Here is a 57671-nt window from a genome sequence, read left to right as displayed (position 1 = left end):
AGGTATAATTGGTGTCTTTTTTATGGCATTAACCCTTGCCATAGTTTCTTTTTCATGTACTGGCCCAATTTTAGGCTCATTACTCGCAGGATCTCTATCTTCTGATGGTGGTGCATGGCAGCTCACTGCAGGCATGGCTGGTTTTGGCGTATCTTTAGGCCTGCCCTTTGCTATTTTTGCGATGTTTCCCAATATGATGAATGCGCTTCCAAAATCAGGAGGCTGGCTCAATACCACAAAAGTTATCTTAGGATTTTTAGAACTCGCATTGGCGTTTAAATTTTTATCTAATGCTGATTTAGTGAAGCGTTGGGGTATTTTAAAAATTGAACCCTTTTTAATTATTTGGATTGTCATTTTTGCTGGATTGGCACTCTACCTATTTGGTAAGATTAAATTTCCCCACGATTCGCCTTTAAAAAAACTAACATTTCCAAGAATTGCGGGAGGTATACTTGTAGCTTCATTTGTAATTTATCTAGCCTCTGGCTTTAGAGTAAATAAAGACACCAATACTTATATACCCCTAACTTTACTTAGCGGACTTGCACCTCCTGTTGGCTATAGTTGGCTATTTCCTAGTGAGTCTACTAACAACCTTAAAACGTTTAAAGATTTAAAAGAAGGAATTGCCTACGCCAAATCTGTAAACAAACCTGTAATGATAGATTTTACTGGATATGCTTGCGTGAACTGCAGAAAGATGGAAGAACATATTTGGCCTTTGGATAAGATAGATAACTACTTAAGGAATGAATACGTTTTAATCTCACTATACGTAGACGATAAAAAAGACCTTCCTGAAGACCAAAAGGTAGAAGTTAACCGTATTAACGGAGGCACAAGATTATTAAAGAACTACGGACACAAATGGGCCAATTTTCAAACACAGTTTTTTAAATCTAATTCCCAACCTTACTACGTATTGTTTAATCCAAACACTTTTGAAGTACTGAATGAGCCTGTTGCGTATACACCAGATGAAGATGAATATGCCAAATTTCTTAAAAGTGGTATGGACAATTTTAAAACTAGATAATAAAAAAGCCATGCTTAAAAAACATGGCTTCCAATTAATTAAATGGTTTATTTAGTTTAGTTGTTTTTCTTTCAGGCATCATCTTTTTGAGTCAATGCATCAACTTTAGCATCTACCTCTGTTTTAGTTCCTGTTATAGTTTCGTATGTAGTTGAAGCTACTCCATTTTCAGTAGTAACTGTAGTTACAATTGCTTTTACAATACCTTCTTCATCAGTTTCAGTTAAATTTACAGCAACCTCTTTTAGAATCTCTACCTTTTCAATAGCACTATCCTCTGTGTAAGCTGTTACAGTATCAGAAGTCATTGCTATACTTGGTGCTATTACCAATGCTACAACTGACATCAACTTTAATAAGATATTTAATGAAGGGCCTGACGTATCTTTAAATGGATCTCCAACCGTATCCCCTACTACAGCAGCTTTATGTGCATCAGTACCTTTTCTTCCTTGCTCTTCAATCATTTTCTTAGCGTTATCCCATGCACCTCCTGCATTAGATTGAAAAATTGCCATAAGTACACCACACGTGGTAACACCAGCAAGAAGTCCTCCTAACATTTCAGCACCACCTAAAAAGCCAACAGCTACAGGAACAGCGATAGCTAATAACCCTGGCAATACCATTTCTTTAATTGAAGCAGTAGTGGAAATCGCTACACATTTATCATATTCTGCCACTCCGTCAGCTTCATCAAATATTTTTCTTTGAGCTTCAGTTGCTTTAGACATATCAGAATCCACAGCTCTCATTACTTCTAAAGCTGCTTTTAATTTTGGAATATCTCTAAACTGGCGACGCACTTCTTCTATCATAGCCATTGCTGCACGCCCTACAGCATTCATAGACAATGCTGAAAACACAAATGGTAACATACCTCCAACTAAAAGTCCAGCCATAACAGTTGGTTTAGATACATCAATCGCTGTTACATTTGCAGTTTGCATAAATGCAGCAAATAAGGCCAATGCAGTTAATGCTGCAGAAGCAATAGCAAATCCTTTACCAATAGCAGCAGTTGTATTTCCAACAGCATCCAGTTTATCAGTACGCTCACGTACTTCAGGATCTAATTCTGCCATTTCTGCAATACCTCCTGCATTATCAGAAATTGGACCATATGCATCCACAGCCAATTGTATTCCTGTATTTGCCAACATCCCTACAGCAGCAATAGCAATACCATATAAACCTGCAAAATGATGTGATACCAAAATAGCAGCAGCTATTAAAAGTATTGGAATCATTGTAGACATCATTCCTACACCTAACCCTGCAATAATTGTCGTAGCCGCGCCTGTTTCAGATTGTTTTACAATTGAATTAACAGGCTTTGTTCCTGTACCTGTATAGTATTCTGTTACTTTCCCAACTGCTAATCCAGCCACTAGACCAGCTACTACAGCCAGAAACACTCCCATTGATGAAAACTCTGTACCACCAAATGACCAAGTTTCCGGTAACATTTGATTGATAATAAAATATGATGCTACCAACATTAAACCTGCAGAACCAAACTCACCAATGTTTAAAGCAGTTTGCGGGTTTCCGCCATCTTTAACTTTTACAAAAAATGTTCCTATAATTGACATTATAATACCAATAGCAGCTAATACCAAAGGTAAATACACAGCTCCCAAACCATCAAAAGAACCAGCAAAAGCAGGAATTTGAGTAAAAGCTGCACCTAAAACCATTGTACCGATAATAGAACCAACATAAGATTCGAATAAATCTGCACCCATACCAGCAACATCTCCAACATTATCTCCAACATTATCAGCAATTGTAGCAGGGTTTAAAGGATGATCTTCTGGAATACCAGCTTCAACCTTACCTACTAAATCAGCTCCTACATCAGCAGCTTTTGTATAAATACCACCGCCAACACGAGCAAATAATGCAATAGATGAAGCTCCAAGAGAAAAACCAGATAGTACATTTAATACTTCTCCTATATCCCAACCTTGCCCACTATATATCATAAACAAAGCACTAAGACCTAAAACTCCAAGACCTACAACTCCTAACCCCATTACTGCTCCTCCAGCAAAAGCCACTTCTAATGCTTTTCCTAAAGAGACTCTTGCAGCACTTGTAGTTCTCACATTAGCTTTAGTTGCTACTTTCATACCTATAAATCCGGCAAGGGCTGAACATATTGCTCCTACGATAAATGAAACTGCAACCATTCCATTAGATCCATCTTCATTATTTCCTTTGAAAAATAATAAGACAGCTACAGCAACTACAAAAATGGCTAATATTTTATATTCAGCTTTTAAGAATGACATTGCTCCATCAGCAATGTTTTTCGCTATCCTTTTCATTTTATCACTTCCTTGATCTTGCTTGCTTACCCATGCACTTTTTATAAACACAAATAGCAATGCTAAAACCCCAAAAGCTGGCAATCCTTTAATTAGTAATTCCATATTTTAAATCAGTTAGTTAAGTAATTATTTTTAAACGGAGCTAAAAATAGGAAAATAAAAGTGATAAAAAAAAACCTATTTAGATAAAGATTTAATAACCTAACCCTTCTTAAATTATATTATCCACAAAACAATGACAAAGATCATTTAATTTAGAATTATAAATAAAAAAATGCTCGCTTTTGCGAGCATTTAAATAGGCACATATTAAGTTTATATTTTAAAACGAATTAAATCGTAAACGTTCGTTTTTTCTTATGTTCACTTTCGTCGTAACGCTTCACACATTCATGGTAAATCTTACGAGCTTCCTCTGCATTTCCCCAACCGCCAACATCTACTTTTTTCTTCTCTAAATCTTTATATACCTGAAAAAAGTGTTCGATTTCTTTTAGACGATGCGGATTCAAATCTGTAATATCACTACGCTTACTCCAAACAGGATCTGATACAGGAACACAAATTATTTTTTCATCTGGTCCCTTTTCGTCTGTCATATGAAACACACCTATGGGTCTTACTTCCATGACTACCATGGGAAAAGAAGGCTCAGTAGACAGCACTAAGATATCTAGAGGATCTTGATCAAGAGCCAGAGTTTCTGGAATAAAACCATAATCCCCAGGATACATCATTGAAGAGAACAACGTTCTATCAAATCGTATTTTATGTAATGTAAAATCGTATTCGTATTTGTTTCTACTTCCCTTAGGTATTTCTATTAAAACGTCAAACGTCAATTTTTTCTTATCACTCATAGTATGAAATTTGGGCATCAAAGGTACTGAAGCTTTAGAGTGTAAACAACTTATTACGCATAGAATAACATTGAATTTACATAATTTTAATTTTAGAAAAAACAATCATTTAATTAACAGATATTTACCTCTAGAATTATTAAATTGTAAAACTTTAAAAAAACTCGACTAATTCAACACAAAATGAAGTACCTAATAGCTTTTTGGCTTACATTTTTTATGCTTCCAATACAATCACAAAATCAACCTTGGAAAGGTAAATTTGAGCCTATTGACAATTTAATATTACCTCCAAATTCTTACAGAACAGCAAGTGGCGCTCCAGGCAAAGCCTATTGGCAACAACGAGCTGATTACAACATCAAAGCCTCAATTGATGAAACTACTAACATTCTATCTGGAGAAGAAACTATAACCTATTATAATAATTCCCCAGACGATTTAAGTTATTTATGGATTCAGTTAGAACAAAATGTAAATAAAAAAGAAAACGAAGATTTTGGGACTATAAACAATAGCTTAAAAGACGGTATCAACACCCAACAAATGCAATTTTTAACTAGGGCTATTGATTTTCCTGCTGGTTACACCATTAAATACATTAAAGATTCTAATGGAGAACCTATAAGATCTCTGGTAAATAACACCATGATGAAAGTACTTCTGGACGCACCTTTAGAATCTGGTACATCCATAACATTCTCTATTGGGTGGTCTTACCCTATTACAGACAGAAGTATGTTTTTATTGTCTAGGGAAGGTTATGAGTATTTCCCAGAAGACGATAATACCGTATACCTTATTGCACATTGGTTTCCAAGAATGGCAGTTTATAACGATACTGAAGGGTGGCAGAACCAACAATTTCAAAAGCTAGGGGAATTTGCCTTAGAGTTTGGCAATTATGAGGTGGAAATCACTGTTCCTGCAGATCATATTATAGCATCAACCGGAGTGCTTGAAAATCCCGAAAATGTACTTTCTAAAAAACAACGAAAACGCTTAAAGGATGCCGCTTCTTCATTTGATAAACCAGTAATGATCATCACAAAAGAGGAAGCTATTGAAAACGAATCTAAAAAATCTAACAAACAAAAAACATGGAAATACTCTGCAAAAAACGTACGTGATTTTGCATTTGCCTCATCCAGAAAATTTATGTGGGATGCACAAGCTGTTAAATTACCTACCAACACTGTAATGGCCATGTCCTTTTATCCAAAAGAAGGGCTTCCTGTTTGGCAAGAAGAATCTACAACATCTATAATGCATGCCCTTGAAGTCTATTCTGAAGCTACTTTTGATTACCCATACCCTGTATGCATTTCAGTAAACACCTCTAATATTGGCATGGAATTCCCCATGATAAGTTTTAATGGAGGAAGACCTAAAAATGGTAAAATGAGCAAAAATGCTAAAGCTAGCATGATAGGTACTATTATACATGAAGTTGGGCACAATTGGTTTCCTATGATAGTAAGCTCAGATGAACGTAAATGGATGTGGATGGATGAAGGTCTTAATACATTTTTACACCAACGTACAGTGGCAGAACGCTATCCAGAATTTAATAGTGTAACCCCTAAGAGTATTGTACCTTTTATGAATGGCGATAAAAATATATTGCGCCCTATTATGACAACTTCAGACAACGAATTATTTAATCAATTTGGAGCTAACTTCTATATTAAACCTACTGTAGGCTTGCAAATGCTTAGAAATTCTATAGTTGGTAAAGACCTATTTGATGCAGCTTTTAAAGAATATGCAAACCGTTGGAAGTACAAACACCCAAACCCTTCAGATTTGTTTAGAACTCTAGAAGATGCCACTGCTACAGATTTGGATTGGTTTTTTAGAGGTTGGTTTTTTACTACCGATAATGTTGATATGGAATTAGCCAACGTAAAATGGTTTAAAGTTCATGAAGAAGATCGTAATATTGAAGACCAAACTGAAAGTACGCAAGTTATAGCTGAAGGTAATAACACATCAGAAGCTCCAAAAGACTTTTCAAATGGCCCTAAGGTTATCAATATGACCTCAACACCCGACAGAAGTTATGGTGGTTTCCTATCAAGAATGGATGATGTAGCCATTAGAAAAAAGCTTTCAGGCAAAAATCTTTATGAAATCACGATTAAAAATGTTGGCGGACTTGTAATGCCTGTAACTATTGAATGGGTTTTCACTGATGGTTCTTCTGAAATAGATACACTACCAGCACAAATTTGGCGCAGAAATGAATATGAGGTTAAAGAGGTTTTTATTAAAGACAAAGAAGTAAAGACTGTAAATCTTGATCCTAATTTTGAGTTTGCAGATACGGATATGTCCAACAATACTTTTCCAAAATCGGAAACAGTTTCAGAGTTCGATTCATTTAAGAACGAAAAGGCAAATTAGCCCTTTTTTCTTGGGTATTTGAAATTACAAAATCTATAAGTTTTGCTGCCAAACTTGCTGTTAGCGTATCTTTATCATATTTTGGGTTGAGTTCGGCGATATCACAGGAAACAACCTTCCCTGATTTGAGCAAGAATTCAAGCATCTTGCACACAAATATTGGACTAAATCCGAATGGCGACGGCGCACTCACACCTGATGCATAAGCTGATGAAAACCCATCTAAATCAATGGTAATATAGAGATAATCATTATTCCCAATTATTGATTTTAATTCATTTTGAAGTTGCTGTAAATTTTCTTTTGAAGTGTAACAAGCATCATTAAACACAAAATTGACATTGTACTTCTTAGCTATTTCAAAAAGCTCTTTAGTATTAGATTGCTTTTGAATTCCAATAGCAAAGTAATCTACCGTTTCTCCTCTTTTTTTAAACTCTGAAAGTATTTGATTAAAAGGCGTTCCTGAATTGGGTTGAGACTCCACTGGCCGTAAATCAAAATGTGCATCAAAATTTATAATCCCGATTCGTTTTTTGGGTAATGCTTTCTTCAAACCCATATAGTGCGCATAAGCAATATCATGACCTCCACCTAAACCTATTGGAAAAACACCCTTATCAATTAAATTGGCAATAGCCAATGAGAACGCTTTTTGACAAGACTCTAAGTCTCCATCCAAACAGTTAACATTTCCAAAATCCACTACCGTCTTATCAAAATGCAATGGTAACTTGGCTAATTTTTCCCGTATTGCTTGTGGACCTTCCACTGCACCTACTCGACCAAAATTACGCCTTACACCTTCATCGCAAGCATAACCAATTAACGCAAAACTTGGTTTTTCATTAGCTTCTGAATGTATCAAATCTCCACATTCAATATGTTGATACCAATATTGAGGTGCAATATTCGCAGGTGTTTGTCGTCCCGTCCAAAGTTCTTTTTGTACAGGTTTGTATTCTGCATTTATGTTTGAAAATAGATTATTCAACAACCCTACCTTTTAAGTATACATTTTCGATACAATGATTACCAAAACTGTATGGTAAAAAATTATAGGATGAAATAGGTTTCGTAACTATAAAATTTGCCAATTTCCCTTTGGTAATAGAGCCCACTTGCCCTTCTAATCCCATGGCATAGGCACCGTTTATAGTGGCTGCATTAATCGCTTCTTCCGGGGTCATCTTCAATTTTATACAGGCTGATGACACTATAAAATTCATATTTCCTGAAGGTGCAGATCCTGGGTTGTAATCGGTGGCAATAGCCAATGATAATCCTGAATCAATCATTTTTCTGGCGGGCGTATACGGAATCCCTAAAAAGTAGGAGCATCCAGGTAATGCTACGGGCATCGTTTTTGTTTGCTTTAATGCTTCAATATCTTGATCTCTTATTTCTTCTAAATGATCAACGGACAACGCATTATGTTTCACTCCAACTTGCACTCCTCCTATCGCAGTAAACTGATTTACATGAATTTTTGGAATCAACCCATATTTTGTCCCTATGTCTAAAATCTGGTCTGTGTCTTCAACAGAAAAATAGCCTGTTTCACAGAAAACATCAATAAAATCGGCAAGGTTTTCATCGGCTACCCTTGGTATCATCTCATCAATCAATATATTGATGTATTCGTTTTTGTTGTCTTTGAACTCTTGCGGTATTGCATGTGCTCCTAAAAATGTCGCCTTAATTGGTAATGCATAATCTTCATTTAGCCGCTTAATTACCCGAAGCATTTTTAACTCTGACGCTAGGTTTAAACCATAACCAGATTTTATTTCGACAGCTCCGGTACCTAATCTTATTATTGCTTCAAGCCTAACTTTACTTTGGCTGTATAATTCTTCTTCCGAAATATATTGCAGCGCTTTCGCAGAGTTTAATATCCCGCCACCACGTTGCGCTATTTCTTCATAAGATAACCCATTAATTCTATCCACAAATTCGGCTTCCCTTGTTCCAGCATAGACAAGATGCGTATGAGAATCGCACCAAGTTGGCAATACTGTTTTTCCTGAAACATCAACAACTTCAACATCTTTTAATTCTGGGCAATCTCCCATTTTACCATAATCAGAAATCAATCCATTATCAACTAATAAAAATGCATCTTTAATTGTTGGTAGAATTGCCATATCCTTTCCGCCAACAAATGACATTGGTTTTTCCCTAACTTGTACAAGTTCCTTTATGTTTATAAAAAGTGTTTGCATTAAAACAAGGATTCTAGAAGATCATTATCTACTAAATTGGGTACCGTAACTTTTAAATTTGGTGTGCGTTCCATTTCGCGCTTTATGGTAAAAATAGCACCTTCATTCCTAGCCCAACTTCGTCTTGCAATACCATTATTTACATCATAAAACAACATGTTTTTTAGTTTTTTTTCAGCTTCTTTTGTGCCATCTAATAACATTCCAAAACCACCATTTATCACTTCTCCCCAGCCAACACCACCACCATTATGAATTGATACCCAAGTAGCACCTCTAAAACTATCGCCTATAACGTTGTGTATCGCCATATCTGCAGTAAACTTACTACCGTCATAAATATTTGAGGTTTCCCTGAAAGGGGAATCTGTACCACTAACATCGTGATGGTCCCTTCCTAAGATAATTGGTCCGATAATACCTTTTGCAACGGCTTCATTAAACGCTATCGCTATTTTAGCACGCCCTTCTGCATCAGCATACAAGATACGAGCCTTGGAGCCAACAACCAATTTATTTCGCTTTGCGTTTTTTATCCAAGTAATGTTATCATGCATTTGTAATTGGATATCTTTTGGAGCTAACTTCATTATACCTTCCAAAACTTCTGCCGCTATTTCATCGGTAGTATCTAAATCTTTTTCGTTGCCGCTAGCACAAACCCATCGGAATGGTCCAAATCCAAAATCAAAACACATGGGGCCTAAAATATCTTGCACATAAGACGGATATATAAAATCGATATTGTTTTTTGCCATCACATCTGCCCCGGCACGTGAAGCTTCCAATAAAAACGCATTTCCATAATCAAAAAAATAGGTGCCCTTTTTGGTGTGCTTATTTATGGCTTCTGCATGTCGTTTTAATGACGTTTGTACGTTTTGTTTGAAGACTTCAGGATTGTCCTTTATCAATTTATTAGCTTCTTCAAATGTGCACCCCATAGGATAATAACCACCCGTCCATGGTATATGTAGTGACGTTTGATCCGAACCCACATGCACAAAAATATTAGCCCTATCAAACTGTTCCCAAACCTCAACAACGTTGCCTATATAAGCTATGGAGACTACTTCGTTTTCTTCTTGTGCAATCTTTACACGACTTATTAATGCATTAATATCTTCTATCAAAATATCCACCCAGCCTTGTTCAAATCTTTTTTTAGCAGCTTTAGCATTTACTTCAGCACACACGGTTATACAACCCGCAATGCTACCAGCTTTAGGTTGAGCGCCACTCATCCCACCCAAACCAGAGGTTAAGAATATTTTTCCTGCTGGGGTTTCTCCTTGAGGAAGTATTTTTCTGAAGGCATTCATCACGGTAATTGTTGTTCCGTGAACAATACCTTGTGGGCCAATGTACATGTACGACCCCGCAGTCATTTGTCCATATTGTGTTACACCTAATGCATTATATTTTTCCCAATCATCAGGTTTCGAATAATTTGGAATCATCATCCCATTAGTAATCACAACTCTTGGTGCTTCTTTTGAAGATGGAAATAACCCCATGGGATGCCCAGAGTACATATGAAGTGTCTGCTCATCAGACATGGTCGCTAGATATTTCATAGTTAATAGATACTGCCCCCAATTTTGAAATACTGCTCCGTTACCACCATAGGTAACTAATTCTTCGGGATGTTGCGCTACCGCAGGATCCAAATTATTATGAATCATCAGCATAATGGCTGCAGCTTGAAGTGACTTGGCAGGATATGCATCAATCGATCTAGCATAAATCTTATAATCTGGTTTAAATCGATACATGTATATACGCCCATAAAGCTTGAGTTCCTCAGCAAATTCAGTTGCCAATTCCCTGTGCCATGCTACCGGGAAATAGCGCAATGCATTGCGTATAGCCAATTTTTTTTCAGCTTCAGACAATACATCCTTCCGTTTAGGTGCTCTATTGACACCACTTGGAATTGATTTTTTGTTTGGCAATTTATTCGGTATCCCCTGTAAAATATGTTCTGCAAAGGTCATACTCAATTTATTTTAAAATGAAAGCCTCTTGTGCAACTAATGTAATCATGGCATCAATATCATCTTTTAAAAGCCTGTCGTCTTCTAATCTTTTAACCTTTTTCCTGATAATTTTGAAATTTGCTTCAATAATATCAGAAAAGGTATTTGGTCTTCTAAATTCCAAAGCTTGTGCGGCATACATTAACTCTATGGCCAGTATTTTTTCCAAATTTTCTAAAATCTGATTGAACCTTCTCCCCGAAATACTTCCCATGGATACATGGTCTTCTTGCCCTAATGCTGTAGGCACACTATCAGCTGAAGAAGGAAAGCACAAGGATTTATTCTCCGTTACCAAAGCTGCCGTGGTGTATTGCGGAATCATAAAACCAGAGTTTAATCCACCACCTGTAGTTAACAATCGTGGCAAACCGAATTTCCCTTCCAATAATAAATAGCATCGCCTATCTGAAATATTACCCAATTCTGAGGCTGCAATAGAACCATAGTCTAAAGCCATAGCCAAAGGTTGTCCATGAAAATTCCCCCCAGAAACAGCTTCTGTAGTACTCAAAACAATAGGGTTATCTGTAACCGAATTTAGCTCTATTTCAGCAAGTTCCTTTAAATGGTAGTATGCATTTCTTGATGCCCCATGAACTTGTGGAATGCAACGCATAGAATATGGATCTTGTACACGCTCACAATTTTCATGTGCATCTACATTTTGAGATCTATATAGTAAAGCAAACATGCGTTCAGCGACTTCTATATTTCCAGAAAATGGACGAATTTTATGCAATTCGTCTTTAAAGGGTGCTGAGCTCCCTTGGTAACCTTCAATACTCATTGCACCCGCCACATCAGCCAAATCAAGAAGGTATTGCATTTTTTTTAACCCAGTAACTGCATGCGCCAAAATAAACTGCGTGCCGTTTATCAATGCCAACCCTTCTTTTGCTCTCAGATGAATTGGTTTTAGATGATGTTCTCTCAAAATAGATTTAGCATCTACAATCTCATTACCTATCCAAAATTCTCCTTGCCCAATAAGCGGTAAAAACAAATGCGATAGTGGTGCTAAATCTCCCGAAGCACCAACCGAGCCCTGTTCAGGAACAACTGGTAACATGTCGTTTTCAATGAAATACAGAATACGCTCAATAACTTTTAAACGAATACCCGAATAGCCTTGAGACAAAGCATGTACTTTACAAATCATCATAAGTTTAGAGATGTGCTTATCGATGGGGTTTCCAACACCTACGGCATGTGTAATTAATAAATTTTTCTGAAGCTTATTGGATTCCTCGGTAGAAATTTTAACATCACACAAAGGCCCAAAACCTGTATTTACACCATAAACCGGTTTACTGGAATTAGCTAAAACCTCTACTTTTTGTCTACATTCAGCAATACGCTCTTTTGCTTTATCAACGAGTACACCATCAATTTTAGCATCAGCAATAGCAATTACTTTATCAAGAGTCAATTCATCTATACCATATTTGAATACCATTCTCAAAAATCTTAGTGGAATATCACAAAGTTATTTCTATTTTTGATGTTTAAAAAGACTATTTAAACGCTAAATTGATAACTATGAGTAATCAATTAGAATTGCGCCACTATAAGTATTTTTTAGCGGTTGCTGAAGAATTACATTTTAGAAAAGCAGCAGAACGCCTCTATATTTCACAGCCTGGTTTAAGCAGACAGATTAAACAGATGGAAGATGATTTGGGCATTCAATTATTTGAACGTCATAATCGTAAGGTTGTTTTAACCAAAGCAGGAACGTATCTAAAGCAAGAACTTAGTTTGCATTTAAAGCAATTGGATGATATCGTAAATCATGCAAAACTGCTACACGATGGTAAGAGAGGTCAATTAAAATTAGGTTATGTAGGTTCTGCTATGCAACAGGTTATTCCCGATTTACTTTTGAAATATGAAAAAGAACACCCTAACGTAGTTTTTAATTTAAAGGAAATCGACAACCAAAAACAAATTGAAGGGCTTTTAAACTTTAAGATTGATATTGGTTTTGTAAGATTAGAACATTTGCCCTCAACAATAACATCCCGACCTGTTTTATGTGACACGTTTTGTTTGGTTTTACCTGAAGATCATCCAATAAACAAAACAACCTTTAAAAATATAACACAATTAAAAGAAGAGCCCTTCATCCTTTTTGACCCTGAATATAGTGCGTCTTATTACGATAAGGTTTTACAAATTTTTAAAGACCATGCTTTTATGCCAATGGTTTCACATCTAACTATTCATGCCAGTTCTATTTATAAATTAGTTGAGAATAATTTTGGTATTTCCATAGTGCCCAAGTCCTTAACATCAAGCCATATAAAAGGAATTAAATGTATTGAATTACATAATATTCCTCAACGTACCGAATTGTTTATGGTATGGCACAAGGATAACCGAAACCCTATTTTGATGAGCTTTTTGCATTTAACGCAATAATAAAATCCATGAATAAAATCATGGATTTTATTACGATTTTTTTCCCTAAAATCGTGCTACTAACCAACTCAAATTAAACTAATCTACTTATATGAGAAAACAAAGAAAGACCCATAAGAAATTATGGGTCTTTCATCACAATTTCAAACTACTAACTAAACTAACTAATTTTTTTACTCACCTTGTCCCAGAGAAAAAGCTCTTTTACCATTAAACTCATAAAGGTTTTCTGTTTTTATTACATCCATACCTTCATTATGTAATTTTGAGAGCAATGCAATAACTTGCTCAAATTCTACAGGTTTGTATACGGGTTCCTTTGTTTCAATATCAGCATCTATGGCAACAAATCTACATCTCCAATGGTCTGTACAATAGGTTTCTTTTAACCCTTTTGGATACACTTTTACACCTCTATTTGTAATCATCTTTAATTTTAATTTAAAGGCGCTGATATTAGAGAGTATACCTCCTATTTCTTCTGGATTTGCACCTTTCCAGTCTATAAAAACATCAACACCCAGTAATTGCTTGTTCGCTTCCTTTCTTTTATATTCTGGGATAGTAATTTTACCTGTACCACTTGTTAATGTACTTGCAGATAGTTTTTTAGGCTGCTCTCCTAAACGTTCAATTACTGCATCTGCAAACTCTGAGGTGGTCACCTTTTTTATACTAAACTTATTGTTGTAAATATCTGCCGTATGATAACCCTCTTCCAAGGTTGTTAGCCATGCATTTTTAATTTTGTCGGCTATTTCTGTTTGGCCTATGTAGGCCAGCATATTAACAGCAGCGTTTAAAAGGCCCGAAGGGTTTGCGATATTTTGACCAGCAATGTCTGGTGCAGATCCATGAATGGCTTCAAACATAGCTATATTCTTCCCAATATTAGCTGAACCTGCCATACCTACAGAACCACCAATCTCAGCAGCTATATCGGATATGATATCACCATAAAGGTTTGAGGTAACTATCACATCATAACGCTCTGGATGTGCTGCTAAATGTGCTGCACCTATATCTATAATTTGTGAATCGTTAATAATATCTGGATATTCTGCGGCAATTTCTAAAAACACTTTATGGAAAAGTCCATCTGTAAGCTTCATGATATTATCCTTAATCATACAGGTTACTTTTTTTCTACCAAAAGCTCTCGCATATTCAAAAGCATAACGTATGATGCGCTCACAACCAGGTCTTGTAATTAACTTTAAACACTGTACTACATCATCCGTTTGTTGATGCTCTATACCAGCATATAAATCTTCTTCGTTTTCTCTTACAATAACCACATCCATATCCGGGAAATTGGTAGCTACATAAGGGTGTAATGCAGTTACGGGACGTACATTAGCAAATAAACCCAAAGATTTACGTAGTGTTACATTCAAACTTTTATAGCCTTTCCCTTGGGGTGTAGTAACTGGTGCTTTTAAAATAATTTTTGTATCTCCTATTGTTTCCCAAGCCTCAGTTTTAATTCCAGAAGTATTACCTGATAGATATACTTTTTCGCCAAGTTCGATAAAATTAGATTCTATGTTAGCACCTGCAGCTTTTAGGATTTTGAGTGTCGCATCCATGATTTCAGGACCAATACCATCACCTTTAGCAACAGCTATTTTTACTTTTTTATCGGTTTTATTTACACTTTTAAAGGCTTCATTTTTTTTGAAACTACCGTTTAATAATTCTGCTTCCATTGCGTTTTCTTTTTGTTACACTACAAAATTAAAACAAAGGATTGATATATTTTTATTTATATTTTTTATGAAAAACATAAATATTATTTATAAATAAATAAAAACACTACCATGAGAAAAGTTGACGTTGATAAAAAAAATGATGAACTTCGTTTAACAATTGTTATTCCTAATAGAATAAATGAATCTTGAAAGCATCGTAAATAAAATAGGAGAAATATACTCACCGCTATCCACTAAATGTCAAAAAGAATTTATTTCTAATTTAGAAATGGTTACATTCAATAAAGGAGAGGTTGTTGTTAAAGAGGGACAATATTCCGAAAAAGCTTATCTTATTATCAAGGGTTGTGCTAGAGCCTATTATTTGAAAGATGGTAAAGATATTTCAGATTGGTTTACCTTTGAGAATCAGTTTATTGCTTCTATAGTAAGTTTTTTTGGTAACGTACCTAGCCCTCATTACATAGAATTTATTGAAGACTCAATAGTACTGAAATTTTCTAAAGACACTGTTAACACCCTTTCCAATAAACATCATGATTTTGAGCGATTAATTAGAGAAGTAGTAACTGAAACCATGCTGGGGCTTTGCGAAAGATTGCATACTATTCAGTTTACTAAAGCAGATGAAAGGTATAGACTTTTAATTAATATTTATCCTGATATTACCCAAAGAATTCCACTTACCCATATCGCATCTTATTTAGGGATCACACTTGAAACTTTAAGTAGAATACGAAGCCAAAAAAAACCGAATTTGATATAAATCAAATGAAACTTCTTTCATTAAAATAATCTTTGCAAAAAGGTTTAAAAATGGAAGCAAACAAAAATCAATTAAAATCAATTTGGGGAAAATGGTGGGTACCTATCAGAAAATGGTTTTATCCAGCTTGGTTAATCTATGAAGCGTCAATTCGTTTTTATGATTATGCCATAGATCTATATAAATACACCATAGGACTACAAGATTATATAGGAGAAACAAGTACACAAATCTTAGCCGTCTTTAGTGGAATTATCACTTTTGTTATCTGCTCGTTTTATTTAACTGTACCTGCTAGTTTAGCTTTGTTCAAATTCTTTAAAAAAGAAAAGCCTATAAGCCACTCTTTTGAAGATAGGATTAAAACATGTTTATAAACGCCCATATACTATGGCTAATATTATATGAACCGCAAGTACAATTTTAAAAAGAATGGAAAAAAATCATATCACAATAGCAGGTACCTATAAACTTTATAGTTTATTCTATCTCTATTTCAATGTTTTGTTCTTCTATCCTAGTAATATTTGGCACAACAGGTAAACATCCTAGGCAGATGTTTTTTAATTACAAGTATTTTAACATTAACAAATCATAAAATAATACAAACATGAGTAAACGCATAGCATTAATATATGGACATCCTGATAAGGAAAGCTACAATTACGCCTTGGCTGAAGCTTACAAAAAAGGAGCTACAGCTTCCGGTAACGAGATTCAGGAAATAAAAATTGCGGATTTAGATTTTAATCCAAACCTTCAATATGGTTATAGAAAACGAATGGAGTTAGAACCTGATTTATTAAAAAGCCAAGAGATATTAAAATGGGCAAACCATTTGGTTTGGATATATCCTGTTTGGTGGGGCTCTGTTCCTGCAATTATGAAAGGCTTTTTGGATAGGGTTTTACTACCAGGATTTGCTTTTAGTAAAAGAGAAAACTCATTATGGTGGGACAAACATTTTACTGGTAAAACAGCCAGAATAATTTGTACGTTAGATCAACCTAGTTGGTATTATAGATGGGTATATGGTGGCCCTAGCCATAAGGCCATGAAAAAATTAACTATGCATTTTATAGGGGTAAAAAAAGTAAAAACTACAACTATAGGCCCTATTAGGCTATCTAAGGAAGAATTTAGAGCTAAATGGTTAAAAAACGTAGAAAAATTAGGCAGACTAAGCAGGTAACACAGTTTGTAAGATGAAGTTTTGGACACTTATTAAGAATACGGAACTGAAGCAAAACCTCATTAAAAGTAAAATCCAAAACTACCTGTTACCCCAAACTTTCTAGCATTAGGATAAAGTAGATCGTCTTTATAATTGCCTCGGAAGTTAAAATCGATCCTAAACACCTTAAATATATTACCAATACCTAAGCTATACTCATAATAAGGTTCTCTGTTAGGTGCCACTAACTGTAAATTTGCAGGGTTGCTAGGAACATCATTCAAGGCAATGTTTTCATCTGAAATACTGGCTATAACACCACGAACACTTACTATTTCTCTTAAATTCAGCTTTCGCAGAAACGGAATTCTTGAAAACAAACGCCCATTGAAATTATGCTCAAAATGAAAAGACGCATATTGGTCGGATACAAACTCATAAAAATCCAGTTGCGAAAAGGTATTATAGATAGAGAAATAGGTTTGGTTACCTGGTATTACATTTAAAAGCCCTAATGGTACCTCTCCAAAGATTTTACCAATCTCAATAGATGTAGCTAACCTACCAAAACCACCCACTTGCCATGGCTTTAAATAAGAAAACTGCACTTTAGTATAATCGAAATCGCTATTGAGGATACTTCTATCCCCACGACTAATTTGAGCAAATACACGTGTAAAATCATCATTTGCTGTTTTACGCTCCACCCCAAAACCTGTCATTTTTCGTCCTGGAAAATACGCTAGTGAAAACGTAGTTTCGTATTGTTTAATTTCAGATTGCACACCTGTTGGGGAGTTATAATCTAAACTAAATGTTGGAGATGCAGACTCTAGCGTCCGATAGTTTGCTCCTAAACGTAATATCAAATTCCTAAAAGGCTCAGCCTCTACAGCAAAACTCGTTAAATTTATCGAAGTCAATTTATCATTAGCACCTGCCGTAACTACGGCAGAGGAGGCTAAACTACGACCTAATACATCTGTTGAATTTGTTAAACTCGCCCCCATTTGTTCAACATCACGACGATTACCACCTGAAATTATCAATCGGTTTTTCTTATCCAATAACCACTTTCCAGAAATACCATATTTAAACTTATCGTCTCTAAATCCGTAAGCTAAAAACCCTTCTAAACGCCATAAATCGTTGCGTCCAAAATAGGTTCTTCCTCCAGTTCTTAAACGCAAACCTTCCACGTCATTAAACCCAAATGTGGAAAAAATAGGCCCGTAATCCAACGGCAGGGAGTTAAACTCAATATACCCAGATGCAAGAATACTCCCTAAATTATACAAACGCTTAAATTTCTTAACGGTTTTTAAGGTGTCTAACATTTTATACACCCCTTTTTCATCTTTATTAAGCGCTTCTAAACGATTCTTGTCCCAAAATTCATCGCCCCTGTCATACACATCCTTGTCGTAATTATAAACTTCTTTATCGTAGAATTTTTTATCCTTTGGTTCATCAAACTTATAATTATCATAAAGCGTCGTTCGCTTTCCATAAATTCCTCTGGACTTTTCTTTTTTATTAAAAGCAAAATCACTCATCATATAGTCGCGTTTCACAAGAAATAGGGAATCATTCAACACCTCAAACTCTTGCTCTATATAAATGTCTTTTACCCAATTTATATTAGCACTTTTTGATGCTTGCATGTTAATTTCCTTAACTGCGTAAGTTGTATCGGCTACCCAGAAATCACCTTTAAACGTTAGTTCGTTTTTACGTCTTGGATAATAAATAATATTGTAGCACCACTTATTATCAATATAACTACTATCAGATAGTACATAATTGTAAGTACCAATGCCTGTTCGAGATAAGGGACTCACAAAACTCTTATCAAAAAACTTCAAAAAATTATCATATACATTGAAATCGGAATACAGGTCGTCTACAAAATCTATGATAACTTGGTTATCACTAAACCCTGAATTTTTATTGCCTCTTAGTTCTTCTTTTTGTTTGTTTAAAATGTTATCGCCATACACCGTTGAAACAGCTTCATTGATAAACATAGGTAGATATGTTTTACCTGTTACCCTTGAGGTATCTACCTGATTAAATACAAATTCCATTCCCCGAAACAGTTTACTTTTTATAAGAGCACTGTCAATGGTATTAATATCGAATTCTACCTTCTCGTATTTGTCATACTCATACTGATTAAATCGCTTTAACCCATTGCTGCGTTTGTTTGCCCAAATTTTACGAAGTATATCTATAGCAGGGTTATTCTTTTTTGGTTGTTTACCCGAAACAATAACCACTTCGTTTAATTGTGCGGCTTCTTCCTTTAAAACAAATCTTAAATTATAGTTTACTTTTTGTTCTAGGGTAACATTCAATGTTTCATAACCTATAAAGGACACTGTGAGCGCTGCACGGGTTTCATCAGACTCTAAATAGAATTTTCCGTTTTCATCGGTTATGGTGCCTTCTGTAGTTCCAGAAAATATAACATTGGCAAATGGAATAGGTAGATTTTGTTCGTCAAATACATAACCACTTACTTTTGTTTGCGCCAAAAGAGCGCAAACATTTAGTAGAAAAAGGGCAAAAAGTAGTTTTATCTTCATTTAAAACACAATTCTCAATAATATAGACACACAAAACATGTCCTAGGTTGCACGAGATTTAAAAATTAGATGTCTTCATATAACAAAAAACTTCATCAGCAATGTGCTGATGAAGTTTATATAACGTAAAAAATTTTATTTTATTTATACATTACCTTTTTTACAGCCTTGATCACGTCTTCATGATTTGGCAACCATTCTTTAAGTAATACTGGCGAATAAGGTGCAGGTGTATCTGCTGTATTAATTTTTACAACTGGTGCATCCAAATAATCAAATGCTTCACTTTGTACTAAATAAGTAATTTCAGTAGCAACATTTCCAAAAGGCCATGCTTCTTCTAAAACAACCAATCTATTAGTTTTCTTTACAGACTCTAGAATTGCTTTTCTATCCATTGGACGAACGGTTCGCAAATCTATAATCTCACAAGAAATACCTTCTTTTTCTAATTCATCTGCAGCTTTGTATGCCTCTTTAATAATTTTCCCAAAAGAAACTATGGTAACATCTTCTCCTTTTCTTTTAATATCTGCAACACCAATTGGTAAAATGTACTCACCTTCTGGCACTTCGCCTTTATCACCGTACATCTGCTCACTTTCCATAAAAATAACTGGATCGTCATCACGTATAGCGGCTTTTAACAATCCTTTGGCATCATACGGATTTGAAGGCACAACTACCTTTAGTCCTGGCGTGTTAGCAAACCAATTTTCAAAAGCTTGCGAATGCGTAGCTCCTAATTGACCGGCAGATGCTGTTGGCCCACGAAACACTATAGGGCATTTAAACTGCCCACCAGACATTTGTCTTATTTTTGCAGCGTTATTTATAATTTGATCAATACCAACTAAAGAGAAGTTAAACGTCATGTACTCTACAATTGGTCTGTTTCCTGTCATGGTAGATCCTACAGCGATACCCGCAAAACCAAGTTCTGCAATAGGTGTATCAATAACACGCTTATCTCCAAATTCATCCAACATACCTTTTGATGCTTTGTATGCACCATTATATTCTGCTACTTCCTCTCCCATTAAATATACGCTTTCATCTCTGCGCATTTCTTCGCTCATCGCTTCGCAAATCGCTTCCCTGAATTGAATTGTCTTCATTTACATTCTTTTAAATCGAGTTGCAAAAATAGTAATTAAGGCTTACTTGAGTATACGATTTATTTAAAAATTTACTATGCATGCATAGTATTTTTCAAATAAAATACCTAACTTCGTACCTGCGAAAAAAAAAGACATTTTAATATAAATAGATTTATGAAAATATTAGTTTGTATAAGTCATGTTCCAGACACCACATCAAAGATTAATTTCACAGATGGGGATACAAAATTTGACACAAATGGTGTACAATATGTAATTAACCCAAATGATGAATTTGGATTAACTAGAGCCATGTGGTTTAAGGAAAAACAAGGCGCAAATGTAACCGTTGTAAATGTTGGTGGTTCTGAAACCGAACCTACACTACGTAAAGCTCTAGCTATTGGTGCTGATGCTGCAATTAGGGTAAACACTGCTGCCACAGATGGTTTATCAGTTGCTAAACAATTGGCAAAAGTAGTTGAAGATGGTGGGTACGATTTAGTGATAGCCGGAAGAGAATCTATAGATTACAATGGCGGTATGGTGCCTGGGATGTTAGCCGGTATTACAGGTGCTAATTTTGTTAACAATTGTATAGGTTTAGAAGTAGATGGTACAACTGCAACTGCAACTCGCGAAATAGATGGAGGTAAAGAAACTGTATCTACAACGTTGCCTTTAGTAATTGGCGGACAAAAAGGCTTGGTGGAAGAAAGCGACCTTAAAATTCCTAACATGAGAGGCATCATGATGGCACGTAAAAAACCGTTAACGGTAGCTGAACCTGTTGATGCTAGTGCTGGTACAACCTCTGTTTCTTTTGAGAAACCAGCTGCGAAGGGCGCAGTTAAATTGGTGGCACCAGATAATTTAGATGCGTTGATAGATTTGCTTCATAATGAAGCTAAGGTTATATAAAGCCTAAATACCAAGAATCAAATCCTAATGATATCATTTTGGAATTTTTAATTTGAAATATTGAAGAATTATGTCAGTTTTAGTATATACAGAATCAGAACAAAATAAATTCAAAAAAGCTGCTTTTGAAGTGGCATCTTACGCCAAAGCTGTTGCAAGCCAATTAGGCACAACAGTTACCGCAGTGGTTATTAACGCTGAAGACACATCAGAATTAGGAAATTATGGTGTAGATAAAGTGTTAAAAGTATCTAACTCAGCATTAGACAACTTTAGTGCTAAAACTTATGCCAGTGTTTTAACAGAAGCTGCGCAAAGTGAAAATGCCCAGGTGGTAATTTTAAGTTCTAGTGCAGACAGCAAATACCTAGCACCACTTTTAGCTATCGGACTAAATGCTGGTTACGCATCAAACGTCGTAGCAGCACCATTAAGTACTAGTCCTTTTAAGGTAAAACGCTCTGCATTTACCAATAAAGCCTTCGAGGTAACCGAAATACAATCTGAAACAAAGATTATTGGTGTTTCTAATAATTCCTTCGGACTGGTTGAAAATAGTGGTAGTGCAAATGCAGAAGATTTTTCGTCTACGATTTCAGAATCTGGTGTAAAAGTAGAATCTGTAGACAAAGCCGCAGATAAGGTAACCATCGCTGATGCAGAAATTGTGGTTTCTGCAGGACGAGGCTTAAAAGGTCCTGAAAATTGGGGAATGATTGAAGAATTAGCCGATGTTTTAGGTGCTGCAACTGCTTGCTCTAAACCAGTATCTGATTTAGGATGGAGACCTCATAGTGAACATGTTGGACAAACCGGTAAACCTGTAGCATCTAACCTATATATTGCTATTGGAATTTCTGGAGCCATTCAGCATTTAGCTGGAATTAATGCTTCAAAAGTTAAAGTTGTAGTAAACACAGACCCAGAAGCACCATTCTTTAAAGCTGCAGATTATGGTGTTGTGGGCGATGCTTTTGAAGTGGTACCACAACTTATCGAAAAACTCAAAGCTTTTAAAGCCCAATAAGAATAATTTACTTTTATAAATTGTAAAGTACTCTAGAACTGCTTAAATTAGCATTTCATGCCAAAAACTGTTTTTACAGTTGGTAAAGTTGTAATTTAAGCAGTTCTTTGCGTTTTTAAATGAAGATATGAGTTTAGTAAGATTGAATATAAAAGGCATATCCTACAGCCAAACCCAAAATGGCGCATATGCCTTAATATTGAATGAAATTGAGGGCGATAGAAAGCTACCCATAGTAATCGGTGCTTTTGAAGCACAGTCTATTGCCATTGCTTTAGAAAAGGAAATTCGTCCCCCAAGACCCCTAACTCACGATTTGTTTAAAAACTTTGCCGACAGGTTTGACATTGTTGTAAAACAAGTTATCATTCACAAATTGGTAGATGGTGTTTTTTATTCTAGTTTAATCTGCGAACGTGATAAGATTGAAGAGATTATTGATGCCAGAACCAGTGATGCCATTGCTTTGGCGTTACGGTTTAATGCTCCTATTTTTACATATAAAAATATATTAGATAAAGCAGGTATTTATCTAAAAGTAGACACCAAAAAAGAAGATGAAGACGATAGCGAAGATAGTGTGTTAGTAGATGATATTTTAGCAGGGGAATTAGAACCTGCAGTATCTAAAGAAGACTACTCATCAAAATCTTTGGAAGAATTACATCAACTTTTGGAAGAAGCCGTTTTAAACGAAGATTACGAAAAGGCTGCAAGTATTAGGGATGAAATTTCTAAACGCTAATTTTTTTTATGAAGCAATTTTTATGTGGTATTGTTTTCATATTATTTTTGTGCAGCGCACCACTATTTGCTCAAGACAACCTTAATACTACCGAAACTACCAAAACCGAAGTTTCAAAAGAAGTAAGCGATAAAATCAGCACGCTACTCATCGCCGACACTACCTCTATACCCAGAGAGAACTCAAAAACCACCATTCCGAGTACTAGCAATACGACTATTATCCCAAGTCAGGGTTTCTCTTTAGAAAGTCTTTGGCGAGGTATTTTAGGAATGCTATCGCTTATTTTTATAGCTTACTTATTTAGTAGTAACAAAAAAGCGATTAATTGGAAAACCGTAGCTGTAGGCCTATCATCACAATTAGTACTCGCTATCCTAATCTTAAAAGTACCTTTTGTAAAGGCTATTTTTAAATATTTGGGCAAAGCATTCAATAAAGTTTTAACGTTTACAGAAGCTGGAACAAAATTTCTGTTTAGCTCATTTGGCTCTGGAGAAATTGAAAGTTCCTTAATAAATTTTGCCGTTTCAATATTACCCACAATTATATTCTTTTCTGCACTTACTTCAGTATTGTTTTATTTGGGTGTAATTCAAAAAATAGTAAAAGCATTAGCCTGGCTACTCACGAAAATACTGGGAATATCTGGCGCTGAAAGTTTGAGTGTGGCCGGAAATATTTTCTTGGGGCAAACAGAAGCACCTTTAATGATTAAGGCCTATTTAGAAAAGATGAATAAGTCGGAAATCTTATTAGTCATGGTTGGAGGTATGGCAACGGTTGCTGGTGGAGTTTTGGCTGTTTACATCCAATTCCTAGGTGGAGAGAACGTAGAGTTAAGAGAATTTTTCGCCAGTCACCTATTGGCCGCATCCGTTATGGCTGCACCAGGCGCTATAGTGATTTCAAAAATACTTTATCCCCAAACTAAACCAGTAAATACTGATGTTAAAGTGAGTAATGAAAAAATAGGATCTAACATTTTAGATGCTATTGCAAATGGAACAACAGAGGGTTTAAAGTTAGCAGTTAACGTTGCCGCTATGTTACTAGTTTTTGTTGCATTTATCGCCATGATAAATTACGGATTACTTAAATTAGGCTCCATTGGTAGTATAAATGAGTGGGTAGCCAATAATAGTCCCTACGACAACCTATCGTTAGAAGCAATACTGGGAACAATATTCGCTCCTTTAATGTGGTTAATAGGTGTTGCCAAAGAAGATACCATGATGATGGGGCAACTTATAGGTATCAAGCTAGCAGCCAGTGAATTTCTTGGGTATATACAACTTGTAGAACTTAAGGACATTACTAATCCACTACATTTAAACTATCAAAAATCCGTAGTAATGGCAACATACATGCTATGCGGGTTTGCTAATTTTGCATCAATAGGTATTCAAATAGGAGGCATCGGATCATTAGCTCCCGGACAACGAAAAACCTTATCTAAATTTGGTATTAAAGCCCTTATTGGAGGCACCATAGCCTCTTTAATCTCAGCCACTATTGCAGGGATGATTATTGGTTGATCGTTCTTCTTATTCACATTTTACTAGAACCACGCATTACCAGCATTATATAATAAATTTATACTGTTTATTAAACGAAAAAACACGTTTGCAAAACCAAATTCTTTAGTATCTTGCTTCATCTTTTATTTTGACTATGAACTGGGAACAACTGCTCTCCTTAAAGCGCTTTGGCGACACCAATAAACGACTACGACAAGAACAAGACGAAACCCGCTTAGGGTTCGAGGTAGATTACGATCGTATTATATTTTCTCAGGAATTTAGGAGTTTACAAGACAAAACACAGGTTATCCCATTATCTGAAACCGACTTTGTACACACACGCTTAACCCATAGTTTGGAGGTAAGCGTTGTTGGACGTTCTCTAGGGAGACAAGTGGGGCAAAAAGTGTTAGAAAAACATCCTCACTTACAAAACATACACGGTTATCAAGCCAACGATTTTGGTGCCATAGTAGCCACTGCAGCCTTGGCTCATGATATTGGTAATCCTCCTTTTGGACACTCTGGCGAAAAATCTATAGGGGAGTTTTTTAAAACAGGTAAGGGCAACAAATACAAAGACCAGTTAACCGACAAAGAATACCAAGACCTTTGTGATTTTGAAGGAAATGCAAACGGATTTAAAATCCTTACACAAAGTAGGGCTGGACGTGAAGGCGGACTCCGTTTAAGCTACGCTACACTGGGCGCATTTACAAAGTACCCTAAAGAATCCCTACCCAAAAAACCAACACAACACATTGCAGATAAAAAATACGGTATATTTCAATCTGAAAAGGAAGCATTTATTGATGTGGCCAATGAATTAGGGCTTATAAAACGTAATGACGCACACCTAAGTTATTCTCGCCACCCACTAGCGTATTTAGTAGAAGCAGCAGACGATATTTGCTATACTATTATAGATTTTGAAGATGGTATTAACCTTGGTCTTATCCCAGAAGAATATGCCTTGGAATACCTCTCTAAAGTAATACGCCAGAACATTAAACCAGAAAATTACTATGCCCTTTCCAACAGAGAAGATCGTATAGGATATCTCCGTGCCCTTGCCATTGGTGCTCTTATTAAAGACACTGTAGACATTTTCATGAAACATGAAGATGCCATTCTAAACGGAACGTTTAATAGTGCGCTACTTGACAAAAGTAAATTTGAAGCCCAAATAAATGACATCATTAAAATAAGTATAGAAAATATTTACCAATCTGAAGAAGTGATTGGTAAAGAAATTGCTGGATACCAAATCATTAACAAACTCCTTACAGTGTACACCAATGCTGTAAATAATAGCTTTAATGGCACTGCTTCAAATTATGACAAGCTTATTATACAGCAGTTACCCAAAACCATAAACTTTAGTGAAAAAAGTCTTTACCAACGTTTGCTTTCGGTATGTCATTACATATCTTTACTATCTGATAGTAAGGCCATCCAAAACTTCAAAAAAATAGAAGGCATTACCTTTTAAATCCCTGTCTTCAAGAGTTAAATTTCAGACAGAACCAGTTAATAACTTTTAATATTTCTCAACTTTAAAAGCCGATACATACCTCTCTTTTTCTTTAAATTCGTAATCGCTGTTTTTTATTAAGCAGATGTATAACTTAAAAGATATTTCCGCCATAGCGGATTGGTTAATATGAAGCAATATCACGATTTAGTAAAACACGTTTTAGAACACGGAAATGAAAAAGGAGATCGCACTGGCACAGGTACCAAAAGTGTGTTTGGATACCAAATGCGTTTTGATTTAAGTGAAGGTTTTCCTATGGTTACCACAAAAAAACTGCATTTAAAATCGATTATTTATGAACTATTGTGGTTCTTAAAAGGCGACACCAATATTAAGTATCTTACTGAAAACGGCGTACGCATATGGAATGAATGGGCTGATGAGCAGGGAGATTTAGGACCTGTTTACGGACACCAATGGCGTAATTGGAATAGTGATGAAATTGATCAGATAAAAGACGTCATTCATACCTTAAAAAACAATCCCAATAGTAGGCGTATGCTAGTATCTGCTTGGAACCCATCCGTATTACCAGATACATCCAAAAGTTTTTCAGAAAACGTAGCTAACGGAAAAGCTGCGCTTCCACCCTGCCATGCTTTTTTTCAGTTTTACGTAGCTAACGGAAAATTATCTTGCCAGTTGTACCAACGCAGTGCAGATATATTTTTAGGAGTTCCATTTAATATTGCATCTTATGCTCTATTTACAATGATGATGGCACAAGTTTGTGGTTACGAGGCAGGAGAATTTATACACACCTTTGGTGATGCACATATCTACAGTAATCACTATGATCAATTAGAGTTACAATTATCCCGTGATATTCGTCCGCTACCAAAAATGATGCTTAATCCTGAAATTAAAGATATTTTCGATTTTAATTTTGAGGACTTCACATTGGTAGATTATGATCCCCATCCTCATATTAAAGGTGCTGTAGCAGTTTAGTGTTTTTAGACAAATACTAGTTTCTTGTTTTACAAAGCTTAATACAGGCTAATATTTACAAAACAAGAATATTTATCGTGTATTTGACACCCCATTTAAAAGTAAAACACTATAAATTAGGTTTTCATAATTAAAAACCTCAACTTTGCAACCCTTTAATAAATACTTAGAATAAAAATAGATTACATATATGTTAAAGATTATTGTAAAAGACGGAGAAAATATAGAACGTGCTTTAAAGCGTTACAAGCGTAAGCATAGAAATGTTCAAGTAATGCAGAATTTAAGAGAAAATCAATATTTCACTAAACCTTCTGTTAAAAGACGTCGCGAAATCCAAAAGGCTGCCTATATACAAAGCTTGAGAGACCAAGAAGAAATATAATCTTTCTCATAACATAATACTAATCCCGTTTACTAAGGTAAGCGGGATTTTTTGTTTGTAAGCTTTTATACTTTAATACTACAAAGTTGCTATGATACTTCTATATCTAATCATAGGAATTTTTGCTTCCATATTAAGTGCATTACCACTTGGAGCTTCTAACATTGCAGTAATAAACACAACACTTAAAGAAAATGCTAAACAGGCATTTAAAATTGCTTTAACTGCTGGCCTTGCAGAAGTTTTACTATCCTACTACGCTTTAGATTGTAACGAAGTTATACGGGATTTCTTTGATAAAAATTTATGGATTCAAACCGCCATTGTCGCTATATTATTTGTTGTTGGCTCTTACCTTTTCTTTAAAAAGCAAACGGAAAGCAAACCTAAAAAACTAAAAATAATACAATCTAAATACGCAACGGGGTTTATTTTAGGAGTATTAAATCCTCCAGTTTTAATATTTTGGATTATTGCCTTTGGCGTATTAAACAATAACGATTTTATGTTATCACTACAATCATCCTTTTCTGTGTTGTTTTTATTCTTTCTAGGAGTGTATTTAGGAAAACTATTTACACTCTATGGGTATAGTAAAGTGAGTTTGGTTATTAAAAATAAGATTAGCAACATTTCCCTTATTATCAATAAAATAACTGGTGTATTACTTATGTGTATTGCTCTAATCCAGAGCGTTAACCTATATGTATTATAAAACATATTGGGCAACTAATTATCACAATATTCTTGATGAGTATTAAAGAAGGGAAATATCCAAAACCAACCCTTCATTAGCTCTCACATTAAAAACAATATCATCCTCAAAAATTAGGTACTGCCCTTTTACACCAACTAACGTACCCTCATAAGACTGAGCCTTAATAATATTTAAACTCTTGGGCTTTTCTGGATATCTATGTACAGGAAATTCTAAATTGGTTTCGGAATTGTTAGCAATGAAATAATCTTGAACTTCCTCTGGAATGAATGATTTTAATCGTTCACGCCATTCTACCAAATTTTCATCCTTAATATCATTCTTCAGCATGTTACGCCAGTTTGTTTTATCTGCCACGTGATCTTTTAATGCTACTTCAGTAATTCCTGCCAAGTAACGATTCGGTACTTCAACAATCTCTATGGCTTCGTGAGCACCTTGATCTATCCAACGGGTTGGCACCTGGCTTTTTCTGGTTACTCCAACTTTTACGTTACTAGAATTAGCCAAATACACAATATGCGGCTGTAATTGTGCGTTTTTCTCAAATTCTAAATCACGATCTTCAATACCCATATGCGCCTTGCTTAATTCAGGACGCATTACCCAATCTGCAGCTTGCGGCACTTGATAAAAACACTGCTTATCAAAACCTTGCCTATAAATAGGTTTATCTAACCCACAATTCAAACATTGATACCTAACAAATTCCATTTTAATGCGTTTGTTAAGTAGCTGATTTATATTAACAAAATCATTTTCAAACACTAAATAGTATTGGATTGGACTCGCAAATTCAGTCTCCATTTTTCTCAAAACACCTTGATAGGTCATATAAAAAAAAGTGTTATTTTTAAAAACTTAAAGATAGCATAAATATGCCAATTCCCTTAGTTAATTCCATTGCATCCTGGTTTCTCAAGAAGCGATTTCATCAAATTGAATTGTTTTTAAAATACCCTAATGAAGTGCAAGAGGAACTCCTTTTAAGTTTATTGGATTTTGCCAAAAACACAGAAATTGGCAAGCATTATGATTTTGCTTCCATTAAAAATTACAAAACCTTTGCTGAACGTGTGCCTATTAAAAATTACGATGGCTGGCAAGATACTATAGAGCATTCTAGAAAAGGAGAAAACAATATATTTTGGCCCACACCCATTAAATGGTTTGCAAAATCTAGTGGCACTACACGAGCAAAAAGTAAATTTATTCCAGTAAGTGAAGAATCTTTAGAAGATTGCCATTATGCTGCAAGTAAGGATTTATTGTGCATGTACTTAAACAACAATGAAAATTCTCAATTATTTACCGGTAAAAGTTTAAGACTTGGAGGCAGTAAAGAGTTGTATAAAGAAAACGGTACTGTATTTGGCGACTTATCTGCTATTTTAATTGATAACATGCCATTTTGGGCAGAATTTAGCAGCACCCCAAGCAATAAAGTGTCTTTAATGAGCGATTGGGAACACAAAATGCAAGCCATTGTTGATGAAACCATAAACGAAAATGTTACCAGTCTTGCTGGTGTACCTTCGTGGATGCTAGTACTATTGAATAACGTTTTAGAAACCTCAGAACGACAAAGTTTACTTGATGTATGGCCAAATTTAGAAGTTTATTTTCATGGAGGCGTAAGCTTTGTACCTTATAAAGATCAATATAAAAAAATACTGCCTAATAAGCAGTTTAAGTATTATGAAATCTATAACGCATCAGAAGGTTTCTTTGCCATTCAAGACCAAAACAATTCTGATGAATTACTGCTAATGCTTGATTACGGAATTTTTTATGAATTTGTTCCTATGGAGGTATATGCTACTTCAGATGAAAAAGCTATTCCTTTAAGTGAAGTACAATTAAATAAAAACTATGCTGTAATTATAACCACCAATGCAGGATTGTGGCGTTATAAAGTTGGTGACACGGTAAGGTTTACGTCCTTAAACCCTTATCGTATTAAAATATCTGGTAGAACCAAACATCACATTAATGTTTTTGGAGAAGAGCTAATTATTGAAAATGCCGAGACTGCACTAAAAAAAGTATGTAAACGCACCAAAGCAGAAATTGTAGATTTTACGGCTGCTCCAATTTTTATGCAGGGTAAAGATAAAGGTGCCCACGAATGGTTGATTGAGTTTAAAACGCCTCCAAAAGACATTCACTACTTTAATGAATTATTTGATAATGCTCTAAAATCGTTAAACTCTGATTATGAAGCGAAACGCTACAATAATATTACATTAAATAAGCCTACCATTAACATTGCTAGACCTCAACTATTTCATGATTGGCTAAAACAAAACGATAAGCTTGGTGGCCAACATAAAATACCTAGACTATCCAACACAAGAGACTATATAGACGAATTACTAAAACTAAACGCTTAGTTTATAGAAAACACTATAATTCAATAGGTTAACGATTTTAACATGCGATTTGTCCAAAAAAATTCCTCAATACCTCTTTTCATAATACTTTTAAATTCAATTAACCATTAAACCCCTCAACATTATGAAAATTAATGTTTTTGCAGTGATTGTATTATCTTTTGCTTTCGCATACGGCCAAGATACTTCAAGTTTTGTCGTAGAAAATGATATTGACACAAATAAAGCGGTTACTTCGTCTTCAAATATTGGCACTAACGGCTATAATTTTAGTTTATTAAATGCAGGTGTAAACTCTAAATATTCTGAATTTGGTTCTGGTTTTTTCTTAAACAAATTAATTATGGTGTCTTCTAAAAAAATTGGAGCACTCGCTAAAATAGATCCAAATACAAACGAGGCTTACAAAGACCTATTTTGTCTTGATATTAAAGAAGACGGCGATTTGTCTACCCCACTCCTATTTTCTAGAATTTTAAACACTAACAATAGCGAAGACCAACTCACATTTACTCCTGATGAAAAAACCGTATACTATACCAGAAGCAGTAAAGAAAACTCGTTACAATACAAATTATATAGAGCTGATTTAGAAGAAGACTCTCATGGTAACTGGATAAACCAAGAGTTACTATCCATCAATCAAGCTAATATTTCCATAGAAAACCCCTTTGTTAGTCCAAAGGGAGATAAACTGTACTTTTCATCTAACATGAACGATTCTTATGGTGGCTACGATTTGTATGTTGCTGATATAAATCCTGATGGTTCGTTAGGCACTCCTGAAAATCTAGGCCCTAATGTTAATACACCTTTAGATGAAAAATATCCGTCTCTATCCCTAGATGGTGTGTATTTATATTTCTCATCAAAAGGACATAAAAACCTAGGAGGTTATGATGTGTTTGTGAGCAGAATATTGGAAAAGGGTGTTAAAGCCCCAAGAAATATGGGAAATACTTTAAACTCATCTTATGATGAAGTTGCTTATTTTCTAGCTGAAAGAAACAAAGGGTATTTATCATCTAACAGACCTAATGGTAAAGGCAGTTATGATATGTATGTGGCCACTAATGAAGAAGTGAAGCAAAACCTAGAAGGTTTTGTAGTACACTCTGAATCTAAAATACACTTACCCAATACAGTAGTTGTTTTAAAAGATGAAGATGGGAATGAAGTTGCAAAACAATTAACTGATAATAATGGTGCTTATAATTTTGGAGTTTTACCTTTTGAGGTTTATACCATAAGTACTGAAAAGGACGGCTACATCAATAAAACTTTTGATTTTACAGCCAGTGAGGGCACACCTACTAGTTATAATAAAACCCTTGAGTTAGATACCACACCTCCTGTAATTGAAAAAGTTGATGATAAGCTATCTATAGTAATAGAAAACATCTATTTTGATTCTGCGAAATGGAGCTTAAAGGAAGAATCTCATGTTTCTTTAAACAAAATTGTAAAAGTATTAAGGGAACACCCTGAGATGAGACTCTCTATAAATGCACATACCGATAATAAAGGGCGAGAAGCTTACAACATGAATTTATCTAATAAACGTGCTGCTTCTGCTGTTGCGTTTTTGATAAAAAATGGTATTGCCAAAAGTAGACTAGAGTTTAAAGGCTTTGGCGAAACGCAACCTAAAATAGATTGCAAATCGAAATGTACAGCTGATGAATTACAACAAAACAGACGTGTTGAATTCATAATTCTAGATTAAAACTTCAAAAAAATATCGATGAATAGATAAAGTGCAAGCACTTTTAGAGTTTTAACGAGTTATTTGTCCCATCATCTAAAAGTTATGGTACCCATTTGTTGAAAACTTGAAGTAACTATACTTTTGATTTCGAAATCGAGACATCTCTTAAAAACATTATATATTAATTACACATCCATTTGAAAATATACCGCGCTTTAATAGCGTGGTTTTTTTTGCTTAAAATTCTAGTATCTTTAATAAAAAAAAGATATGTCAGTTTTTAAAAGTACCCTACTCATATTTGCATTATTACTTTTTGGTATACACCAAAGTAAAGCACAAGACCATAAAGATAAATTTTGGAAAAATGTAAGATACGGTGGAGGATTGGGTTTAAACCTTGGCAACGGTTTTTTTGGTGCTACAATTGCACCAAGTGCTATATACGAATTCAACAACAAGGTCGCTTTAGGCATTGGATTAAATGCCACATTTAACAACCAAAAGGATGTTTTTAAAACCACCGTTTTAGGTGGAAGTGTAATTGGACTTTATAACGTAATACCTGAAATTCAACTTTCAGGAGAATTCGAGCAACTTAATGTAAGCAGAAGATATGATATTAGGGTTAATGCTGATGATGATAAGTATTGGTCCCCAGCATTATTTCTAGGAGCTGGTTACCGCAGTGGTAATGTTATTTTTGGTATGCGATATAATGTTTTACACGACAATGAAAAAAGCATTTATATAGACCCGTGGGTACCTTTTGTTCGGTTTTTCTTTTAAGAATATTTATGCCTAAACCAAACTTTCTGCCATTCGCGCTTTAAAATTAAAAACGAAACCTCCTCAGAGAGTTCCACAATATCATCTCCATTTAAGGCTTTTACTTGCTGTTCTGGAACATCAATAATGTAGAGTAAATTTAAATATTCTGGAAATTTCTCTTGTATTAATTTATAAACTGTTTCGTGCAAAATTAACTTCAAACTAGACGGTAAAATATCTTCATGAAAATCTAAATCTACATTAGCTAGTAAGAAATCTTTATTAAGCTGAAGAATTAGCTTCTTGTACAACTCTAATTCATTAGCCTTAATAATTACATCGTCAAATGAGGCAGGACTTTCCATTTACACCTTTCTCCCCATTAAACCTATTCCAAATTCCTTCAAAATTTGCTTTCTATCATCAGAAATATTTAAGGTATCTAAAACAGAAAAAGCTTTGGTAGTATAATCTTCAACAGCAGTTTTAGTAGCTTGGGCTGCACCAGTAGATGTAAACAAACCCTTAACTGCAACAATCTTTTCTTCTGCATCAGCAGTATCTGTAGTATACAAATGTTCTAAACGCTCTCGCTCTGTATCATTACCAAACTCCAAGGTTTTTAAATACAAATAAGTCTTTTTATTCTCTATGATGTCCCCTCCTACTTGTTTTCCAAAAGTTTTTGGATTGCCAAAGGCATCTAAATAATCATCCTGTAACTGAAATGCAATACCTAAATTTCTTCCAAACTCATAAATATGATGCTGATCAGCTTCTGAAGCACCGGCTACAATAGCTCCCATTTTCATGGCTGCACCAACTAAAACAGCAGTTTTGTACTCAATCATCTTTAAATACTCTGGGATAGTTACATTATTTCTGGTCTCAAAATCCACATCATATTGTTGTCCCTCACAAACCTCCAATGCTGTTTTACTAAATAATTTTGCAAGTTCCCTAAAGGTTTTGGGCTCGTAGTTTTCAAATAACTGATACGCCATAATTAACATGGCGTCTCCAGAAAGAATTCCAGTATTAATATCCCATTTTTCATGAACTGTTTGTTCCCCTCTCCTTAAGGGTGCATCATCCATAATGTCATCATGAACTAATGAAAAGTTATGAAACACTTCTATGCTCAATGCTGCATCTAAAGCCTTTTTATAACCCCCATTAAAAATATCTGTAGACATTAAAGTAAGTACAGGCCTAAGACGTTTACCCCCCAAACTTAATATATAGTCTATAGGTTTATATAAATTCTGAGGCTCTTTTCTTATTGAATAAGCCTTGAGGTAATCAATAAACTCATTCTGGTATTTTTCTATTGAAAGCATCAAACAAAAATAAAGTAATTCATTCTATTAGGGCAAGCTATTTTTAAAAGTTAAGGTATTTCAACCCTAAAAAAACTAAAATATTGTCCCCGTTGATTAAAGAGAAATCGTTTTAAAGTAAAATTGATGTTAAAAAAATATTAAAACTCAGGAAACTTTTATTGTTTCTAAAGTTTCCTGAACTATATTTGCACTCGATTATGAGAGAAAAGATTTTATTAGGAGCAACAGATTTATTTTTAAGCTACGGGTTTAAAAGTGTTACAATGGATGATATTGCCAACAAACTTGGCATGTCTAAAAAAACTATTTATCAGCATTTTGACAATAAAACAAAACTCGTAGAGGCCTCAACCTTAAATTTATTCCATTTTATTTCAGAGGGGATAAATCAAATTTGTGCCTTAGAAAAAAATCCCATTGAAGAAATATTTAGTATCAAGCAATTTGTAATGGAGCATTTAAAAAACGAAAAATCGTCTCCGCAATATCAATTGCAAAAGTACTACCCCTTAATCTTTAAAAGTTTAAAAGAAAAACAATTTTGCGTGATGCAAGATTGTGTAACAAGTAATCTTAACAGAGGTGTTGCAACTGGTATATACAGAGAGAATATTCATGTAGATTTTATTTCCAGAATATATTTTAACGGAATGATAGTTATAAAAGACGACGAATTATTCCCTAAAGATAAATTTTCAATGCCAATGCTCATGAGTAACTATTTAGAATATCATTTACGTGGCATTTGTACCCCCAAAGGATTAGAAATATTAAATAATCACATCAATTCAAATCAATCATAAAATGAAACACAAACTAATTTTATACTTTAGTTTTCTATGCTTATATGCTCTAAATGCACAAGAAAAACCAATGCGTTTTTCTTTACAAGAGGCTATAGACTATGCTCTTGAAAACAATAGAAGTGCTAAAAATGCGCAACGTGATGTTGAAGCTGCCAAAAAACAAAAATGGGAAACTACCACTATTGGACTTCCTCAGGTAAATGCAAGTATCGACTATCAAAATCAAATAAAACAGCAATTTGAAGCTATAGATTTTGATATGGACGGCGTACCAGATTTTGGTGCTAAACACTCAATGATTGCTGGGGCTAACATTTCTCAAATGATTTTTGACGGTTCCTACATAGTAGGTTTGCAATCTGCCAAAGTGTTTTTAGAGATTTCTAGAAATGCAAAAGAAAAAACAGATTTAGAGATTAGGAAAGCCGTTATAAATGCTTATGGTAATGTACTACTAGCTGAAGAGAGCATAAAAATTTTAGAACGAAATATTAAGGTTTTAAAAAACAACCTGTATGAAACCACTAAGATTTATGAAAACGGTTTAGGTGAGGAAGAAAGTGTAGAACAGCTACAAATAACACTATCTGGAGTTGAAAATAATTTAAACAACACCAATAGACTAAAAGATTTAGCCTATCAGATGTTTAACATTACCATAGGAACTGATATTGATAATGAAACAACACTAACGGATTCTTTAGAATTACTTACCACTCAAAATATTGCTTTAAATGTTTTAGACTCCAGTTTCGATATCAACAATAACATAGATTATAGAATCGCTCAAAACGATAAAAAATCCAAAGAGTTACTAGTAAAGTTAGAAAAAAGTAAAGCTTTACCAACACTTAACGCATCATTAAATGGATCGTATATAGCAAATAGAAATGCTTTTGATTTTCTAGACTTTCAAAACCGTTGGATTGGTACAGCTACTTTAAATGCAAGTCTTAACATTCCACTATTTAGTTCAGGTAAAAGAAGTGCAGCAACACAGCGTGCTAAGATAAATTTAGAAAAATCTAAAGAAGAGTTGAACGAGACAACCCAAAAACTTAAATTACAAATAGCTTCTGCCAAAAGTGATTATAAGTTTTCCATTGAAGATTACAACAATAAAAAACAAAATCTGAATCTTGCTGAACGCATAGAGAAAAAGAATCAAACAAAATTCTATGAAGGTATTTCTTCAAGTTTTGATTTAAGACAAGCGCAAACCCAACTTTACACGTCGCAACAAGAATTTCTTCAAGCTATGCTTAATGTTATTAATAAAAAAGCTGAATTAGATACTGTACTAAATACTATAAATAACTAAAAAAATCAATCAAAATGAAATATATATATCCGCTAGTACTGGCAACCCTGATTTTAACCTCTTGTGGAGGGGATAAAAACAAATCTGTAGAAGATATAATTGCTTCTAAAGATTTAACACAAATAAGGCAGAAAAAAACTGAGTTAGACGCTCAGGTTCAAGCAATTTCTGCACAACTTAAATTACTAGAAAAAGAGATCAAGACTTTAGATCCTCAAGAAAAAATCCCATTAATCACAACCTTTAAAGCTGAAGAAAAAGTGTTTAACCACTTTGCTGAATTACAAGGTAATGTGAGCACTAAACAAAATGTAGTAATTTCAGCAGAATATGGCGGTGTACTTACCAAAGTTTATGTGCGAGAGGGACAAAAAGTACGCAAAGGACAAACACTTGCCAAAATTGATGATGGAGGTTTAAGCCAGCAATTAGCACAAGTAAAAATTCAAGCAGATTTAGCAAAAACCACTTTTGAGCGTCAAAAACGCTTGTGGGATCAGAAAATTGGTAGCGAAATTCAATTTTTACAAGCAAAATCTAATTACGAAGCCCAAAACGAAATGGTAAATCAGTTACAACAACAAGTTGGTAAAACTATTGTTCGTGCTCCATTTTCTGGGACTATAGACGATGTAATTACAGATCAGGGTAGTGTTGTAGCACCAGGACAATCTCAACTGTTTAGAATTGTTAATTTAGATGACATGTATATTGAAACTGATGTCCCAGAGCGTTATGTTTCAAGCATCACTCCTGGCAAGGAAGTAAAAGTAAACTTCCCTGTGTTAGGAAAAGATGTTGATGCTAAAGTTCGTCAAGCTGGAAACTTTATTAACCCAGCAAATAGAACCTTTAAAGTTGAAATAGCTCTCCCTAATAAAGATATTGCAATAAAACCTAATCTTACTGCTAAACTGAAGATTAACGATTATACCAACAAAAATGCAATTTTAATTCCGCAAAGTATTATTTCAGAAAATGCCGAAGGAGAACAATACGTGTACACTGTAACAGGTAAATCAGGAGAAAAAGCAAAAGCTAAAAGAGCAATTATTACTACCGGAAAAACGCAAGGCGATGATATTGAAGTACTTTCTGGAATCAATAATGGCGATGAAATTATTGAAGAAGGTGCGCGAAGCGTAAAAGAAGGGCAAGATGTTAAAATATTAGTTGATAGTCAGTAGTAATTAGTCTTTGGAAATAGTAAAATAATGAACCCGATTAAATTCAACTTTGAAGATTTGAAAGTATATCAAAAAGCTTTAGACTTTATTGATGATACCTACAAAATGACTAAAGATTTTCCTAAAAGTGAAAATTATGCTTTAAGCTCTCAATTCAAAAGAGCTTCAATTTCCATAGCATTAAATATAGCTGAAGGTGCAGGAGACACTAACGCTCAATTTAATAGATATTTAAATATCGCATCTGGATCAATAAAAGAATGCGTGGTATGCTCTACGATAGCAAAAAGATTAGATTATTTAGATAAAGAGGAGGATTACTCAAATAGAGTGAAACTTGAGGAATTATCTAAAATGACATCTAGCTTACAAAAATATCTAAAGTCTAACGACTCTAGAACTAACAACTAAAGACTACAGACTCATGACTAAGAATAATAAAAACAAAAAAGTAGATAAGGAGTTTCCTTTATCATCTTGGGCTATAAATAATAAAACCACCATGTATGTCTTAATCACTTTGATTTTGATACTAGGTGCAGGAGCATATTTTAGTATGCCAAGAGAGAACTTCCCTGAGATTAAGGAAACCAAAATATACATTAGCTCTGTTTATCCTGGAAATACTGCTGAGGATATTGAGAAGCTAATTACCGATCCTATTGAGGATAAGCTAAAAACGGTGAGTAATGTAGTAGAAATTACCTCAACATCACAAGAAGACTACTCTATAGTAATAGTTGAATTTGATGAAAGTATTACAGTTGAAGCTGCCAAACAAAAAGTAAAAGATGAGGTAGATTCTGAAACTTCAGGCGAAGACTGGCCAACATTTAATGGTGCCAAAGTAGAGCCTAATGTGTTTGATTTAAGCATGTCTGAAGAAATTCCAATTCTAAACATCAATATATCTGGAGATTATCCCGTAGATAAGTTAAAGGAATTTGGAGAATATCTTGAAGATGAGATTGAAAGCCTACAAGAAATAAAACAAGTAGACATTAGAGGCGCTCAAGAAAAAGAAGTTGAAGTTGCAGTAGACATATACAAAATGATGGCTGCTCAAGTGAGCTTTGATGATATTATAAATACAATTAGTAGAGAAAACATGACAATGTCTGCCGGAAATTTAATTACCAGTGGACAACGTCGTACTATCAGAATTATTGGAGAAATTGAAAACCCAAATGAGCTTGAAAATTTTGTTGTAAAGTCTGAAAAAGGCAACTCTATTTACTTGCGCGATGTAGCCAAAGTAAATTTTAAGGATGAAGACAAAACTACCTATGCCAGAGAATTTGGGCATCCTGTAGTAATGCTTGATGTAAAAAAACGCGCTGGTAAAAACATGGTAGCTGCGGCCGAGCAAATACAGGTAATAGTTGACAATGCCATAGAGAATGTATTCCCGCTAGATTTGCAAGTTACTGTTGCAAATGACCAATCATCTAAAACCATTGGCCAGGTAGACGATTTAGTAAATAATATCATCTTTGGTATCATACTCGTAGTTACAGTTTTAATGTTCTTTTTAGGGTTCAAAAATGCATTATTTGTTGGGTTCGCTATACCCATGTCTATGTTCATGTCTTTAATGATACTCGATTTATGGGGTTTTACCATGAATACAATGATTTTATTTGGACTAATCATGGGACTTGGTATGTTAGTAGATAACGGAATAGTTCTCGTAGAAAACGTGTACCGCTTAATGAAAGAAGAAGGCATGAGTCGTATTGAAGCTGCCAAAAAAGGGATTGGAGAGATTGCTTTCCCTATTATCATTTCTACAGCTACCACGGTTGCAGCATTCATTCCTCTTGGACTTTGGCCTGGTGTAATGGGGCAATTTATGGTATATTTTCCAAAAACTTTAGGTGTTGTTTTAGGTTCATCATTATTTGTAGCTATCTTTTTTAACTCCGTATTAGTTTCCCAATACATGGCAATAGAAGACAAAGAAATGCCACTTCAAAATATTATAAAAATATCAGCAATTGTAGGTGGTATTGGCTTATTAATAACAATTTTCGGAGGAAGCTATAGAGGTTTAGGCACGCTAATGATTGTTGTGGTTATTTTACTTTGGATGTATCGCTTATTCTTGCGTTCATGGGCAAACGGCTTCCAAAATAGAATTTTACCAAAATGGGAACGTTTCTACGAAAAAGTACTACGTGGTGCACTTAGTGGTAGAAAACCTGGATTTATAGCGATTGGCACTGTTGTATTATTATTTATCGCTTTTATGGGGTTTGGTGCTTCAGTTGGAAGTCAAAGAACCAAAGTAGAGTTCTTCCCAGACAATACACCAAACCAAATTATAGTATATATTGAATATCCTGAAGGTACTGATATTGAAAAAACCAATGCTATCACAAAGGATATAGAAGAGCGTGTATACAAAATAATTAATGATGAAGCCTACATGAAAGGAGATTTTAATTTCCTTACAGAAAGTGCTGTATCCCAAGTTGGTGAGGGCGCAGGAAATCCGCAAACCGATGGTGGTTCGGCAGCAGAAATGCCACATCGAGGAAAAATTACCGCTACCATGCGCGAGTACAAATTCAGGGATGGCGCTGATAGTAATGTTTTATTGAAGAAAGTACAGGAAGATTTACAAGGCATCTACCCAGGCGTGGCCATTTCAGTAGAAAAAGATGCTGTTGGGCCACCTGCAGGCTACCCTATCAACCTAGAATTAGAGGGGAACGATTATGGAGAATTAATTGCTACCGCAGAAAAAATGCGCGATTTTATCAACTCTAAGAATATTCAAGGTATAGATGAATTAAAAATCGATGTAAATAAGTCTAAACCATCAATGCAGGTTTTGGTAGACCGTAAAAAAGCTGGAGAACTTGGTGTTACCGCAGGACAAGTGGGGCAACAATTGCGTAATTCTATTTTTGGTGCGAAAGCTGGCATCTACAAAAAAGATGGTGAGGATTACGACATCTATGTACGTTTTAACGAGGAAAACAGATACAATACCAGTGCCATTTTTAATCAGAAAATTACGTTTAGAGACATGGCAACAGGACAAATTAAAGAGATCCCCGTATCTACTGTTGCAAAGCAAAATAACAACTCAGGATTTAGTGCCATTAAACACCGTGATGTACGCCGTGTAGTAACACTATATTCTGCATTATCACCAGGATTTACAGATGCAGGAGCTATCGTTTCTCAAATTCAGAATGAAATGAAGTCATTTACCGAGAAACCAGATAGCGTAAAGGTAGACTATACAGGACAAATTGAAGAACAAAATAAACAAATGGCATTTTTAATGAGTGCGTTTTTTATTGGTCTAGGTTTAATATTTTTCATCTTAATTTTCCAGTTTAATTCAGTTTCAAAACCAGGCATCATTATGCTGGCTATTTTCTTGAGTTTAATAGGCGTATTTGGAGGAATAGTTGTTACAGGTAGTGCTTTTGTTATCATGATGACCATGATGGGAATTATTTCGCTAGCAGGTATCGTTGTAAATAACGGTGTGGTACTCCTTGATTATACACAGTTACTTATTGATAGAAAAAAGGTAAAATTAGATTTAGACGATGAACAGTATTTGCAAACAGATGATTTAATAGAAGCTATTGTAAAAGGTGGAAAAGCACGTTTGCGCCCTGTACTATTAACAGCCATTACAACCATTTTAGGTTTAATACCATTAGCATTGGGAATTAATATCAATTTCTTTACTCTATTTAGTGAGTTTGATGCCAACATTTATATAGGAGGAGATAATGTAATTTTCTGGGGACCATTAGCATGGACGGTTATTTATGGGTTATTCATAGCCACGTTCTTAACACTTATTGTGGTGCCTATTCTGTTCTATTTAGTCACTAAATTCAAAATGTGGTTATATAAAAACCGAACTGCTGAAGTAAGCTTAATTAAAAACCAACAAGAAGTTTTTAATATGGATAAACGTATTGAAAACGCATAAAGGTTATTGTTTCTGACTAACTCAGATTAATAGCGCGAGAGGGCCACAATACAATTGTGGCTCTTTTTATTTTAATCATATTGTCCTGAACGTTTTGGGGAGGCCTATAACTAGTTTTAATTTAAACAACTTTCCTGATTCCCCATAATAGAATACATCCACAAACCCATATAAATTCAACAGACAAAAACACAATTAATGCTATAACTTATGTAAATTTGCACCTCAATTATTCAAGACAATGTACAGAAGTCATAATTGCGGCGAATTAAGAGCTGCACACATTAATACAGAAGTTACCTTAGCGGGTTGGGTTCAAAAATCTAGAGATAAAGGTTTTATTGTTTGGGTAGATTTAAGAGATCGTTATGGCATTACCCAATTAGTTTTTGATGAAGAACGTACAAACAAAGAATTAATAGAACAAGCGCAGAATTTAGGTCGTGAATTTGTAATTCAAGCTAAAGGAACCGTGGTAGAACGTGCTTCTAAAAACCCCAACATGCCAACTGGAGATATAGAACTTTTAGTTTCAGAATTAAACATATTAAATGAAGCCGAATTACCTCCCTTTACTATAGAAGACAATACAGATGGCGGAGAGGATTTAAGGATGAAATACCGTTATTTAGATATTCGCAGAAATCCAGTAAAAGACAGCTTAATCTTTAGACATAAAGTTACCCAAGAGGTTCGCAATTATTTATCAAATGAGGGATTCATTGAAGTTGAAACACCTTATTTAATAAAATCAACCCCAGAAGGAGCGCGAGATTTTGTGGTACCATCCCGAATGAATGAAGGCGAATTTTACGCATTACCACAATCACCACAAACCTTTAAACAGTTGTTGATGGTTGGTGGTATGGATAAATATTTTCAAATTGTAAAGTGTTTTAGAGATGAAGATTTACGTGCCGATAGACAACCAGAGTTTACCCAAATAGACTGTGAAATGGCATTTATTGAGCAAGAAGATATTTTAAATGCATTTGAAGGTTTAACAAAACATTTACTTAAAGAAGTTAAAGGTATTTCTGTTGAAAAATTCCCTAGAATGCAGTATGACGATGCCATGCGATTATACGGTAACGACAAACCAGATATTCGCTTCGGCATGGAATTTGGCGAACTTAATGCAGTAGCGCAACATAAAGATTTTAATGTATTTAATACTGCAGAATTGGTAGTTGGCATTGCAGTTCCAGGTGGTAATAGTTATACCAGAAAAGAAATTGACAAACTGATTGATTGGCTTAAACGTCCGCAGGTAGGTGCATTAGGTATGGTCTATTGCCGTTGTAATGAGGATGGCTCATTTAAATCATCAGTAGATAAATTTTACGATCAGGACGATTTAGCCAAATGGGCTGAAGTTACAGGTGCAAAAACAGGAGACCTCATTTGTGTATTGTCTGGAGACACCAACAAAGTACGCACACAGCTAAGTGCATTACGTATGGAGTTAGCAGAACGTTTAGGTTTACGAAAACCAGATGAATTTGCCCCACTTTGGGTTATGGACTTCCCGCTATTGGAATGGGATGAAGAGACCGAACGTTACCATGCGATGCACCACCCATTTACAGCACCAAAACCTGGACAAATAGAATTATTAAAAACCAATCCAGGAGCTGTGAAAGCTAATGCCTACGATTTAGTATTAAACGGTAACGAAATTGGTGGTGGCTCTATAAGAATTCATGATAAGGAAACACAAGCCTTGATGTTTGATTATCTAGGGTTTACTCCAGAAGAAGCCAAAGCACAATTTGGATTCTTAATGGATGCATTTCAATATGGTGCACCTCCACATGGCGGATTGGCATTTGGACTAGACAGATTAGTAGCTATTTTAGGCGGACAAGAAACCATTCGTGATTTCATTGCTTTTCCTAAAAACAATTCAGGACGCGATGTCATGATAGATGCGCCAGCTCCTATTGATGACGACCAATTAGAAGAACTAAGTTTAAAACTAAACATAAAATCATAACTCAAAAAAATCCCGCAATTGCGGGATTTTTTGTTAATTTTAATCATGCAAATAAAACGCTTTTTCTATTTTACTTTTATTTTATTTTCCTGTTTAGGGTTTTCTCAAAACTTAACTGGCGAACAATTATTAGAAAAGGCTATTACCTACCATGATCCAAATAACAACTGGCCTATATTTAAAGACAACTTCCATATTACTATGGAAATCCCTGGAAAGCCAAATCGAGATAGTAAAATCGTTATAGATTTACCGAATGAATTCTTTTCAGTAAAATCAAAAGTAAACGATACTATTTCAGAATACATCATAAATAAAGATAGTATTACCATAGTTTTTATGGGAGACCAAAAACCTTCAGAAACTACATTAAAATCTCAAAATCTAAGTAAAGAACGTGCAAAGCTCTATCAAAACTATTATACATATTTGTATGGTTTACCTATGAAATTAAAAGACCTAGGGACAGTAGTGCATAAAACGGTGGAGACCAAGGAATTTAAAGGAAAAACATATCTTGTTTTAAAAGTCACTTATGAAAAAGATGTGGGAGAAGATACATGGTATTTCTATTTCAATCCCAAAAACTTTGCTATGGAAGTATATCAATTTTTCCATGATGAGTCTAAGAATGACGGAGAATATATTTTACTTTCAAAAGAAGAAACTATTAACGGTATTAAAATGCCAAAGATTAGGGCTTGGTATATGAATAAAGACGATAAATATTTAGGTACTGATATTTTAAAACCGAAACAATAATTATGAGTTTTAAAAGTATTTTACGTAAATTTTTGATTTGGAAATACAAACATATTTCCGAACGTCAATTTATCTACATACTTAGTATTCTTGTTGGTTTTTTAGCAGGATTGGGAACTGTGACGCTAAAAAACTTAACACATGCTATACGAGCATTTTTTATATCCAATGTGTTTAAAGATTACCAAAGCTCACTCTATTTTATTTTACCTATTGTTGGATTATTATTAGTGTATATTATCAAGCAAACATGGCTAAAAAAACACATTGGGCATGGTATTTCAACAACACTGCACGCCATATCTAAACTTAACGGTATTATTCCCAGATACAATATTTATGCAGCATTAATAACCGCCCCTTTAACAGTGGGGTTTGGTGGTTCTGTAGGATTACAAGGGCCCGCAGTAAGCGTGGGTTCTGCTTTGGGATCTAACGCAGCACGTTTGTTTCACATGAACACCAAAACACGATTGCTACTTGTATCTTGTGCAGCGGCTGGGGCCATGGCATCTATGTTTAAAGCACCTATTGCAGCAATTATTTTTGCTATTGAAATTTTTAGTTTAGACATCGCATTCGCTTCGTTGGTTCCTTTGCTACTGGCTTCTGTTTCAGCAGTTGTTACTTCCTATTTTTTCTTGGGTACAGATGTGTTGTTACGCTTTGAACTCACTGATAAATTCCAAATTAACGATATTGGATTTTATGCTGTTTTAGGTATCGTTACAGGTTTAATGTCGGTATATTACTCTAAGGTATTCTTTGGTATCACTAATTTTTTTAAACAATTTGAAAGTCGTGCTAAACGCCTTTTAATTGGCGGATTGGCTATTGGCACCATGCTTTATGTTATTCCACCGCTTTATGGTGAGGGGTATGGAGTGATGAATAATCTTCTAAAAGGTGACCATATCGCTGCTATAGGCACAACACCTTTTACTTTAGATTTAGAAAATGTGTGGATTGTAATTGGGTTACTTATAGGTATTGCTATTTTTAAAGCCATTGCCATGACTACTACCTTTGGTGCTGGTGGTGTTGGTGGCGTATTTATTCCAACACTTGTAATGGGTAGTGCTTTAGGGAATGCTTTCGCTAAAATCATCAATAATTTAGGATTAGATTTTCATGTTTCAGAATCTAATTTCACGCTAATAGGGATGACAGGTTTAATGGCTGGTGTACTACATGCGCCTTTAACTGCAATTTTCCTTATTGCCGAAATCACAGGTGGGTATGAACTATTTGTACCGCTTATGTTAGTAGCTGCCATTTCATTCTCCATTACTAAATACTATATTTCCCACTCCATATACACTTTAAAGTTAGCCAAACGTGGCGAGTTAATTACACACAACAAAGACAAAAATGTGTTAATGATGCTTCAAATAGACAAAGTAATTGAGACCAATTTTATCATCTTAAAACCAGAAATGAAACTCCGTGAAGTTCTTGAGAATGCAGTGGCAAAATCTTCAAGAAATCACTTTCCAGTAGTTAATAAGAAAGGGGAATTTTTAGGAGTTATCCGTTTAGACGATATTAGGCACATGATGTTTAATGTAGATTTATATGACAAAGTAGATGTAGAAAGCTTAATGCATGCTGATGCGGGCATCATTAATTACGAAAAAGACAACATGAATAGTATTATGGAGAAATTTAAAACCAGTGGCGCTTGGAATTTACCGGTTATTAAACATGGAAAATATTATGGGTACATCTCCAAATCTAAATTATTAACCGCTTACAGGCGACAACTTATTAACGTTACGCAATAACCATAATGAAATATCTCATAATAATACTAACCTTGGCTAGCGCTGGATTGATTATTTCAGGATTCACAATTCAATCAGATTACTCCCAAAAGTTAATTGGCTCTGGAGTAGCATTATTGTTTCTAGTTGTTTTCCCTATATTCTCCTATTACCGATGGAAAGATAGAGACGTAAAGGAATATATGTTAACCAAGGAAAACCTAGATAAAATGCGTGAGAGTCAAAAAGATAAAAAACACTAATGTTGTTGCAGCACATTAACAACAAAAAGATAGTGCTTCACATTAGTGTTCATTTAAAAAGAATAAACACCTCTATTGTTATCTTATGTTTTAAGCCTAACCATCTTCCTCTTCTCTCCCATCCAACTATCCAATTTTAAAAAATACACATAAGGGTTTGGTGTGATTATTGTTATATTTAATGCATTAAAACCGCAAATGAAACTAAAAAAACTCTCTTTACGTACACGTATTTTTATTGTGATGATAGTATTGGTACTTATAGCTTCAGTACTTATAGCTGCTGTAGCCATTTATCAATACAACGAAGAAACCACCGAGTACCACATACAACGTCTTAATCGTAAAGAACAAAATATCAAAACACATTTAAGGCGCGTTTTAAACGGGAGACAAAACACTTGGGAAGTAAAAACAAGAAACATTCCTTTAATCTTCAAAGATGAGATTAGTAACATTGCTGACATTCATCAATTGCAGGTTAACCTATACGATTTAGAGGGAAATTTGCTTATAACCTCAAAAGCAGATTTAAAACCTGACGAGGAAGATAAATGTATTGAAACGCATATTTTAAATGCCATTTCAAATACTGCAGATCATCGTTATGTTGATAAACTAACTGAAAACGGCTCTACCTATCAATCTTCTTACACTTTTATTTATGACAAAAAGTTTAAACCTTTAGCCATTTTAAATTTACCTTATTTAGAGCGGGACGATTTTCTATCAAAAGAGCTAAATGAGTTTTTAGGCAGGTTAGGAATTGCCTATTTATTTGTTTTAATTATTGCTGTTGCTATCGCATTTTTGTTATCAAAATATATTACAAAATCACTTAAAACGATTAGTGAAAAAATTATAGCAACACGGCTTGAAAAACGAAATGAAAAAATTGTAATTGAAGATTCAAGTCAAGAAATTTCAACCTTGATAGACTCTTACAATAACATGATAGATGAGCTTGAGGAGAGTGCAGTGCAACTGGCACGAAGTGAACGCGAACAAGCATGGAGAGAAATGGCAAAGCAGGTTGCCCATGAAATTAAAAATCCATTAACCCCTATGCGTTTAACAGTACAGAACTTTCAACGTAAGTTTGATCCTAATGATGAAAACATTACTGCCAAACTAAACGAATATAGCAAAACACTTATTCAGCAGATAGATACCATGAGCTCTATTGCATCGGCGTTTTCAAACTTTGCCAAAATGCCCGCGCAACAAAAAGAAACACTAGATGTCACAAATATTACAAAATTAGCATTAGATATTTTTAATGAAGATTATATTGTATTTACATCTGATGATGATGAAATAATTGCCAAATTTGACAGAACACAACTCATTAGAGTGGTAACAAACCTGGTTAAAAATGGAATTCAATCCATACCAAAAAACAAAACCCCTCAAGTTTTAGTAAACGTTGGGCAAGATGATAAAAATGTAATTATTACTGTGGCTGACAACGGTTCTGGAATTTCTGAAGACAACAGGAGTAAAATATTCGAACCTAAATTTACCACTAAAACCAGTGGTATGGGGCTAGGTTTGGCTATGGTAAAAAATATTGTAGAAAACTATAACGGTACTATTTCGTTTACCACTGAAACTAATAAAGGCACCGTTTTTAAGGTAGTTTTTCCAAAAGAATCTTAACACATAATATAAAATGAGCTATACCAATTTACTAGTATATTCTGAAAATGGTATTACAACCATAACTATTAATCGTCCTAAAAAATTAAATGCACTAAACCAAGACACGATACAAGAACTGCATGAAGCTTTTAAAGCAGCTGATAACGATAATACCACTAAAGTAATTATTATTACTGGCAGTGGCGAAAAAGCCTTTGTAGCTGGTGCAGATATTAGTGAATTTGCCGACTTTAACGTAGAAGAGGGCACACATTTAGCTGCAAACGGACAAAAATTACTCTTCAATTTTGTTGAAAATTTAAGTACTCCTGTAATTGCTGCAATTAATGGTTTTGCTCTTGGTGGAGGATTAGAGTTAGCAATGGCATGCCATTTTAGAGTAGCAAGTAACAATGCTAAAATGGGGTTACCAGAAGTATCTCTAGGTGTTATTCCCGGGTATGGTGGTACACAACGCTTAACGCAACTGGTAGGTAAAGGACGCGCTATGGAAATGATTATGACGGCGAGTATGATAGATGCCAATCAAGCCTTAAGCTATGGTTTGGTTAACCATATAGTAACGCAAAGTGAACTTTTGGATGTGTGCGATACCCTTGCGACCAAAATCGCACGTAATTCCCCAACTGCTATTAGCGCGGCCATTAGAGCTGTAAATGCGAATTTTAAAGAAGGCGTTAATGGTTACCGAACCGAAATTATGGAATTTGGTAACTGCTTTGGAACCAACGATTTTGAAGAAGGCACCACAGCCTTTTTAGAAAAACGAAAGGCAAACTTTTCGGGCAATTAACCTAACTAGTCTTTTGTAGGGTCCTGTTTTTTTCTTTGAGAATAGCCAATTGTTTTTCAATAAATGTAATTGCTTTTTCTGTTTTATAACTTGTTTTAGAAGCTAAATCCTTAATATCCTCTTTTAGTTTTTGTTTACCAGAAGCTGCCGTTTTAGATAAGTCTTCCTTAACTTCAGAGAAATCTTTTACCAATTGATCTTTTATGTCTTTACCTTCTTTTTTTAAATTTTCTCTGGTATTGCTTCCTTTATCTGGTGCCAATAAAACACCTACAGCAGTGCCCAATAAAACACTACCTGCGATTAAAATCCCTTTATGAATCATAGTTTTTCTTTTAAATGTTAATCTTGTCTATTTATTAGTGGTTAAAATTACCTCTTTGTTACAAACAAATTCAATGCCAAGTATTTACGTCTATATTTTTTAAAACTTTAAATAGCATCTTACCAATTGTGGTGTTTGTTAATAACCCATTTTTACTTTAACATTTTTCAAAAGAAATAATATTTAATTTTATTGGGCTTCTCTCAAGCAAAATAACCTATATTTTATTAAAATGAACTCAAAATCTGCCATTAAAGGACGTGGTGCACAACTTAACGTCCCTAACCGTTTCTTCGAATTGCGTCACGAAATGCGTGATGATTTTTTGGAATTTTGTCAAAAACAAGGAGAAAGTCCTGATAAAAATAAAACCAAATACCTAGAAGTTTTTCCAAAAACCATCGTCAATAAAGTAACAAGTCCAGATATTGGTATGCTGTATTCCATGAATCCTTACCAAGGCTGCGAACATGGCTGCATCTATTGTTATGCCAGAAATACACACGAATTTTGGGGCTATAGTGCTGGGTTAGATTTTGAACGACGCATTTTAGTAAAAAAAGATGCTCCCAAATTATTAGAGCAACAGCTAAAAAAGAAAAGTTGGAAAGCACTCCCCATAATATTATCGGGAAATACGGATTGTTACCAACCTGCCGAACAAAAATTTAAAATTACAAGACAATGTTTGGAAGTATTTTTAAAATATAGACATCCAGTAGGTATTATTACCAAAAACTCTGGAATTTTGGAAGATTTAGACATACTTACAGATTTAGCAAAGTACAACTTGATAGGTGTTAATATATCTATTACTTCATTAATAGAAGATACCAGAAGAATTTTAGAGCCTAGAACTACAACAAGCAAAAAACGATTAAACACCGTAAAGGAGTTAAGCAATCATGGTATTCCAGTAAACGTCATGATAGCTCCCATTATTCCGGGCATCAATAGCCATGAGGTTCTTAAAATCGCAAAAGCAGCAGCAGATCATGGAGCAGTTTCTATTGCGCACACTATAGTAAGACTAAATGGTGCGATTGGAGAAATTTTTACGGATTGGATTAAAAAAACTATGCCAGATAAGGCTAAAAAAGTATTGCATCAAATTGAAAGTTGTCATGGAGGTACTTTAAACGATTCTCGCTATGGTACAAGAATGCGAGGAGAAGGTAAAATTGCAGAGCAAATTAATACCTTGGTAACATTAGCACAACAACAATATTTTAAAAACAAAAAGATGCCTAGGCTAAATTGTAATTTACACGACCAGTACAAAGACGGACAATTAAAGCTTTTTTAATTAGTATAAGTACAATACATAAAACAAAAAAAGAGCGGACAGTTAGTCCGCTCCTGAGTAATTAGATTATTTGAATTAGTCTATTATTAGAAAAATTTTACAAATTTTTGTCCTTCAGTCATAAAAACAATTTTGTATTGCCCTTTACTAAAATCACGTAATTTGTACACCCTTTTAATATGCTTAGTATCAGTAATTGTTTCAGAGTGTATTAATTCATAAGATGAGGAGTAAGTAGAACCTTCTTGGTAAATCTTTATTTTTAAAGGCTTTTTCTCAAGAGATAATTGAGATACCAATAAATGATCGTTTCTTACTACAGTTAAAGGTTTAAAAACAGTTTCAGACTTTGATTTATCAAAAGCTACATCACTAGCTTTAACTGTAAAAGGAATAGTAGTAATTTCCATATCCTTATCAAGTTCAAAGAAGTAGCTACCATCAGGAAGAGACGTTAAATCGAATCCTTTTTTATAGACCCCGTTTTCTTGTATTGCTTCCTTATATAGTATTAAACCGTTTTCATTTTTAATTGTAAATAGATCTCCCTTTTTTACCTCCATTAAAGTGAGTGTGGTTTTACCGGCGTCACCTTTAGAAATGTAAAATGATTTGTCGTTAGCGTATCCTATAACCGTAACCAATAGAGCTACCATTAAAAATACTTTTTTCGAAGTGTGAATTACGTTTTTCATGATTTGGATTTTTTAACGTTTTACACTCCAAAATTACATCAAAGAGAACTACTGTAACACATTGAAATTGACCAATTTATATGCAAAATTATCTGTTAAATTTATGTTATCTCACTATAGGGTTAATATGCTATAATGTTGAGTTAATTACCTACATTTTATGGGGTAATGTAGCATAGATATATAATGTATTAACCCAAATAATTTTTTGAAAAAAAAATAAAAAAAATGAAAGTTATTTTTGTGTTAAGCAAAAAAAAAGTGGGCCACCACAGCCCACTTTAACCAACTAAACTAAATAAGACATTAAAATTAATTATTAATGTATATGATATATGTACTTTTTATGTGCAGTACAGTATTTTTCTATGTCTTTCTTGAAATGCTTTAATCATTTAAGTGATTCATCACATTTACATTACAAAGATACTTTGGATGCATATCCTAAAAAACAACAATTTTGGCTTATTTATATGCTATTTTAACCGTTAAACAAATGTTAACTAAACGTTAAGTTAAAATAGTATAATTTTGAGGTAAAAAAATATACAATGAATGCATAATAAATGGTAAATTTGCATTAAAATTGCCACAATGATTAACAAAAAGCCTACTTTAGAAAAAGTAACTCCCAGTTTTGGAAGTTCTATACTGGTAAAACAGCATTTAGAACGTGTTGACAAGAACAATGCATTCTGGCATTTTCATCCAGAATTAGAGTTAGTATATGTAAATAAAGGACAAGGAAAAACGCATATTGGAAATCACTTATCCTACTTTAATAATAGTCAACTTATATTAATAGGTGCCAACCTTCCTCATAATGGTTTTGCAGACAGGTTAACCGCCAATGGCTCTGAGACTACTGTACAGTTTAAGTCTAATTGTTTAGGCGACTATTTTGTAAACATTCCAGAAATGGCTAATGTTTCTGCATTATTTGCCCGCGCAGAAAAAGGAATACGTTTTGGTATAGAAACCAAAAGAGTAGTAGGCCCAATAATAGATACGCTTACCGAACTTCAAGGATTAAAGCGTATTATTAGTTTTCTAAAAATATTAAACTATTTAGCAAATACAGAAGATTACACACTGTTAAATGCAGATGGAATTGCTTTTGAGACCAACCCTCAAGACAGTGATAAAATTAAAGTAATTTATAAATACATAAATTCTAACTTCCAAGACCATATAGCTCTGGACGAGATAGCAGATAAAGTAAGTATGACTGTACCTGCATTTTGTCGTTACTTTAAAAAAACCACTGGAAAAACCTTTACCCAGATGGTAAATGAATACCGCATTGTGCACGCTACTAAGTTATTAAATGAGAGCCAGATGAGTATCGCTGATATTTGTTATGAATGCGGATTTAATAACTTTTCGCATTTCAACAAACAGTTTAATGACATTACGGGTAAAAGTGCATCTCAATACAGAAAGGAGATAAAACATATTATTCAATAACACTTATTAAACAATAGTTGTGTTATTTGATGATTACACGTTTAACACGTTGGGAAATGGAAGTAATTAATTCATAAGAAATAGTACCTGCATGTTCTGCCAACGTTTCGGCAGTAGTGGTTTTTCCATCAAAAATTACAACCTCATCCCCTTCCTTACAATCAATATCGGTAATATTAACCATAATCATGTCCATACAAACATTACCTACAATAGGTGCTTTTTTCCCATTTATGGTAACAAAACCTTTGCCATTACCATAAATCCTGCTAATACCGTCGGCATGCCCCAAAGGCAGTGTGGCTGTTTTAGTTGAGGGAGTATTACTCTTGTAAGTACGGTTATAACCTACAGACTCTCCCTTTTCTATATGATGTATTTGCGAAATCACTGTTTTTAAACTAGCAATAGGTTTTAAATGAGCACTTTCCTTTTCAGAATTCCCATAACCATAAAGCCCAATGCCACAGCGCACCATATCAAAATGAGCATCAGGATAATTTAAAACACCAGAAGTATTGCATATATGCAGCATAGGTTGATACCCTAAAGCACCAGAGAAACTTTCGGCAATAGTCTTAAAAGCTCCAATTTGCCCATTTGTAAATGCTTCTTCATTTAAATCTTCACTAGCTGCTAAATGAGAAAATAAAGATTTTACTTTAATGGCCTTTGTTGCTTTTAGTTTAGAGACTATATAGTCTACATCATTTTCCCAGAATCCTAAACGATTTAAACCTGTATTGAACTTTATATGGATGGGGTAATGGTTTTCTTTTCTTGCTTCACTAAATGCGATAAACTCATTTAAAATTTTAGCATTGTATAAGTTAGGCTCCAGGTGGTTTTCAATCAAAATATCAAAATTAACCTTAAGTGTATGTAAAACCAGTATGGGTTTGGTAACACCTGCTTGTCTTAACGCAACCCCTTCATTAGCATAGGCTACAGCAAAATAGTCAATATTTAAATCTTGTAAATAATTTGCAATTTCATTAGCATCATTGCCATAAGCAAAGGCTTTAACTACCGCTAAAAACTTTGTATTATTTTTTAGTTTAGATTTTAAATATTCAAAGTTATGCTTAAGTGCGTTTAAATCTATTTCAAGAATGGTTTCTTGTACTTTAGGCATCAGGATTTCTTTTGTTTAGGAGAAACGTCTTCTGCTTCTTTAACTTTCATAGTTTTTATCTTTTCGCTCATTGTAGCCTTGTAATACGCAGCCCTGCTCAACGGTTCGTATTCATCCACCTCTCCTAGCATTACAATATCGTCGTTTTTAGATTTCCTATAACTATATTGAGCTAAATTGCCCGTTCTCGTACACACAGCATGTACTTTGGTAACATACTCGGCAGTGGCCATTAAATATGGCATAGGTCCAAATGGATTACCCTTAAAATCCATATCTAATCCAGCAACAATTACCCGAATACCTTTATTGGCCAAATCATTACACACGCGTACTATTTCATCATCAAAAAACTGGGCTTCATCAATACCTACTACATCGCAATTATCTGCTAAAATAGGAATGTTAGCTGCAGCTGGCACAGGTGTTGAACGAATTTGATTCTCATCATGAGACACCACCATATCCTCATCGTAACGCACATCAATTGCTGGTTTAAAAATTTCAACCTTTTGCTTTGCAAATTGCGCACGTTTTAAACGGCGAATCAATTCTTCTGTTTTTCCTGAGAACATAGAACCACAGATGACTTCAATCCACCCAAATTGTTCTTTATGATTTACGGTATTTTCGAGAAACATTTTGTAATTTTAACACTAAAACCATGCTGTTGCACGTTTTGCATAAAGGTGGCGTAAATTTATTAAAATCGAAAGTGTAAAGTGCATTAATTTTTTAAAATTATATAACAATGAAGAAGAAGCTAGAATCTGAGTTGGTTAGTATTGCCCATAGAATTCTAAAATTAAAAGGTAAAGAAGATGTGTTAAAAATGCATGAAGAAGCACGTGCGCTTTATGAGAAACTTTCAGTTCTAAAATTTGCACATGAAAATTTTGATGATGATATCCCAACTATCGGTAATAATTCTTCTTTTTTTGATATGTTAGATACCGCCTTTAACAACAAAATAAGTGATAATATTGAGGTTGAAGATAAAATATATATTAATCTTGACGATGTGGTAGATGATGATATTTCTGAGCCAGTTATGAACAAGATTAAAGACATGGTAGAGTTTATGCCAGAAAAAATTCAGCAAAAAGAAGTAGATGAAATCGTTGAATCTGTTGTACCTAAAAAAGAAAATATAAAAGGCGAATTGGAAGATTTAACAGCAGATTTTAGGGATTTACCAGTATTTGAACCTATATCGAAAACACAAAAAACAAACGGCCATAAAAAAGTATCTCTTAACGACCGAGTGAAAAGCGGCGGTTTGAGTATTGGCTTAAACGATAAAATTGCATTTATTAAACATTTATTTGACGGGAATACCGCAGATTATGATCGTGTGATTTCTCAATTAAATACTATTGAATCCCTTGAAGATGCCAATCGTTTTATAGAAACCATTGTAAAACCTGATTATAATAATTGGCAGGACAAAGAAGACTTTGAAGCACGTTTAATACAAATTATTGAAGCCAAGTTTAATTAATTTATATCAGGTTTTTTTCTATGTGATAAGCTTGTTTTACCATATGTTTTACTACCAGAACGTGAAAAGGCTTTATAACACCCATATAAACCTTACCTAACAGATTATTATACTCAACAAGCGTAGTTACTTTAATATTGTGCTTTGGTGCGTTGGAGTTATAAATACTCACTCTAAAATTAAGATGTTTATCATCAGCACCTAGTACAATTTCATTTTTTTCTCTGCTATATATTTTAAAAAAAGCATTTTCATCCCCAATTTTTGTTTGCTCATCAAAATCTCTTGGGTTTACAGTTTCTAAACCCAATCTTTTTACTAGGGCATTTCGTAAATCCATTAAATACATTACCCAACGTGGCATGGTTCCAAAAATCATAGTCATAATAGTATCAAGAGAATGTACATGATTCGTAGTAGAGAACGTATCTTTAAAATCAACTTTAGAAAGTGCATGTTTTATACCACTTGTATCTGGAGTATCTTCTAATTTAACTTTCATACCGCATAATGATTTTAAAATTAGGTCAAATATACTAAAATTATTTCAAATTAGGTCAAACTTACTAATTTAGTATCTTTGGTTTATGAAAAATACTAAAGACATTATTTTACAAACTGCTTTAAAACTATTTAATACAGAAGGTTTAGCCAAGGTAACTTTAAGAACCATAGCTAACGAAATGCACATTAGTCAAGGTAATTTAAATTATCATTACAAAAAAAGAGAACATATTATTGAAGCATTGTACTTTAAAATGGTAGAAGATATAAACCAAAGTATTGTTAAAAATATGAACTTAAAAGACCTGCTCCAAGCGCAAGTATATCTATTAAAAGCAATATTAAACACCTTTTACAATTATCGCTTTTTCTTCCTAGATTTTGTTTTAATCATTAGGGAAAACCCAAAAATAAAGGCACATTATACACAATTAATGAAACAACGGGAGACAGAATTTTTAAGTAGTATACATATACTTATTGAAAACAAAATAATAAGGCCAAGTGCTATTCCTAACGAATATTCTAATCTCTTTAAGAGATTTCAAATTTTAAGCGATTTTTGGATGTCCTCAGTTGTAATTGAAAAAAATAGAGTTACCAAAACATCAATCAATCAATATGTAGAGGTATTAATGCAATCGTTATTTCCATACTTAACTCATAAAGGACAAAATATGTATAAGTCATTATCTTTGACATAACGAAAAAGACAAAACAAAATGGGTAAACTTTACCTTGTTCCTACTCCAATTGGAAATTTAAAAGATATTACCTTTAGAGCCATTGAGGTTTTAAAAGAGGTTGATATTATTTTAGCTGAAGACACTCGTACTTCTGGAAAACTTTTAAAGCACTTTGAAATTACCACTCCAATGCAATCGCATCATATGCACAACGAGCATAAAACGGTAGACAGTATAATTCAAAAGTTAAAAAGCGGAATTTCCATAGCATTAATAAGCGATGCGGGAACACCAGCGATTTCAGATCCTGGGTTTCTATTATCCAGGGCTAGTATTGAAAATGAGATAGACATTGAATGTCTGCCAGGTGCCACTGCATTTGTACCAGCTTTAGTAAACTCAGGACTACCAAATGATAAATTTGTATTTGAAGGTTTTTTACCTGTAAAAAAAGGTCGCCAAACAAGATTACTATTCCTTGCCGAAGAAACCAGAACTATGGTATTTTATGAAAGTCCGCATAAACTGGTAAAAACTTTGGGGCATTTTTGTGAGTATTTTGGAGAAACCCGACCAATATCAGTATCCAGAGAGTTAACAAAACTCTACGAAGAGACTGTTCGAGGAACAGCCAAAGAAGTATTTGAATATTACTCCAATAAACCACCAAAAGGAGAAATAGTAATTGTTGTAGGTGGTAAAAATAAATAAAATGAACATAGAAGAATTTAAAAACAAACTTATAAATAATCCAACCGAAATTGAATTTTCTGAGACTATGGCTATAATAGACTCTAATTACAATTTTACACCAACCGCTTTTAAAAACGGAAGTTTAGAAAAT

At 34.3% G+C, this 57671-nt stretch carries 51 protein-coding genes (2 of these 51 only partly in view); 34 read left to right on the top strand and 17 right to left on the bottom strand.

Annotated elements, in window-relative coordinates; all coding sequences use genetic code 11:
- Nucleotides 1-1039, top strand: partial view of a protein-disulfide reductase DsbD family protein gene (locus JS605_RS10005; RefSeq protein WP_203257583.1) — the 3' portion only. Its footprint begins 938 nt before the window's first position; the window shows 1039 of its 1977 coding nt (coding positions 939-1977); its start codon lies off the left edge, out of view; its stop codon occupies nt 1037-1039.
- 71 nt (nt 1040-1110) lie between these two features.
- On the opposite strand, the gene JS605_RS10000 is transcribed toward JS605_RS10005, so the two are convergent.
- Together JS605_RS10000 and JS605_RS09995 are read right to left on the bottom strand one after the other, a co-directional pair.
- Nucleotides 1111-3477, bottom strand: a complete 2367-nt coding sequence (locus tag JS605_RS10000) for a sodium-translocating pyrophosphatase (protein ID WP_203257582.1) — start codon at nt 3475-3477, stop codon at nt 1111-1113.
- A 230-nt stretch (nt 3478-3707) separates the two neighbouring features.
- Nucleotides 3708-4235 carry an inorganic diphosphatase gene (locus JS605_RS09995; RefSeq protein ID WP_203257581.1) on the bottom strand — a complete coding sequence of 176 codons (528 nt, stop codon included), beginning with the start codon at nt 4233-4235 and terminating at the stop codon, nt 3708-3710.
- A 183-nt stretch (nt 4236-4418) separates the two neighbouring features.
- On the opposite strand from JS605_RS09995, the gene JS605_RS09990 reads away from it, so the two are divergent.
- On the top strand, nt 4419-6641 hold the full coding sequence (locus tag JS605_RS09990) for a M1 family metallopeptidase (protein WP_203257580.1): 2223 nt from the start codon (nt 4419-4421) through the stop codon (nt 6639-6641).
- On the opposite strand, the gene hutG is transcribed toward JS605_RS09990, so the two are convergent.
- From hutG to hutH, 4 genes are read right to left on the bottom strand one after another with little or no spacing between them, the layout of a single operon-like run.
- Entirely contained in the window at nt 6619-7635 is a 1017-nt protein-coding gene (gene hutG / locus JS605_RS09985) for a formimidoylglutamase (RefSeq protein WP_203257579.1), read from the bottom strand. The genes JS605_RS09990 and hutG overlap by 23 nt on opposite strands.
- Nucleotides 7628-8866, bottom strand: a complete 1239-nt coding sequence (hutI, locus tag JS605_RS09980; protein ID WP_203257578.1) for an imidazolonepropionase — start codon at nt 8864-8866, stop codon at nt 7628-7630. Before hutI ends, hutG begins: the two co-directional genes overlap by 8 nt.
- A complete protein-coding gene (locus JS605_RS09975) occupies nt 8866-10863 on the bottom strand; it encodes a urocanate hydratase (RefSeq protein WP_203257577.1) in 1998 nt (665 codons plus the stop codon). The genes hutI and JS605_RS09975 overlap by 1 nt, the downstream gene beginning before the upstream one ends.
- 7 nt (nt 10864-10870) lie before the next feature.
- Nucleotides 10871-12364: a histidine ammonia-lyase gene (gene hutH, locus JS605_RS09970; protein ID WP_203257576.1), complete on the bottom strand. Its 1494-nt coding sequence runs from the start codon at nt 12362-12364 to the stop codon at nt 10871-10873.
- An 83-nt stretch (nt 12365-12447) separates the two neighbouring features.
- On the opposite strand from hutH, the gene JS605_RS09965 reads away from it, so the two are divergent.
- Complete coding sequence (locus JS605_RS09965) at nt 12448-13329, top strand: LysR family transcriptional regulator (RefSeq protein ID WP_203257575.1); 882 nt, start codon at nt 12448-12450, stop codon at nt 13327-13329.
- A gap of 173 nt (nt 13330-13502) precedes the next feature.
- On the opposite strand, the gene JS605_RS09960 is transcribed toward JS605_RS09965, so the two are convergent.
- Nucleotides 13503-15038, bottom strand: coding sequence for an NADP-dependent isocitrate dehydrogenase (locus JS605_RS09960; protein ID WP_203257574.1), 1536 nt, complete (start codon nt 15036-15038; stop codon nt 13503-13505).
- Between the two features lie 181 nt (nt 15039-15219).
- Between JS605_RS09960 and JS605_RS09955 the strand changes: the two genes are divergently transcribed.
- From JS605_RS09955 to JS605_RS09945, 3 genes are all read left to right on the top strand, one after another.
- On the top strand, nt 15220-15807 hold the full coding sequence (locus JS605_RS09955; protein ID WP_203257573.1) for a Crp/Fnr family transcriptional regulator: 588 nt from the start codon (nt 15220-15222) through the stop codon (nt 15805-15807).
- A gap of 50 nt (nt 15808-15857) precedes the next feature.
- Complete coding sequence (locus tag JS605_RS09950; protein WP_203257572.1) at nt 15858-16184, top strand: hypothetical protein; 327 nt, start codon at nt 15858-15860, stop codon at nt 16182-16184.
- 233 nt (nt 16185-16417) lie between these two features.
- Complete coding sequence (locus JS605_RS09945; RefSeq protein WP_203257571.1) at nt 16418-16999, top strand: NAD(P)H-dependent oxidoreductase; 582 nt, start codon at nt 16418-16420, stop codon at nt 16997-16999.
- Nucleotides 17000-17061: 62 nt separating this feature from the next.
- Here JS605_RS09945 and JS605_RS09940 read toward each other — a convergent pair whose 3' ends face one another.
- The gene (locus tag JS605_RS09940) at nt 17062-19569 is read right to left on the bottom strand and encodes a DUF5686 and carboxypeptidase-like regulatory domain-containing protein (protein ID WP_203257570.1); all 2508 of its coding nucleotides are present in this window, start codon (nt 19567-19569) and stop codon (nt 17062-17064) included.
- A gap of 140 nt (nt 19570-19709) precedes the next feature.
- Nucleotides 19710-20687, bottom strand: coding sequence for a pyruvate dehydrogenase complex E1 component subunit beta (locus JS605_RS09935; RefSeq protein ID WP_203257569.1), 978 nt, complete (start codon nt 20685-20687; stop codon nt 19710-19712).
- Nucleotides 20688-20843: 156 nt separating this feature from the next.
- Here JS605_RS09935 and JS605_RS09930 point away from each other — a divergent pair, with 156 nt between their 5' ends.
- From JS605_RS09930 to JS605_RS09895, 8 genes are all read left to right on the top strand, one after another.
- Nucleotides 20844-21590 carry an electron transfer flavoprotein subunit beta/FixA family protein gene (locus JS605_RS09930; protein WP_203257568.1) on the top strand — a complete coding sequence of 249 codons (747 nt, stop codon included), beginning with the start codon at nt 20844-20846 and terminating at the stop codon, nt 21588-21590.
- A gap of 70 nt (nt 21591-21660) precedes the next feature.
- Nucleotides 21661-22617 carry an electron transfer flavoprotein subunit alpha/FixB family protein gene (locus tag JS605_RS09925; RefSeq protein WP_203257567.1) on the top strand — a complete coding sequence of 319 codons (957 nt, stop codon included), beginning with the start codon at nt 21661-21663 and terminating at the stop codon, nt 22615-22617.
- Nucleotides 22618-22744: 127 nt separating this feature from the next.
- The gene (locus JS605_RS09920; protein ID WP_203257566.1) at nt 22745-23362 is read left to right on the top strand and encodes a bifunctional nuclease family protein; all 618 of its coding nucleotides are present in this window, start codon (nt 22745-22747) and stop codon (nt 23360-23362) included.
- Between the two features lie 8 nt (nt 23363-23370).
- A complete protein-coding gene (locus JS605_RS09915) occupies nt 23371-24900 on the top strand; it encodes a NupC/NupG family nucleoside CNT transporter (protein WP_203257565.1) in 1530 nt (509 codons plus the stop codon).
- 136 nt (nt 24901-25036) lie between these two features.
- Nucleotides 25037-26377 (top strand): deoxyguanosinetriphosphate triphosphohydrolase, encoded by a 1341-nt coding sequence (locus JS605_RS09910; RefSeq protein WP_203257564.1) that lies wholly within the window; start codon nt 25037-25039, stop codon nt 26375-26377.
- Between the two features lie 171 nt (nt 26378-26548).
- The gene (locus JS605_RS09905) at nt 26549-27373 is read left to right on the top strand and encodes a thymidylate synthase (RefSeq protein WP_203257563.1); all 825 of its coding nucleotides are present in this window, start codon (nt 26549-26551) and stop codon (nt 27371-27373) included.
- Nucleotides 27374-27563: 190 nt separating this feature from the next.
- A complete protein-coding gene (gene rpsU / locus JS605_RS09900) occupies nt 27564-27758 on the top strand; it encodes a 30S ribosomal protein S21 (protein ID WP_203257562.1) in 195 nt (64 codons plus the stop codon).
- A 91-nt stretch (nt 27759-27849) separates the two neighbouring features.
- Nucleotides 27850-28473: a LysE family transporter gene (locus tag JS605_RS09895; RefSeq protein ID WP_203257561.1), complete on the top strand. Its 624-nt coding sequence runs from the start codon at nt 27850-27852 to the stop codon at nt 28471-28473.
- Between the two features lie 42 nt (nt 28474-28515).
- On the opposite strand, the gene JS605_RS09890 is transcribed toward JS605_RS09895, so the two are convergent.
- Nucleotides 28516-29310 carry a DUF2797 domain-containing protein gene (locus JS605_RS09890; protein WP_203257560.1) on the bottom strand — a complete coding sequence of 265 codons (795 nt, stop codon included), beginning with the start codon at nt 29308-29310 and terminating at the stop codon, nt 28516-28518.
- A 44-nt stretch (nt 29311-29354) separates the two neighbouring features.
- Between JS605_RS09890 and JS605_RS09885 the strand changes: the two genes are divergently transcribed.
- The 3 genes from JS605_RS09885 to JS605_RS09875 all read left to right on the top strand — a co-directional run bounded on the left by JS605_RS09885 (nt 29355) and on the right by JS605_RS09875 (nt 33366).
- Entirely contained in the window at nt 29355-30869 is a 1515-nt protein-coding gene (locus JS605_RS09885) for a GH3 auxin-responsive promoter family protein (protein WP_203257559.1), read from the top strand.
- Between the two features lie 124 nt (nt 30870-30993).
- Entirely contained in the window at nt 30994-32595 is a 1602-nt protein-coding gene (locus JS605_RS09880) for an OmpA family protein (protein ID WP_203257558.1), read from the top strand.
- A 252-nt stretch (nt 32596-32847) separates the two neighbouring features.
- Entirely contained in the window at nt 32848-33366 is a 519-nt protein-coding gene (locus JS605_RS09875; RefSeq protein WP_203257557.1) for an alpha-ketoglutarate decarboxylase, read from the top strand.
- On the opposite strand, the gene JS605_RS09870 is transcribed toward JS605_RS09875, so the two are convergent.
- Nucleotides 33363-33713: a hypothetical protein gene (locus JS605_RS09870; RefSeq protein WP_203257556.1), complete on the bottom strand. Its 351-nt coding sequence runs from the start codon at nt 33711-33713 to the stop codon at nt 33363-33365. The two genes, JS605_RS09875 and JS605_RS09870, sit on opposite strands and share 4 nt — an antisense overlap.
- The gene (locus JS605_RS09865; RefSeq protein WP_203257555.1) at nt 33714-34688 is read right to left on the bottom strand and encodes a polyprenyl synthetase family protein; all 975 of its coding nucleotides are present in this window, start codon (nt 34686-34688) and stop codon (nt 33714-33716) included. It lies immediately after the preceding gene.
- Between the two features lie 200 nt (nt 34689-34888).
- Here JS605_RS09865 and JS605_RS09860 point away from each other — a divergent pair, with 200 nt between their 5' ends.
- The 11 genes from JS605_RS09860 (at nt 34889) to JS605_RS09810 (ending at nt 49208) form a co-directional block, all read left to right on the top strand.
- Nucleotides 34889-35494, top strand: a complete 606-nt coding sequence (locus tag JS605_RS09860; protein ID WP_203257554.1) for a TetR/AcrR family transcriptional regulator — start codon at nt 34889-34891, stop codon at nt 35492-35494.
- A 1-nt stretch (nt 35495) separates the two neighbouring features.
- Nucleotides 35496-36818 (top strand): TolC family protein, encoded by a 1323-nt coding sequence (locus JS605_RS09855; protein WP_203257553.1) that lies wholly within the window; start codon nt 35496-35498, stop codon nt 36816-36818.
- Between the two features lie 14 nt (nt 36819-36832).
- On the top strand, nt 36833-38005 hold the full coding sequence (locus JS605_RS09850; protein ID WP_203257552.1) for an efflux RND transporter periplasmic adaptor subunit: 1173 nt from the start codon (nt 36833-36835) through the stop codon (nt 38003-38005).
- Nucleotides 38006-38032: 27 nt separating this feature from the next.
- Entirely contained in the window at nt 38033-38416 is a 384-nt protein-coding gene (locus JS605_RS09845; RefSeq protein WP_203257551.1) for a four helix bundle protein, read from the top strand.
- Nucleotides 38417-38429: 13 nt separating this feature from the next.
- Nucleotides 38430-41969 carry an efflux RND transporter permease subunit gene (locus JS605_RS09840; protein WP_203257550.1) on the top strand — a complete coding sequence of 1180 codons (3540 nt, stop codon included), beginning with the start codon at nt 38430-38432 and terminating at the stop codon, nt 41967-41969.
- Nucleotides 41970-42210: 241 nt separating this feature from the next.
- A complete protein-coding gene (gene aspS, locus JS605_RS09835) occupies nt 42211-43965 on the top strand; it encodes an aspartate--tRNA ligase (protein WP_203257549.1) in 1755 nt (584 codons plus the stop codon).
- A 45-nt stretch (nt 43966-44010) separates the two neighbouring features.
- Nucleotides 44011-44727, top strand: coding sequence for a DUF6503 family protein (locus JS605_RS09830; RefSeq protein WP_203257548.1), 717 nt, complete (start codon nt 44011-44013; stop codon nt 44725-44727).
- A gap of 2 nt (nt 44728-44729) precedes the next feature.
- The gene (locus tag JS605_RS09825) at nt 44730-46511 is read left to right on the top strand and encodes a chloride channel protein (RefSeq protein WP_203257547.1); all 1782 of its coding nucleotides are present in this window, start codon (nt 44730-44732) and stop codon (nt 46509-46511) included.
- 5 nt (nt 46512-46516) lie between these two features.
- Complete coding sequence (locus JS605_RS09820) at nt 46517-46753, top strand: hypothetical protein (RefSeq protein ID WP_203257546.1); 237 nt, start codon at nt 46517-46519, stop codon at nt 46751-46753.
- 198 nt (nt 46754-46951) lie between these two features.
- Nucleotides 46952-48412 carry a sensor histidine kinase gene (locus JS605_RS09815; protein WP_203257545.1) on the top strand — a complete coding sequence of 487 codons (1461 nt, stop codon included), beginning with the start codon at nt 46952-46954 and terminating at the stop codon, nt 48410-48412.
- A gap of 13 nt (nt 48413-48425) precedes the next feature.
- Nucleotides 48426-49208, top strand: coding sequence for an enoyl-CoA hydratase/isomerase family protein (locus JS605_RS09810; RefSeq protein WP_203257544.1), 783 nt, complete (start codon nt 48426-48428; stop codon nt 49206-49208).
- A 1-nt stretch (nt 49209) separates the two neighbouring features.
- Here the strand turns inward: JS605_RS09810 and JS605_RS09805 are convergent, their stop codons facing one another.
- Nucleotides 49210-49533 (bottom strand): YtxH domain-containing protein, encoded by a 324-nt coding sequence (locus JS605_RS09805; RefSeq protein ID WP_203257543.1) that lies wholly within the window; start codon nt 49531-49533, stop codon nt 49210-49212.
- Nucleotides 49534-49765: 232 nt separating this feature from the next.
- On the opposite strand from JS605_RS09805, the gene JS605_RS09800 reads away from it, so the two are divergent.
- A complete protein-coding gene (locus JS605_RS09800; RefSeq protein ID WP_203257542.1) occupies nt 49766-50839 on the top strand; it encodes a PA0069 family radical SAM protein in 1074 nt (357 codons plus the stop codon).
- An 86-nt stretch (nt 50840-50925) separates the two neighbouring features.
- Here the strand turns inward: JS605_RS09800 and JS605_RS09795 are convergent, their stop codons facing one another.
- The gene (locus tag JS605_RS09795; RefSeq protein ID WP_203257541.1) at nt 50926-51534 is read right to left on the bottom strand and encodes a hypothetical protein; all 609 of its coding nucleotides are present in this window, start codon (nt 51532-51534) and stop codon (nt 50926-50928) included.
- A 594-nt stretch (nt 51535-52128) separates the two neighbouring features.
- Here JS605_RS09795 and JS605_RS09790 point away from each other — a divergent pair.
- Nucleotides 52129-53001, top strand: a complete 873-nt coding sequence (locus JS605_RS09790) for an AraC family transcriptional regulator (protein ID WP_203257540.1) — start codon at nt 52129-52131, stop codon at nt 52999-53001.
- 22 nt (nt 53002-53023) lie between these two features.
- Here JS605_RS09790 and alr read toward each other — a convergent pair whose 3' ends face one another.
- Both alr and JS605_RS09780 read right to left on the bottom strand, forming a co-directional pair.
- On the bottom strand, nt 53024-54136 hold the full coding sequence (gene alr, locus JS605_RS09785) for an alanine racemase (protein ID WP_203257539.1): 1113 nt from the start codon (nt 54134-54136) through the stop codon (nt 53024-53026).
- Complete coding sequence (locus JS605_RS09780; RefSeq protein ID WP_203257538.1) at nt 54136-54777, bottom strand: thymidine kinase; 642 nt, start codon at nt 54775-54777, stop codon at nt 54136-54138. The genes alr and JS605_RS09780 overlap by 1 nt, the downstream gene beginning before the upstream one ends.
- 110 nt (nt 54778-54887) lie before the next feature.
- On the opposite strand from JS605_RS09780, the gene JS605_RS09775 reads away from it, so the two are divergent.
- The gene (locus JS605_RS09775) at nt 54888-55637 is read left to right on the top strand and encodes a hypothetical protein (protein ID WP_203257537.1); all 750 of its coding nucleotides are present in this window, start codon (nt 54888-54890) and stop codon (nt 55635-55637) included.
- Between the two features lies 1 nt (nt 55638).
- On the opposite strand, the gene JS605_RS09770 is transcribed toward JS605_RS09775, so the two are convergent.
- The gene (locus JS605_RS09770; RefSeq protein ID WP_203257536.1) at nt 55639-56139 is read right to left on the bottom strand and encodes a DUF2867 domain-containing protein; all 501 of its coding nucleotides are present in this window, start codon (nt 56137-56139) and stop codon (nt 55639-55641) included.
- Between the two features lie 85 nt (nt 56140-56224).
- On the opposite strand from JS605_RS09770, the gene JS605_RS09765 reads away from it, so the two are divergent.
- The 3 genes in view from JS605_RS09765 to JS605_RS09755 are tightly spaced (at most 18 nt apart) and all read left to right on the top strand, a layout consistent with a single transcriptional unit that may run on beyond the window.
- Nucleotides 56225-56845: a TetR/AcrR family transcriptional regulator gene (locus JS605_RS09765; RefSeq protein WP_203257535.1), complete on the top strand. Its 621-nt coding sequence runs from the start codon at nt 56225-56227 to the stop codon at nt 56843-56845.
- 18 nt (nt 56846-56863) lie between these two features.
- On the top strand, nt 56864-57538 hold the full coding sequence (rsmI, locus tag JS605_RS09760) for a 16S rRNA (cytidine(1402)-2'-O)-methyltransferase (RefSeq protein ID WP_203257534.1): 675 nt from the start codon (nt 56864-56866) through the stop codon (nt 57536-57538).
- 1 nt (nt 57539) lies between these two features.
- A protein-coding gene (locus tag JS605_RS09755; RefSeq protein ID WP_203257533.1) for a HopJ type III effector protein crosses the window boundary here: on the top strand, nt 57540-57671 show its 5' portion. Its footprint extends 213 nt past the window's final position; only the first 132 of its 345 coding nucleotides appear in the window; the start codon lies at nt 57540-57542; its stop codon lies beyond the right edge, outside the window.

Source organism: Hyunsoonleella ulvae, from assembly GCF_016827605.1.
Classification (GTDB): Bacteria; Bacteroidota; Bacteroidia; order Flavobacteriales; family Flavobacteriaceae; genus Jejuia; species Jejuia ulvae.
Note: the sequence above shows the minus strand (reverse complement) of the source record. Positions and strands in the feature narration are given on the sequence as shown.

Coding starts and splice junctions, on each gene's coding strand:
- JS605_RS10000 (WP_203257582.1), bottom strand. CDS start 3,477: ATGGAATTACTAATTAAAGGATTGCCAGCTTTTGGGGTTTTAGCATTG.
- JS605_RS09995 (WP_203257581.1), bottom strand. CDS start 4,235: ATGAGTGATAAGAAAAAATTGACGTTTGACGTTTTAATAGAAATACCT.
- JS605_RS09990 (WP_203257580.1), top strand. CDS start 4,419: ATGAAGTACCTAATAGCTTTTTGGCTTACATTTTTTATGCTTCCAATA.
- hutI (WP_203257578.1), bottom strand. CDS start 8,866: ATGCAAACACTTTTTATAAACATAAAGGAACTTGTACAAGTTAGGGAA.
- JS605_RS09975 (WP_203257577.1), bottom strand. CDS start 10,863: ATGACCTTTGCAGAACATATTTTACAGGGGATACCGAATAAATTGCCA.
- hutH (WP_203257576.1), bottom strand. CDS start 12,364: ATGGTATTCAAATATGGTATAGATGAATTGACTCTTGATAAAGTAATT.
- JS605_RS09965 (WP_203257575.1), top strand. CDS start 12,448: ATGAGTAATCAATTAGAATTGCGCCACTATAAGTATTTTTTAGCGGTT.
- JS605_RS09960 (WP_203257574.1), bottom strand. CDS start 15,038: ATGGAAGCAGAATTATTAAACGGTAGTTTCAAAAAAAATGAAGCCTTT.
- JS605_RS09955 (WP_203257573.1), top strand. CDS start 15,220: ATGAATCTTGAAAGCATCGTAAATAAAATAGGAGAAATATACTCACCG.
- JS605_RS09950 (WP_203257572.1), top strand. CDS start 15,858: ATGGAAGCAAACAAAAATCAATTAAAATCAATTTGGGGAAAATGGTGG.
- JS605_RS09945 (WP_203257571.1), top strand. CDS start 16,418: ATGAGTAAACGCATAGCATTAATATATGGACATCCTGATAAGGAAAGC.
- JS605_RS09940 (WP_203257570.1), bottom strand. CDS start 19,569: ATGAAGATAAAACTACTTTTTGCCCTTTTTCTACTAAATGTTTGCGCT.
- JS605_RS09935 (WP_203257569.1), bottom strand. CDS start 20,687: ATGAAGACAATTCAATTCAGGGAAGCGATTTGCGAAGCGATGAGCGAA.
- JS605_RS09930 (WP_203257568.1), top strand. CDS start 20,844: ATGAAAATATTAGTTTGTATAAGTCATGTTCCAGACACCACATCAAAG.
- JS605_RS09925 (WP_203257567.1), top strand. CDS start 21,661: ATGTCAGTTTTAGTATATACAGAATCAGAACAAAATAAATTCAAAAAA.
- JS605_RS09920 (WP_203257566.1), top strand. CDS start 22,745: ATGAGTTTAGTAAGATTGAATATAAAAGGCATATCCTACAGCCAAACC.
- JS605_RS09915 (WP_203257565.1), top strand. CDS start 23,371: ATGAAGCAATTTTTATGTGGTATTGTTTTCATATTATTTTTGTGCAGC.
- JS605_RS09910 (WP_203257564.1), top strand. CDS start 25,037: ATGAACTGGGAACAACTGCTCTCCTTAAAGCGCTTTGGCGACACCAAT.
- JS605_RS09905 (WP_203257563.1), top strand. CDS start 26,549: ATGAAGCAATATCACGATTTAGTAAAACACGTTTTAGAACACGGAAAT.
- rpsU (WP_203257562.1), top strand. CDS start 27,564: ATGTTAAAGATTATTGTAAAAGACGGAGAAAATATAGAACGTGCTTTA.
- JS605_RS09895 (WP_203257561.1), top strand. CDS start 27,850: ATGATACTTCTATATCTAATCATAGGAATTTTTGCTTCCATATTAAGT.
- JS605_RS09890 (WP_203257560.1), bottom strand. CDS start 29,310: ATGACCTATCAAGGTGTTTTGAGAAAAATGGAGACTGAATTTGCGAGT.
- JS605_RS09885 (WP_203257559.1), top strand. CDS start 29,355: ATGCCAATTCCCTTAGTTAATTCCATTGCATCCTGGTTTCTCAAGAAG.
- JS605_RS09880 (WP_203257558.1), top strand. CDS start 30,994: ATGAAAATTAATGTTTTTGCAGTGATTGTATTATCTTTTGCTTTCGCA.
- JS605_RS09875 (WP_203257557.1), top strand. CDS start 32,848: ATGTCAGTTTTTAAAAGTACCCTACTCATATTTGCATTATTACTTTTT.
- JS605_RS09870 (WP_203257556.1), bottom strand. CDS start 33,713: ATGGAAAGTCCTGCCTCATTTGACGATGTAATTATTAAGGCTAATGAA.
- JS605_RS09865 (WP_203257555.1), bottom strand. CDS start 34,688: ATGCTTTCAATAGAAAAATACCAGAATGAGTTTATTGATTACCTCAAG.
- JS605_RS09860 (WP_203257554.1), top strand. CDS start 34,889: ATGAGAGAAAAGATTTTATTAGGAGCAACAGATTTATTTTTAAGCTAC.
- JS605_RS09855 (WP_203257553.1), top strand. CDS start 35,496: ATGAAACACAAACTAATTTTATACTTTAGTTTTCTATGCTTATATGCT.
- JS605_RS09850 (WP_203257552.1), top strand. CDS start 36,833: ATGAAATATATATATCCGCTAGTACTGGCAACCCTGATTTTAACCTCT.
- JS605_RS09845 (WP_203257551.1), top strand. CDS start 38,033: ATGAACCCGATTAAATTCAACTTTGAAGATTTGAAAGTATATCAAAAA.
- JS605_RS09840 (WP_203257550.1), top strand. CDS start 38,430: ATGACTAAGAATAATAAAAACAAAAAAGTAGATAAGGAGTTTCCTTTA.
- aspS (WP_203257549.1), top strand. CDS start 42,211: ATGTACAGAAGTCATAATTGCGGCGAATTAAGAGCTGCACACATTAAT.
- JS605_RS09830 (WP_203257548.1), top strand. CDS start 44,011: ATGCAAATAAAACGCTTTTTCTATTTTACTTTTATTTTATTTTCCTGT.
- JS605_RS09825 (WP_203257547.1), top strand. CDS start 44,730: ATGAGTTTTAAAAGTATTTTACGTAAATTTTTGATTTGGAAATACAAA.
- JS605_RS09820 (WP_203257546.1), top strand. CDS start 46,517: ATGAAATATCTCATAATAATACTAACCTTGGCTAGCGCTGGATTGATT.
- JS605_RS09815 (WP_203257545.1), top strand. CDS start 46,952: ATGAAACTAAAAAAACTCTCTTTACGTACACGTATTTTTATTGTGATG.
- JS605_RS09810 (WP_203257544.1), top strand. CDS start 48,426: ATGAGCTATACCAATTTACTAGTATATTCTGAAAATGGTATTACAACC.
- JS605_RS09805 (WP_203257543.1), bottom strand. CDS start 49,533: ATGATTCATAAAGGGATTTTAATCGCAGGTAGTGTTTTATTGGGCACT.
- JS605_RS09800 (WP_203257542.1), top strand. CDS start 49,766: ATGAACTCAAAATCTGCCATTAAAGGACGTGGTGCACAACTTAACGTC.
- JS605_RS09795 (WP_203257541.1), bottom strand. CDS start 51,534: ATGAAAAACGTAATTCACACTTCGAAAAAAGTATTTTTAATGGTAGCT.
- JS605_RS09790 (WP_203257540.1), top strand. CDS start 52,129: ATGATTAACAAAAAGCCTACTTTAGAAAAAGTAACTCCCAGTTTTGGA.
- alr (WP_203257539.1), bottom strand. CDS start 54,136: ATGCCTAAAGTACAAGAAACCATTCTTGAAATAGATTTAAACGCACTT.
- JS605_RS09780 (WP_203257538.1), bottom strand. CDS start 54,777: ATGTTTCTCGAAAATACCGTAAATCATAAAGAACAATTTGGGTGGATT.
- JS605_RS09775 (WP_203257537.1), top strand. CDS start 54,888: ATGAAGAAGAAGCTAGAATCTGAGTTGGTTAGTATTGCCCATAGAATT.
- JS605_RS09770 (WP_203257536.1), bottom strand. CDS start 56,139: ATGAAAGTTAAATTAGAAGATACTCCAGATACAAGTGGTATAAAACAT.
- JS605_RS09765 (WP_203257535.1), top strand. CDS start 56,225: ATGAAAAATACTAAAGACATTATTTTACAAACTGCTTTAAAACTATTT.
- rsmI (WP_203257534.1), top strand. CDS start 56,864: ATGGGTAAACTTTACCTTGTTCCTACTCCAATTGGAAATTTAAAAGAT.